Annotated in this window: 56 protein-coding genes and 1 riboswitch (1 of these 57 only partly in view); of the genes, 28 read left to right on the top strand and 28 right to left on the bottom strand. The window is 63.4% G+C overall.

Annotated elements, in window-relative coordinates:
* The 7 genes from SJ05684_RS15775 to SJ05684_RS15745 form a co-directional block, all read left to right on the top strand.
* Positions 1 to 381 carry the 3' portion of a beta-ketoacyl-ACP reductase gene (locus SJ05684_RS15775; RefSeq protein ID WP_034852771.1) on the top strand. The gene continues 345 nt to the left of window position 1, outside the view, so the window shows 381 of its 726 coding nt (coding positions 346–726); its start codon lies off the left edge, out of view; it ends in the stop codon at positions 379 to 381.
* Between the two features lie 17 nt (positions 382 to 398).
* Positions 399 to 743 (top strand): YunG family protein, encoded by a 345-nt coding sequence (locus tag SJ05684_RS15770; protein WP_050979936.1) that lies wholly within the window; start codon positions 399 to 401, stop codon positions 741 to 743.
* A 696-nt stretch (positions 744 to 1,439) separates the two neighbouring features.
* Positions 1,440 to 4,394 (top strand): helicase-related protein, encoded by a 2,955-nt coding sequence (locus SJ05684_RS15765; protein ID WP_034852864.1) that lies wholly within the window; start codon positions 1,440 to 1,442, stop codon positions 4,392 to 4,394.
* Positions 4,395 to 4,403: 9 nt separating this feature from the next.
* On the top strand, positions 4,404 to 4,811 hold the full coding sequence (locus SJ05684_RS15760; RefSeq protein ID WP_034852772.1) for an RNA-binding S4 domain-containing protein: 408 nt from the start codon (positions 4,404 to 4,406) through the stop codon (positions 4,809 to 4,811).
* A 299-nt stretch (positions 4,812 to 5,110) separates the two neighbouring features.
* Entirely contained in the window at positions 5,111 to 5,449 is a 339-nt protein-coding gene (gene fdxA / locus SJ05684_RS15755) for a ferredoxin FdxA (protein ID WP_034852774.1), read from the top strand.
* Positions 5,450 to 5,856: 407 nt separating this feature from the next.
* Positions 5,857 to 6,426, top strand: coding sequence for a CarD family transcriptional regulator (locus tag SJ05684_RS15750; RefSeq protein ID WP_034852776.1), 570 nt, complete (start codon positions 5,857 to 5,859; stop codon positions 6,424 to 6,426).
* 629 nt (positions 6,427 to 7,055) lie between these two features.
* A complete protein-coding gene (locus tag SJ05684_RS15745) occupies positions 7,056 to 7,922 on the top strand; it encodes an RNA polymerase factor sigma-32 (RefSeq protein WP_034852778.1) in 867 nt (288 codons plus the stop codon).
* A gap of 235 nt (positions 7,923 to 8,157) precedes the next feature.
* Here SJ05684_RS15745 and SJ05684_RS15740 read toward each other — a convergent pair whose 3' ends face one another.
* The 3 genes from SJ05684_RS15740 to rplS all read right to left on the bottom strand — a co-directional run bounded on the left by SJ05684_RS15740 (position 8,158) and on the right by rplS (position 10,538).
* Positions 8,158 to 8,979 carry an amino acid ABC transporter permease gene (locus tag SJ05684_RS15740; RefSeq protein WP_034852780.1) on the bottom strand — a complete coding sequence of 274 codons (822 nt, stop codon included), beginning with the start codon at positions 8,977 to 8,979 and terminating at the stop codon, positions 8,158 to 8,160.
* A gap of 4 nt (positions 8,980 to 8,983) precedes the next feature.
* Positions 8,984 to 9,793 (bottom strand): basic amino acid ABC transporter substrate-binding protein, encoded by an 810-nt coding sequence (locus SJ05684_RS15735; protein ID WP_034852782.1) that lies wholly within the window; start codon positions 9,791 to 9,793, stop codon positions 8,984 to 8,986.
* Positions 9,794 to 10,007: 214 nt separating this feature from the next.
* Positions 10,008 to 10,538 (bottom strand): 50S ribosomal protein L19, encoded by a 531-nt coding sequence (gene rplS, locus SJ05684_RS15730; RefSeq protein WP_034852783.1) that lies wholly within the window; start codon positions 10,536 to 10,538, stop codon positions 10,008 to 10,010.
* Between the two features lie 308 nt (positions 10,539 to 10,846).
* On the opposite strand from rplS, the gene SJ05684_RS15725 reads away from it, so the two are divergent.
* Positions 10,847 to 11,593, top strand: coding sequence for a sulfite exporter TauE/SafE family protein (locus SJ05684_RS15725; protein WP_034852784.1), 747 nt, complete (start codon positions 10,847 to 10,849; stop codon positions 11,591 to 11,593).
* Here the strand turns inward: SJ05684_RS15725 and trmD are convergent.
* From trmD to SJ05684_RS15690, 7 genes are all read right to left on the bottom strand, one after another.
* Positions 11,575 to 12,279: a tRNA (guanosine(37)-N1)-methyltransferase TrmD gene (gene trmD, locus SJ05684_RS15720; RefSeq protein WP_034852786.1), complete on the bottom strand. Its 705-nt coding sequence runs from the start codon at positions 12,277 to 12,279 to the stop codon at positions 11,575 to 11,577. The genes SJ05684_RS15725 and trmD overlap by 19 nt on opposite strands.
* 7 nt (positions 12,280 to 12,286) lie before the next feature.
* Entirely contained in the window at positions 12,287 to 12,850 is a 564-nt protein-coding gene (rimM, locus tag SJ05684_RS15715) for a ribosome maturation factor RimM (protein WP_034852788.1), read from the bottom strand.
* 94 nt (positions 12,851 to 12,944) lie between these two features.
* Positions 12,945 to 13,319: a 30S ribosomal protein S16 gene (gene rpsP, locus SJ05684_RS15710; protein WP_034852789.1), complete on the bottom strand. Its 375-nt coding sequence runs from the start codon at positions 13,317 to 13,319 to the stop codon at positions 12,945 to 12,947.
* Between the two features lie 38 nt (positions 13,320 to 13,357).
* Positions 13,358 to 13,693: a chorismate mutase gene (locus SJ05684_RS15705; RefSeq protein ID WP_034852797.1), complete on the bottom strand. Its 336-nt coding sequence runs from the start codon at positions 13,691 to 13,693 to the stop codon at positions 13,358 to 13,360.
* Between the two features lie 12 nt (positions 13,694 to 13,705).
* Positions 13,706 to 15,280 (bottom strand): signal recognition particle protein, encoded by a 1,575-nt coding sequence (ffh, locus tag SJ05684_RS15700; RefSeq protein ID WP_034852799.1) that lies wholly within the window; start codon positions 15,278 to 15,280, stop codon positions 13,706 to 13,708.
* A 258-nt stretch (positions 15,281 to 15,538) separates the two neighbouring features.
* Entirely contained in the window at positions 15,539 to 16,189 is a 651-nt protein-coding gene (locus SJ05684_RS15695; protein WP_034852801.1) for a cysteine hydrolase family protein, read from the bottom strand.
* Positions 16,186 to 16,626, bottom strand: a complete 441-nt coding sequence (locus SJ05684_RS15690; protein WP_244426599.1) for a MarR family winged helix-turn-helix transcriptional regulator — start codon at positions 16,624 to 16,626, stop codon at positions 16,186 to 16,188. The genes SJ05684_RS15695 and SJ05684_RS15690 overlap by 4 nt, the downstream gene beginning before the upstream one ends.
* 252 nt (positions 16,627 to 16,878) lie before the next feature.
* On the opposite strand from SJ05684_RS15690, the gene SJ05684_RS15685 reads away from it, so the two are divergent.
* From SJ05684_RS15685 to SJ05684_RS15660, 6 genes are all read left to right on the top strand, one after another.
* Entirely contained in the window at positions 16,879 to 17,889 is a 1,011-nt protein-coding gene (locus tag SJ05684_RS15685) for an MBL fold metallo-hydrolase (RefSeq protein ID WP_034852803.1), read from the top strand.
* Between the two features lie 98 nt (positions 17,890 to 17,987).
* Complete coding sequence (gene dapF / locus SJ05684_RS15680; protein ID WP_034852866.1) at positions 17,988 to 18,893, top strand: diaminopimelate epimerase; 906 nt, start codon at positions 17,988 to 17,990, stop codon at positions 18,891 to 18,893.
* The gene (gene mtaB / locus SJ05684_RS15675; RefSeq protein WP_034852806.1) at positions 18,890 to 20,164 is read left to right on the top strand and encodes a tRNA (N(6)-L-threonylcarbamoyladenosine(37)-C(2))-methylthiotransferase MtaB; all 1,275 of its coding nucleotides are present in this window, start codon (positions 18,890 to 18,892) and stop codon (positions 20,162 to 20,164) included. The genes dapF and mtaB overlap by 4 nt, the downstream gene beginning before the upstream one ends.
* Before the next feature lie 15 nt (positions 20,165 to 20,179).
* A complete protein-coding gene (gene ftsY / locus SJ05684_RS15670; RefSeq protein ID WP_034852807.1) occupies positions 20,180 to 21,907 on the top strand; it encodes a signal recognition particle-docking protein FtsY in 1,728 nt (575 codons plus the stop codon).
* 157 nt (positions 21,908 to 22,064) lie between these two features.
* Positions 22,065 to 22,697 carry a septation protein A gene (locus SJ05684_RS15665; protein ID WP_034852808.1) on the top strand — a complete coding sequence of 211 codons (633 nt, stop codon included), beginning with the start codon at positions 22,065 to 22,067 and terminating at the stop codon, positions 22,695 to 22,697.
* Entirely contained in the window at positions 22,694 to 23,284 is a 591-nt protein-coding gene (locus SJ05684_RS15660) for a DUF2585 domain-containing protein (protein ID WP_034852809.1), read from the top strand. The genes SJ05684_RS15665 and SJ05684_RS15660 overlap by 4 nt, the downstream gene beginning before the upstream one ends.
* A gap of 41 nt (positions 23,285 to 23,325) precedes the next feature.
* Here SJ05684_RS15660 and SJ05684_RS15655 read toward each other — a convergent pair whose 3' ends face one another.
* The 5 genes from SJ05684_RS15655 to ccmA all read right to left on the bottom strand — a co-directional run bounded on the left by SJ05684_RS15655 (position 23,326) and on the right by ccmA (position 26,387).
* Positions 23,326 to 23,937 (bottom strand): DsbE family thiol:disulfide interchange protein, encoded by a 612-nt coding sequence (locus SJ05684_RS15655; RefSeq protein WP_034852810.1) that lies wholly within the window; start codon positions 23,935 to 23,937, stop codon positions 23,326 to 23,328.
* On the bottom strand, positions 23,934 to 24,110 hold the full coding sequence (ccmD, locus tag SJ05684_RS15650; protein ID WP_083846077.1) for a heme exporter protein CcmD: 177 nt from the start codon (positions 24,108 to 24,110) through the stop codon (positions 23,934 to 23,936). Before ccmD ends, SJ05684_RS15655 begins: the two co-directional genes overlap by 4 nt.
* On the bottom strand, positions 24,107 to 24,877 hold the full coding sequence (locus SJ05684_RS15645) for a heme ABC transporter permease (RefSeq protein ID WP_034852811.1): 771 nt from the start codon (positions 24,875 to 24,877) through the stop codon (positions 24,107 to 24,109). Before SJ05684_RS15645 ends, ccmD begins: the two co-directional genes overlap by 4 nt.
* Positions 24,878 to 25,107: 230 nt before the next feature.
* Positions 25,108 to 25,767, bottom strand: a complete 660-nt coding sequence (gene ccmB, locus SJ05684_RS15640) for a heme exporter protein CcmB (RefSeq protein ID WP_034852812.1) — start codon at positions 25,765 to 25,767, stop codon at positions 25,108 to 25,110.
* Complete coding sequence (ccmA, locus tag SJ05684_RS15635; RefSeq protein WP_034852814.1) at positions 25,764 to 26,387, bottom strand: heme ABC exporter ATP-binding protein CcmA; 624 nt, start codon at positions 26,385 to 26,387, stop codon at positions 25,764 to 25,766. Before ccmA ends, ccmB begins: the two co-directional genes overlap by 4 nt.
* On the opposite strand from ccmA, the gene SJ05684_RS29695 reads away from it, so the two are divergent.
* The 4 genes from SJ05684_RS29695 to SJ05684_RS15620 all read left to right on the top strand — a co-directional run bounded on the left by SJ05684_RS29695 (position 26,386) and on the right by SJ05684_RS15620 (position 31,186).
* A complete protein-coding gene (locus SJ05684_RS29695; RefSeq protein ID WP_157211951.1) occupies positions 26,386 to 26,541 on the top strand; it encodes a hypothetical protein in 156 nt (51 codons plus the stop codon). The genes ccmA and SJ05684_RS29695 overlap by 2 nt on opposite strands.
* A 114-nt stretch (positions 26,542 to 26,655) precedes the next feature.
* Entirely contained in the window at positions 26,656 to 29,349 is a 2,694-nt protein-coding gene (acnA, locus tag SJ05684_RS15630; RefSeq protein ID WP_034852816.1) for an aconitate hydratase AcnA, read from the top strand.
* Between the two features lie 214 nt (positions 29,350 to 29,563).
* The gene (locus tag SJ05684_RS15625) at positions 29,564 to 30,337 is read left to right on the top strand and encodes a DUF1223 domain-containing protein (RefSeq protein ID WP_034852818.1); all 774 of its coding nucleotides are present in this window, start codon (positions 29,564 to 29,566) and stop codon (positions 30,335 to 30,337) included.
* Between the two features lie 441 nt (positions 30,338 to 30,778).
* Positions 30,779 to 31,186 carry a DUF2794 domain-containing protein gene (locus SJ05684_RS15620; RefSeq protein WP_034852870.1) on the top strand — a complete coding sequence of 136 codons (408 nt, stop codon included), beginning with the start codon at positions 30,779 to 30,781 and terminating at the stop codon, positions 31,184 to 31,186.
* A 104-nt stretch (positions 31,187 to 31,290) separates the two neighbouring features.
* Here the strand turns inward: SJ05684_RS15620 and SJ05684_RS15615 are convergent, their stop codons facing one another.
* The 4 genes from SJ05684_RS15615 to SJ05684_RS15600 all read right to left on the bottom strand — a co-directional run bounded on the left by SJ05684_RS15615 (position 31,291) and on the right by SJ05684_RS15600 (position 36,328).
* Complete coding sequence (locus SJ05684_RS15615) at positions 31,291 to 31,854, bottom strand: GNAT family N-acetyltransferase (RefSeq protein ID WP_034852872.1); 564 nt, start codon at positions 31,852 to 31,854, stop codon at positions 31,291 to 31,293.
* A 173-nt stretch (positions 31,855 to 32,027) separates the two neighbouring features.
* Positions 32,028 to 32,765, bottom strand: a complete 738-nt coding sequence (locus SJ05684_RS15610) for a Bax inhibitor-1/YccA family protein (RefSeq protein WP_034852820.1) — start codon at positions 32,763 to 32,765, stop codon at positions 32,028 to 32,030.
* 285 nt (positions 32,766 to 33,050) lie between these two features.
* Entirely contained in the window at positions 33,051 to 35,606 is a 2,556-nt protein-coding gene (locus SJ05684_RS15605; RefSeq protein ID WP_034852821.1) for an ABC transporter permease, read from the bottom strand.
* On the bottom strand, positions 35,603 to 36,328 hold the full coding sequence (locus tag SJ05684_RS15600; protein WP_034852823.1) for an ABC transporter ATP-binding protein: 726 nt from the start codon (positions 36,326 to 36,328) through the stop codon (positions 35,603 to 35,605). Before SJ05684_RS15600 ends, SJ05684_RS15605 begins: the two co-directional genes overlap by 4 nt.
* 70 nt (positions 36,329 to 36,398) lie before the next feature.
* Between SJ05684_RS15600 and SJ05684_RS15595 the strand changes: the two genes are divergently transcribed.
* Entirely contained in the window at positions 36,399 to 37,040 is a 642-nt protein-coding gene (locus tag SJ05684_RS15595; protein WP_050979938.1) for an arylesterase, read from the top strand.
* A gap of 112 nt (positions 37,041 to 37,152) precedes the next feature.
* Positions 37,153 to 37,740 carry an RNA 2',3'-cyclic phosphodiesterase gene (gene thpR / locus SJ05684_RS15590; protein ID WP_034852825.1) on the top strand — a complete coding sequence of 196 codons (588 nt, stop codon included), beginning with the start codon at positions 37,153 to 37,155 and terminating at the stop codon, positions 37,738 to 37,740.
* Here the strand turns inward: thpR and SJ05684_RS15585 are convergent.
* Entirely contained in the window at positions 37,680 to 38,153 is a 474-nt protein-coding gene (locus SJ05684_RS15585; protein ID WP_083846078.1) for a low molecular weight protein-tyrosine-phosphatase, read from the bottom strand. The genes thpR and SJ05684_RS15585 overlap by 61 nt on opposite strands.
* A 215-nt stretch (positions 38,154 to 38,368) precedes the next feature.
* On the opposite strand from SJ05684_RS15585, the gene SJ05684_RS15580 reads away from it, so the two are divergent.
* The 3 genes from SJ05684_RS15580 (at position 38,369) to SJ05684_RS15570 (ending at position 39,997) form a co-directional block, all read left to right on the top strand.
* Positions 38,369 to 38,686, top strand: a complete 318-nt coding sequence (locus tag SJ05684_RS15580; RefSeq protein WP_034852828.1) for a 4a-hydroxytetrahydrobiopterin dehydratase — start codon at positions 38,369 to 38,371, stop codon at positions 38,684 to 38,686.
* A gap of 66 nt (positions 38,687 to 38,752) precedes the next feature.
* Positions 38,753 to 39,130: a YkvA family protein gene (locus tag SJ05684_RS15575; RefSeq protein ID WP_034852830.1), complete on the top strand. Its 378-nt coding sequence runs from the start codon at positions 38,753 to 38,755 to the stop codon at positions 39,128 to 39,130.
* A 363-nt stretch (positions 39,131 to 39,493) separates the two neighbouring features.
* Positions 39,494 to 39,997: an invasion associated locus B family protein gene (locus tag SJ05684_RS15570; RefSeq protein WP_034852832.1), complete on the top strand. Its 504-nt coding sequence runs from the start codon at positions 39,494 to 39,496 to the stop codon at positions 39,995 to 39,997.
* A 252-nt stretch (positions 39,998 to 40,249) separates the two neighbouring features.
* Here SJ05684_RS15570 and SJ05684_RS15565 read toward each other — a convergent pair whose 3' ends face one another.
* From SJ05684_RS15565 to thiB, 4 genes are all read right to left on the bottom strand, one after another.
* Positions 40,250 to 41,761: a M48 family metalloprotease gene (locus SJ05684_RS15565; RefSeq protein WP_034852834.1), complete on the bottom strand. Its 1,512-nt coding sequence runs from the start codon at positions 41,759 to 41,761 to the stop codon at positions 40,250 to 40,252.
* A gap of 303 nt (positions 41,762 to 42,064) precedes the next feature.
* Positions 42,065 to 42,787, bottom strand: coding sequence for a thiamine ABC transporter ATP-binding protein (gene thiQ, locus SJ05684_RS15560; protein ID WP_034852835.1), 723 nt, complete (start codon positions 42,785 to 42,787; stop codon positions 42,065 to 42,067).
* The gene (gene thiP / locus SJ05684_RS15555) at positions 42,784 to 44,385 is read right to left on the bottom strand and encodes a thiamine/thiamine pyrophosphate ABC transporter permease ThiP (RefSeq protein ID WP_034852837.1); all 1,602 of its coding nucleotides are present in this window, start codon (positions 44,383 to 44,385) and stop codon (positions 42,784 to 42,786) included. The genes thiQ and thiP overlap by 4 nt, the downstream gene beginning before the upstream one ends.
* Positions 44,386 to 44,409: 24 nt before the next feature.
* Entirely contained in the window at positions 44,410 to 45,438 is a 1,029-nt protein-coding gene (thiB, locus tag SJ05684_RS15550) for a thiamine ABC transporter substrate binding subunit (protein WP_034852838.1), read from the bottom strand.
* Positions 45,439 to 45,485: 47 nt separating this feature from the next.
* Positions 45,486 to 45,600: riboswitch (TPP riboswitch) on the bottom strand.
* 464 nt (positions 45,601 to 46,064) lie between these two features.
* Between thiB and SJ05684_RS15540 the strand changes: the two genes are divergently transcribed.
* The 4 genes from SJ05684_RS15540 (at position 46,065) to SJ05684_RS15525 (ending at position 50,387) form a co-directional block, all read left to right on the top strand.
* Positions 46,065 to 46,715 (top strand): thiamine diphosphokinase, encoded by a 651-nt coding sequence (locus tag SJ05684_RS15540; RefSeq protein WP_034852840.1) that lies wholly within the window; start codon positions 46,065 to 46,067, stop codon positions 46,713 to 46,715.
* Positions 46,716 to 46,719: 4 nt separating this feature from the next.
* Entirely contained in the window at positions 46,720 to 48,546 is a 1,827-nt protein-coding gene (locus SJ05684_RS15535; protein WP_034852875.1) for an ABC-F family ATP-binding cassette domain-containing protein, read from the top strand.
* A 126-nt stretch (positions 48,547 to 48,672) separates the two neighbouring features.
* The gene (locus SJ05684_RS15530; protein ID WP_034852842.1) at positions 48,673 to 49,152 is read left to right on the top strand and encodes a MarR family winged helix-turn-helix transcriptional regulator; all 480 of its coding nucleotides are present in this window, start codon (positions 48,673 to 48,675) and stop codon (positions 49,150 to 49,152) included.
* Positions 49,149 to 50,387 (top strand): multidrug effflux MFS transporter, encoded by a 1,239-nt coding sequence (locus SJ05684_RS15525; protein ID WP_034852844.1) that lies wholly within the window; start codon positions 49,149 to 49,151, stop codon positions 50,385 to 50,387. The genes SJ05684_RS15530 and SJ05684_RS15525 overlap by 4 nt, the downstream gene beginning before the upstream one ends.
* Before the next feature lie 64 nt (positions 50,388 to 50,451).
* Here SJ05684_RS15525 and SJ05684_RS15520 read toward each other — a convergent pair whose 3' ends face one another.
* Complete coding sequence (locus SJ05684_RS15520) at positions 50,452 to 51,669, bottom strand: argininosuccinate synthase (RefSeq protein ID WP_034852846.1); 1,218 nt, start codon at positions 51,667 to 51,669, stop codon at positions 50,452 to 50,454.
* Positions 51,670 to 51,840: 171 nt separating this feature from the next.
* Here SJ05684_RS15520 and SJ05684_RS15515 point away from each other — a divergent pair, with 171 nt between their 5' ends.
* Entirely contained in the window at positions 51,841 to 52,482 is a 642-nt protein-coding gene (locus SJ05684_RS15515; protein ID WP_095694286.1) for a LysE family translocator, read from the top strand.
* Between the two features lie 38 nt (positions 52,483 to 52,520).
* Here the strand turns inward: SJ05684_RS15515 and SJ05684_RS15510 are convergent, their stop codons facing one another.
* The 3 genes from SJ05684_RS15510 to SJ05684_RS15500 all read right to left on the bottom strand — a co-directional run bounded on the left by SJ05684_RS15510 (position 52,521) and on the right by SJ05684_RS15500 (position 55,247).
* Positions 52,521 to 53,315 (bottom strand): ABC transporter ATP-binding protein, encoded by a 795-nt coding sequence (locus tag SJ05684_RS15510; RefSeq protein WP_095694285.1) that lies wholly within the window; start codon positions 53,313 to 53,315, stop codon positions 52,521 to 52,523.
* Positions 53,312 to 54,190, bottom strand: a complete 879-nt coding sequence (locus tag SJ05684_RS15505; RefSeq protein ID WP_034852878.1) for an ABC transporter permease — start codon at positions 54,188 to 54,190, stop codon at positions 53,312 to 53,314. Before SJ05684_RS15505 ends, SJ05684_RS15510 begins: the two co-directional genes overlap by 4 nt.
* A 103-nt stretch (positions 54,191 to 54,293) precedes the next feature.
* Positions 54,294 to 55,247 carry an ABC transporter substrate-binding protein gene (locus SJ05684_RS15500; protein ID WP_034852880.1) on the bottom strand — a complete coding sequence of 318 codons (954 nt, stop codon included), beginning with the start codon at positions 55,245 to 55,247 and terminating at the stop codon, positions 54,294 to 54,296.
* Positions 55,248 to 55,361 lie beyond the last annotated feature (114 nt).

Genomic DNA, 55,361 nt, shown 5'->3' with positions numbered 1-55,361 from the left:
CCGATCTGGTCCGGAATGCGCGATCGCGGCTTTGGCCGGATCGTCAACATCTCCTCCATCAACGGCCAGAAGGGACAAATGGGCCAGGCAAACTATTCGGCCGCCAAGGCCGGCGATCTCGGCTTCACCAAAGCGCTGGCCCAGGAAGGCGCGGCGAAAGGCATCACCGTCAATGCGATTTGCCCGGGCTATATCGGCACCGAGATGGTGCGCGCCGTGCCGGAAAAGGTGCTCAACGAAAGGATCATCCCGCAGATCCCCGTCGGTCGCCTGGGCGAGCCCGAGGAAGTGGCGCGCTGCGTCGTGTTCCTCGCTTCCGACGACGCGGGTTTCATCACCGGTTCGACGATCTCGGCCAATGGCGGACAGTACTTCGCCTGATCGAGCGGAGGAGGGCGGTGCGGAGCTATCCTTCGATATCCGCCCTCCGTCAGGCGCTGGAGCACGCCTGGTCGCTGGCGAGTTCCAGCAAATATTCCATTGAGAACCCTGCGCGCGGGCAGTGCGGCGTTACCGCACTGGTCGTGCAGGACATTTTCGGCGGTGAAATTCTGAAGACCCGGACAGACGAGGGTATGCACTTCTACAATCGGATCGCCGGCGAACGGCACGATCTGACGCTCTCGCAGTTTTATGGGCCCATCCCTTTCGACGATATCATATCGTCGCGCGACGGGGCTTTAGCGGATACGTCCGATGCGCAGTATCGCGCGCTGAGGGATCGCCTTGGCCTCGTTGCTTGAGTTTCATGTCCTAACGGTCCGTTGGGTACCCTCGCCTTGGGCGCTGACATGCGAAAGATCATCGCAGTCGCCAATGCACGCCTAGATGCGCACCCCAAGCGCGGCGCGATTTCGGCGTCATCGTGAGTCGAGCGCGGACCCTCCACGGCTGATAGCTGACCATCTATATCTTGTGTCGAACAAATGCGGAAAATCCGGCCGCCTGCGATTCTCCTCCGCGCACCGCAATCGCTTTCACGGCGCGGGGCAACGATTCTCATTCCCCGATCTTTCGAGTCTCGACGCGAGTCGGATGAAAAATTTTCCAGGCATTCCAGACTCTTGGATTCGGAATCCTTGGCGGCGATTGCTGGCGCGCGACGAAGACAATTGCCGTCAACGGCCTATTGTACGCCTATGATCATCGCCGATTCAGCATCTCGTGCGAGTCCATCGAAGACGGTCCATATATAGCCGTGAACATACAGTGAATCGTTGCGAGTCGTCGATTCGTCGCCGATTCGTTCCGCGACTGTTCCAAATGTCGATGTCCAGGCACAGCAGGGTGACGCTAAATATGGCTAGGCAGACTGTCGCATTTAATCGCCCGCGCCCCTTGCGTTTGGCCTTGCGCATGGGCATCTGTTTCCCGCCGGGGCGCGAGGGCGCGCCGGCTCGTTGATACTGCCCGGGATCGATGCCTTGTCCTTTCAATCCATGATCCTGAGCGGCCGCGGCGTGACCGCGGTGCTCGGGCCTACCAATACCGGCAAGACGCACTACGCGATCGAGCGCATGGTGGCGCATGACAGCGGCGTGATCGGGCTGCCGCTGCGTTTGCTTGCGCGCGAGGTCTATACTCGTCTCGTCGAGAAGGTTGGCCATCACAATGTCGCGCTGATCACCGGCGAGGAGAAGATCACGCCGCATCAGGCCCGCTATTCGGTCTGCACGGTGGAGGCCATGCCGCGCGAGACGACGGCGTCCTTCGTCGCGATCGACGAGGTGCAGCTCGCGGGCGACCTGGAGCGGGGCCACATCTTCACCGATCGGCTCCTGCATCTGCGTGGTCGAGGCGAGACGCTTCTCCTCGGTGCCGCGACCATGCGGTCGATCCTGGAGCATCTCCTGCCCGGCATCACAGTCGTCGAGCGGCCGCGCATGTCGCAGCTTCTCTATGCCGGCTCCAAGAAAATCACCCGGCTGCCGAACCGCTCGGCGATCGTCGCCTTTTCGGCCGACGAGGTCTATGCGATCGCCGAACTCATCCGGCGCCAGCGCGGCGGTGCCGCCGTGGTGCTCGGGGCGCTTTCGCCGCGCACCCGCAATGCCCAGGTCGAGCTCTACCAGGAGGGGGACGTCGACTATCTGGTGGCGACGGACGCAATCGGCATGGGGCTCAATCTGGACGTCGATCACGTCGCCTTCGCCCAGGATCGCAAGTTCGACGGTTACCAGTACCGCAACCTCAACCCGGCGGAGTTGGCCCAGGTCGCCGGGCGCGCCGGCCGCCATCTCCGTGACGGATCCTTCGGCGTGACCGGACGCGTCGATCCATTCGAGGACGAACTCGTCCATCGCATCGAATCGCATGAATTCGACCCGGTGCGGGTGCTGCAATGGCGTTCCAAGGCGCTAGACTTCTCCTCGCTTAAGGCGCTGAAGATGAGTCTCGAGGCGGCGCCCGCCGTCTCCGGCCTTGTTCGCGCGCTTCCGGCCGTTGACCAGCAGGCGCTGGAGCATCTGACGCGCTATTCCGAGGTGACGGATGTCGCAACCACGGCGGAGCGGGTCGAGAAGCTGTGGGAAGCCTGCGCACTGCCGGACTATCGTCGCATCACGCCGGCGCAGCATGCCGACCTGATCTCGACGATCTATGCGGACCTTGTCCGCGACGGCCGGGTCAATGAGGACTTCATGGCCGAGCAGGTTCGCCGCGCCGATCACACGGACGGCGAGATTGACACACTTTCGGCGCGAATTGCGCAGATCAGGACGTGGACCTATGTGTCCAACCGGCCCGGGTGGCTTGCCGATCCGACACACTGGCAAGAAAAGACGCGGGAAATCGAAGATCGATTGTCCGACGCGTTACATGAAAGGTTGACGAAACGCTTTGTTGATCGCAGGACATCTGTGCTCATGAAGCGCCTGAGAGAGAATGCGATGCTGGAAGCAGAAATCAGTGTGAATGGGGATGTCTTCGTCGAGGGGCACCATGTGGGTCAGCTAACCGGATTCCGGTTCACCTTGGCCGCCGGCGAAGGGGCGGATGCGAAGGCAGTCCAAGGCGCCGCCCAGAAGGCGCTGGCGCTGGAATACGAGGCGCGCGCCGCCCGTTTGCACGCCGCCGGCAACAGCGACCTTGCGCTGTCCTCGGACGGCCTCGTGCGGTGGCTCGGAGACCCCGTCGCGCGGCTTTCCGCCAGCGACCACGTCATGCGGCCCCGCGTCATCCTGCTCGCCGACGAGCAGCTCCAGGCCCATGCGCGCGAGCATGTGCTGGCCCGGATCGAACGCTTCGTCAACCATCACATCAGCACGGTGCTCAAGCCGCTTGACGATATTTCGCGCGCGGAAGATCTTGAAGGTCTTGCCAAGGGGTTAGCCTTCCAGCTCGTCGAAAATCTCGGCGTGCTCTTCCGTCGCGACGTCGCGGAAGAAGTGAAGTCGCTCGATCAGGAAAGCCGCGCCTCGATCCGCAAATATGGCGTCCGCTTCGGCGCCTATCACATCTTCCTGCCGGCGCTCCTGAAGCCGGCACCGGCGGAGCTGATCACGCTGCTCTGGGCGTTGAAGAACGACGGGCTCGACAAGGCCGGCTATGGCGAATTGATCCCGATGCTCGCCGCCGGCCGCACCTCGGTCGTCGCCGATCCGTCCTTCGAGCGGACATTCTACAAGCTCGCGGGCTTCCGCTATCTCGGCAAGCGCGCGGTCCGGATCGATATATTGGAACGCCTTGCGGACCTCATCCGTCCGCTCCTGCAATGGGCGCCGGGTACGACGCCGCGTCCGGATGGCGCCTATGACGGCCGCCGCTTCATGGCGACGACCTCGATGCTCTCCATCCTGGGGGCAACGCCTGACGACATGGAGGAGATCCTGAAGGGTCTCGGCTATCGGGCCGACGTCGTGACGGCAGAGGAGGCGGCAAGCTTCCTTGCGGTCCAGGACGGTGCGACGGCCGAAGCGGTTCCCGCTGCCGAAACCGCTCCGGAGCAGGGCGAAGCCGACGCCGATGCGGCGACGGCTGCCTCGGAAGAAGCGCCGGCGGATGCTCCTGCCGCGGATGCCGCGGGCGAAGGGGCGGCCGCACCGGCCGAATCGGAAGAGCCGGCGGAGCCGAAGCCGGTGCTCCTCTGGCGTCCCGGTACGCGCCAGGACAACCAGCGCGGGGGCGGCCGCCATCAGGGAGATCAGCGCCGCGGCGGCCAACGCCATGGCGAGCGCCATGGCCAGACGGACGGTCGCGAGGGAGGCCGCAAGGGCGGCGGGCCGGCGCGTGCAAAGGCACAGGACGGCAAGCCGAGCGGCCAGCGCAAGGAGCGTCAAGATCGCCACGATCGCGGCGCCAAGTTCGAGGCGCGCCCGCCGCGCAGGGAAAAACCGCTCGATCCGGATTCGCCTTTCGCGAAACTCGCCGCTCTCAAGGAGCAGCTGAAGAAATAGGCCAATGCCATGGAGAAACAGCCAGCGTCCCCGCCCGCAGCACGCCAGCGGCTCGACAAATGGCTGTTCTTCGCCCGGCTGATCAAGTCACGCTCGCTTGCGCAGAAGGCAATCGAAGCCGGGCATGTGGCGGTGAACGGCACGCGGGCAATGCAATCCTCTGCCCAGGTCAAGGCGGGCGACACGCTCGAGTTGTCTCTCGATCGGCGCGACCTCGTTGTGCGGGTGTTGTTACCGGGGACACGGCGAGGCCCCTATGACGAGGCACGGCTGCTTTACGAGGACCTGACACCGCCGGCCTCGCCGAGACTGACGCCCTTTGAGCAGGCGACGCGCGAGCGCGGCGCCGGGCGGCCGACGAAACGGGAGCGCCGCGAAACGGATCGCCTGATTCCCGGTTTCGACGAGGAGGATTAGCTCCGCCGCGCTCCCCCGCCGGAGACGGCGAATTGGGCCTGCCTGGTCGGCCGGGGTTTTTGGACGCCTCGATCCGAAACCATGGCGACTGCGGAAAACCATGCCCTTTCCGCGTCAAATCGCGCATGGATAATTCTTGCAAAGGACGCCCAAAGCCTTTACGTCACAAGCCACGTTGGGTGGCATTCGGGTCTGCTTCGGCAGCTATGCGCGCCGGACATTTCTAGCATGTGCGGACGACGGGGCATCACCGTCAATTGCCGTCTGCCATCAAATGTGAGCATTGGCTGGAGTACCTCATGACGTATGTCGTGACCGACAATTGCATTCGCTGCAAGTATACGGACTGTGTGGAAGTCTGCCCGGTGGATTGTTTCTACGAAGGCGAGAACTTCCTCGTCATCCACCCCGATGAATGCATCGACTGCGGCGTGTGCGAACCGGAATGTCCCGCTGGCGCGATCAAGCCAGACACCGAGCCGGGCCTGGATACGTGGTTGAAATTGAACGCCGATTTTGCCACGATATGGCCGAACATCACGGTCAAGCGGGATCCGATGCCCGGGGCCAAGGAGATGGACGGCGTCGAAGGGAAATACGAGCAGTATTTCTCCCCCGAGCCGGGACAAGGCGACTGAGACCGGCGGTCGCTTCGTTCGTCGCGGCTGACCAAGGTGCTGAAATATAGGGACCGAAATCTGGGGAAATCCTGACCACCCAGTGGCGGGAGCGAGCGTGGCGGCTTGATCGTTGCTATGCAGCAAATTATTGATTTCGGCAGTTTTTTGTGATAGGTTCCGCACACTGATCCACAGAGGGTGCTTTTGCGCGCCCGAAAACCAGCACGAAAGCAAACGATCTCCATTAACGCGGCACCTTTCAAATACGCAACGTTTCGTTGCTTGTGATTGCGGCGTATGTGGCTGTTTGCGTTCGTCGGACGGACCAGGATGGACCCCACCCGGCGGTATCCCCGTCTATCCGGGCCTCACCGACCCGGCCCGGCCTCTTGAGGCCGGTGCGCAACAGGGAGTGTTTGAAACGAATGACGACCCAGCAGAAGAAATCTTCAACGCGCCAAGGCTTCAAGACCGGTGAATCGATCGTTTATCCGGCCCACGGCGTTGGCCAGATCGTTGCGATTGAGGAGCAGGAAGTTGCGGGCATGAAGCTCGAGCTTTTTGTCATCGACTTCGAGAAGGACAAGATGCGTCTCAAGGTGCCGGTGGCAAAGGCCGTCAGCATCGGGATGCGCAAACTGTCCGAGACCGATTTCGTCGATCGCGCGTTGAAGGTTGTGCAGGGCAAGGCTCGCGTGAAGCGGACCATGTGGTCGCGGCGCGCCCAGGAATACGACGCCAAGATCAACTCCGGCGACCTGATTTCCATCGCGGAAGTCGTGCGCGACCTTTACCGCGCGGAAAACCAGCCGGAACAGTCCTATTCCGAACGCCAGCTCTATGAAGCCGCTCTGGACCGCATGGCACGCGAGATTGCGGCGGTAAACAAGATGTCGGAAACGGAAGCCGTGCGCCTCGTGGAGGCGAACCTTAACAAGGGACCGAAGCGCGGCAAGGCCATCGAAGAGGACGATACCCAGGACGAGGCCGCCTGAACATTGGGATCGGCGACGATCCCTTTGGGAGCCGCCCACCCGTCTTGACGAGAGCGAAACTCCCTGACCCGCACTTGCCAAGATCTAAGTTCCCAAGACTCAGCTTGCCAAGACTTAACCCGAAAGCCCGGCCTAGCGCCGGGCTTTCTTGTTTGGTGCCACAGCGGCTGGCGAACGCAAAGATGCCCCTTACTACTGCATGTCTCCTACGAGCCCGCTCAGCGCATCAAAGGCCAGCGTCCGATATGCGTTCTGAAGGACGCTCGGCGCCGTAAGGACAGAGAGGGGCAGCATTCAGATCACGGGAGCGACCTTTGCGCGCCTGTCAAGACACGTGGCGCTTGTCGGCGCGTCCACGACAAGAACGTCACCGTGCAGTGCATTGCCCGCTGCAATCAAAAATCGTGTGTCCGAGGGAACTTTTCGCCGCCGCGTACGTTTGACGTTTCCGGGACGGTTCTACGCCCGGGCGATCTGGCTCTGTGATTTCTCACCGTTTCAGGTTCGTATTCGATTTAGGGCGCTCCCTTGCTTCGTCAAGTCGTGACCCTTTTCCGTCATCGCCGAACGCTGCAGCCGGCGTTTGGTCCCTGTTCACGGTGGCGTTCGGCGCCAATACGGAGCAATCGATGAAGACTCTTACCGCAGACCGGCGTCTGATCAAGATTGCCATGGATGCCCCCTATCTGGAGCGAGACGAAGAGCATGCGCTGGCGGAGGCCTGGCGATACGACCGCGACCAGGAGGCGCGCAACAAGATCGCCATGTCGCATATGCGTCTCGTGGTTGCAATGGCGGCGAAGTTCCGCAGCTTTGGTCTGCCGATGGGCGACCTGGTCCAGGAGGGGCATATCGGCCTCTTGGAGGCGGCCGCCCGCTTCGAACCGAGTAGGGAAGTGCGCTTTTCCACCTATGCCACCTGGTGGATCCGGGCCTCGATGCAGGATTATGTCCTGCGCAACTGGTCGATCGTCAGAGGTGGCACAAGCTCGGCGCAGAAGGCGCTGTTTTTCAACTTGCGCCGGCTGAGGGCACGTTTGGCCCAGGGAGACCGCCAGCTTACATCGCAGGCGATGCACGAGGAGATCGCCGCCGCCCTCGGCGTCAGCCTTGCCGACGTCCAGACGATGGATGCGCGCCTTTCCGGCAACGACGCGTCGCTGCAGGCACCGGTCGGGCACGGCGACGCGGAAGGCGGCGCGCGGCTCGATTTTCTTGCGAGCGATGCGCCGCTGCCCGACGAGCAGGTCAGTGAGTTGATCGACGGCGAACGCGCGCGCCGCTGGCTGCACAGCGCGCTGGGCCAGCTCAGCGAGCGCGAGATGAAGATCATCCGCGCGCGGCGGCTGTCGGAGGACGGAGCGACACTCGAGGAGCTCGGGGTCGCTCTCGGGATATCGAAGGAGCGCGTGCGCCAGATCGAAACGCGGGCGCTCGAGAAGCTGCGTGCGGCCCTCGCCGCAAAGGCGCCGGCCCTGACCGGGGGCATTCATTGATGCATGAATGCATGTCGCCCAACCGTGCAGCGGTTCTGGGGCAACGACATGCACAAACAGCAGGACGCAAAGCGCATCGTACAAGCACGTTTGATCGCGACGCGCTTGAGCTTAGCGTATCGGCCCGAAATCGGAACCGATTTTCGGAGGCTCGATGCGCAGATGCAAGAGTATCCCCGAACTAGGGTCTTGTGCGCCATAGCGGACGCACAAGACAACACGTTCGAAATCTCCGCTACCGCGCCTCCGCCCGACGCAGCCGTCGCTCGACCGCCCTCAGGGCAAGCGACAGCCCGATCGTCAGGATCAGGTAGACATAGGCGACGATCGAATAGGTCTCGAAAAAGCGGAAGGAGCCGGAGGCGTAGATCTTTCCCATCTGAGTGATGTCGGCGACGCCCAGCACGGAGACGAGCGAGGAATCCTTCACCATCGCCACGAAATCATTGCCGAGCGGTGGCAGGATGACGCGGATCGCCTGCGGAAAGACTACGAGGCGGAAGCGCTGAAAGCGCGAGAGCCCGAGCGCCATCGCGGCCTCGACCTGCCCCTTGTCGACCGATTGAATGCCGGCGCGAAAGACCTCTGCGATAAAGGCGGAATAGCCGATCATCAGCGCGATGATCGCCCGCCACATCAGCGATATGTCGCGTACGACGAGCGGCTCCATCCACCCCGCCGAAATGATCGGCGCCGCAAGGAAATTGGCGGCGACCACGAGCGCCGGCGCCCCGACGAAGGCGATATAGAAGAGCAGGACGAGGATCGGCACGCCACGGACGACCTCCGTATAGAAGCGCGCGACCTGCCGGAGCGCCACGTGCTCGGAAAGGGCCATCAGGGCGATGCCAAGGCCCAGCACGGTCGCCAGCGCAAATCCCGTAAGCGTGACGAAGATGGTCACGCCTATGCCCTTGAGGACGACGGTGAAAACCTGGGTGAATATGTCGTTGGTGATGATCGCCGCAGCAAGAAGGGCGGCGATCACGAGAAGGGCGACCAACCACCACGGATAATCGCCCTTCTCGGATGTGCCGGATGATTTGACCGGAGCCAAGCGATCAGCCGCCCATCTTGTAGTCGAGAAACCACTTCTTGTTCAGCGCGTCGAAGGTGCCGTCCTCCTTGAGCGCCTTGATGGCGGCATTGACCGGGGCGACGAGATCGGAGCCCTTCGGGAAGATGAAGCCGAAATCCTCGGTCCCAAGCGGCTCTCCGACCACCTTCAGCTTGCCTTCCGACGCGTCGACATAGCCCTTGGCGGCTACGCTGTCAGTGAGCACGAGGTCGACATCGCCGGCCCTGAGCGCCTGGACGGTGGCTCCGAATGTCTCGAACAGTTTGATGCGCGGGTTCTGCTCGTTGCCGTCGAGAATCTCATAGACGGCCGTATAGAAGGGCGAGGTGCCCGGCTGGGCGCCGATCAGTGCATTCTCGACTGCGGCGAAGTTCTTGGCGTCGTTAAAGCGCGTCTCGTCGCTGCGCACCAGCATAAATTGCTGGGAGCGCATATAGGGATCGGAGAAATCCACCTTCTCCTTGCGGTCGTCCTTGATGGTGATGCCGGTCATGCCGATCTGGTATTGGCCGTCGGAAACCGCCTGGATCATCGCGTCCCAGCTGACGTTCTGATACTCGACCTTGAAGTTCAGCCGCTTGGCGATCTCGTTCATGGCGTCATATTCCCAGCCGACGGCCTCGCCGCTCTGGGGGTCGACGAATTGCAGCGGCGGATAGGCGTTCTCGGTGACGACGACGACCGTTTTACCGCCGAGATCCGGCAGGTCGGTTGCGAGAGCGGGCGCGCAGAAGGCGAAGGGAACGGCGAAGGCGGCGGCGATGCCCGCAAGCACGTGGCGGCGGATTGTCATGGAAGGAACTCCTGGAAATTTGTGGCGACAAAAGATGTCACGAAATTTCAGGGGAATACAAGCCAGTAGGTCATAGGTTTCGAGGCGGACCGAGATCGGCGTGCGCTGTCCTTTCAAGTGGAGCGGGGATGCCGGCGGGACCGTCTGCACATGAATCCCCCAAAAAGAAAGGCGGCCCGAGGCCGCCTTTCTGCCAATTCCAGGAAGGCAATTCTTATTCCGCAGCGTTTTCCGCTGCATTTGCCTCGGCAGCTGCCTTCTCGGCGGCTTCGGCGGCGGCCTTCTCGGCGGCGAGCGCCTGGGCGGCTGCGACCTTTTCAGCCTCGATGCGTGCCTTTTCCTCGGCAACGGCCTGACGCTCGGCCTCGTTCAGCTTGCGGGCGCGCGTGCCGGTATTCTCGACGATACGAGCCGACTTGCCGCGACGGTCGCGCAGGTAGTAGAGCTTGGCGCGACGCACCTTACCGCGGCGAACGACTTCGACGCTCTCGACGAGCGGGGAGTAAACCGGGAAGACGCGCTCCACGCCTTCGCCATAGGAAATCTTGCGAACGGTGAAGCTCTCGTTGATGCCGCCGCCGGAGCGGGCGATGCAGACACCTTCATAGGCCTGAACGCGGGTACGGTTGCCTTCGACGACGCGGACGTTGACGCGGACGGTGTCGCCGGCGGAGAATTCCGGAAGGGTGCGCTTGGCGGCGATCTTGGCGGCCTGTTCGGCTTCCAGCTGCTGGATGATGTTCATCGGTCTAACCTTTGCTTTTCTGAAACAGCCAGAGCGCTCTCGACCGGCCCATCGGATTTCCTTCAGGCCTTGCCCAATCGGGCAGGAGCGGTTTCGCCATTCTTTGTTTACGGTCGACGGGCAAGAACCCGAACCGGGCCGGCACATACACCAAACGGGCCCGCTTGTCATCCCCAAAAGCGGATTTCTCGGCCTCTTCCTGAAGACCTTTCCACCTGTGGGACGGGGACGGGGCTTGATCCAGCAGCGTACTTGCAGCCGAGATCGCAAGCGGCTATCCCGATGTCCAGGCCGGTTCGAGGGAGACTATGACGCTATTCCACGTGCTACTGCTGTTCGTTGCCGGATTTCTGTCCGGGGTCGTCAACGCCATCGCTGGCGGCGGCACGTTTCTCACCTTCGGTGCCATGACGCTGGGCGGCCTGCCGCCGATCGTCGCCAATGCCACCTCCTCGATCATCCAGCTGCCCGGCTATATCACCTCGGCGCTCGCCTATGCCAAGGAGATCCGCGCCGACGGGCGCAATGCGGTCGTCCTCGGGCTCATTTCGGCCGTCGGCGGGCTTGCGGGGGCACTGATCCTCCTCTCGCTCTCCAATCCGTCCTTCCGCGCCATGGTGCCCTGGCTCCTGATCGCCGCCACCGCAGTCTTCGCCGCCGGGCCCCTGTTGAAGCCGAAGGCGCGCAGCGACGAGCACAGGATCGGCCTCCTGGGAGTGGCAAGCCAGATGGTAACCTCCGTCTATGGCGGCTTCTTCGGCGCCGGCATGGGCATCATGATGCTCGCGGTTCTCGGCCTTGCGACCGGCGGCGGCTATCACCGGCTGAACGCGCTCAAAAACTTCATCTCCATCGTGATTGCCACGATCGCGATTTTCGTATTCGCGGCGGGCGGTGTCGTTTCCTGGCTGCACGCGGCGATCATGGTGCCAGGCGCGGCACTCGGTGGTTATTCGGGCGTCTGGGCGGCGAGACGGGTTCCCCAATCGGTTATCCGCGCGCTTGTCGTGGCCGTCGGCATGCTGCTGGCCGCTTATTATTTCTTCACCGGCTGAGTCGATGCCTGCTTCAGCAGATCGGGCCGGCGTTCCTCCGTCAGCCGTCGTGCTTCGGCCTCGCGCCACCTGGCGACGGCGCCGTGGTTTCCGGAGGTCAGCACCGCCGGAATCTCCTGACCTTCGAAGACCTGCGGCCGCGTGTAGTGCGGGTGCTCCAGCAGTCCGCCCTCGAAGCTCTCATGTACGCCGGAGAGGTCGTTGCCCATCACCCCCGGCAGGATGCGCACGACCGCATCGAGCAGCACCAGCGCCGCCGGCTCGCCTCCGGACAGGATATAGTCGCCGATCGAGATCTCTTCGAGCCGGCGCGCATCGATGACGCGCTGGTCGACGCCTTCGAAGCGGCCGCAGACGATGACCGCGCCGGGGCCGCTTGCAAGCTCGCGCACCCGCGCCTGCGTCAGCGGCCGCCCGCGCGGGGTCATCAACAGGCGCGGCCGGTCGTCATCCGTCGAGACATGATCGATGGCGCGGGCAAGCACATCCGGCTTCAACACCATGCCGGCGCCGCCGCCGGCCGGCGTGTCGTCCACGGTGCGGTGCTTGTCCTCCGCATAATCGCGGATCTGTACGGCCTCCATAGACCATTGCCCGCGTTCCAGCGCCTTGCCCGCAAGGGACAGGCCGAGATGCCCCGGGAACATCTCCGGATAAAGCGTCAGCACCGTTGCGCGGAAAGGCATCGCCGCCTCACTTACGCTTGGTGGGGAAGGATTTGCCGATGCCCTCGTCCTTGTCGTCGACAAGGCCCGCGGCTACCGGGTCGACCAGCAGCTTGCCCGCCTCGAGGTCGATTTCCAGGACCGACCATTCGGTGAAGGGAATGAGCACCGGTCTTCTGCCCGGACCTTTCAGTTCCAGAAGATCGCCGGCGCCAAAATCGAAAACGCCGGTCACCGAGCCGTAGCTCTTGCCGGCGCCGTCGACGGCTTCCAGCCCTTCAAGGTCCGCATAGAAGAACTCGTCCTCTTCGAGGTCGTCGTCGGGGAGATTGTCGCGCTCGATGAAAAGCTCAAGGCCGTTCAGCGCCTCGGCCGCAGTCCGGTCGTTGATGCCGCGGAAGCGCACGATGACGACGTTTTTCGCTTCGCGAACTTCCAGGATCTCGAAGACGCGGCCGTCTTCGCTGTGCAAATTGCCGTAATCGCCGAGCGCAGCCGGTTCGTCCGTAAAGGATCTGACCCTGACTTCGCCGCGCAGGCCTTGCGCCGCACCGATCGTTGCCATCAGAACAGGGTTCTTGAGTGTCGTCATCGCCGGAATCCATGCGCTGGTCGTGAGGGCTGCACATAAAGCAAAACGGGCGGCATGGAAATGCCGCCCGTCCGCCACATCGTGTAGATGCAGATTATTCCGCGGCAGATTCCGCTGCGGCAGCGGCTGCTTCTTCGGCGCGCTGCTTGGCTTCGGCGGCGCGCTCCTGAGCCTTCTTGCCCGGCTGTGCCTTTGTGGGGTTGTTGCGGGCCGGGCGCTTGGCGAGGCCGGCCTGGTCGAGGAAGCGGAGCACGCGGTCGGTCGGCTGCGCGCCCTGGGCGATCCAGTGGCTCACGCGTTCGGCATTCAGCTCGATGCGCTTTTCGTCATCCTTGGCGAGCATCGGGTTCCAGGAGCCGAGCTTCTCGAGGAAACGGCCGTCACGCGGTGAGCGCGCGTCGGCGACGACGATCTGGTAATAGGGGCGCTTCTTGGAACCGCCACGGGCGAGACGAATTTTCAGTGCCATTTCAAACTACTCCTTGCAAGCTTTCTTGACCGCTTCGTTCAAGCGGAACGGGTGGTACCGGCGCTGCCCGCGGGCTGCGAGCGATCGGCGGCGATGGCTTCATGATGCCGGATGACTTCCTTGATGATGAAGTTCAGGAACTTCTCGGCGAAATCCGGATCCAGATTGGCGTCCTTGGCAAGGCGCCGAAGGCGTTCGATCTGGTATTCTTCGCGCGCCGGATCGGCCGGCGGCAAGCTGTGCTTGGCCTTCAGAACGCCAACCGCCTTGGTGCAGCGGAAGCGTTCGGCCAGCATATGGACGAGAGCGGCATCGATATTGTCGATCGACTGCCGATAGCTCGCCAATTCTTCTTTGATCTCGGGATCAAGCATCCGTCGCGATCCTCACTTCTTCTTCGGCAGGCCGGGAAGGCCCGGGAAACCGCCGAGACCCGGCAGCTTGGTGCCGCCCAAACCTGGCAATCCTTGGCCCGGCAAGCCGCCGCCAAGCCCGGGCACACTGCCCGGCTTGCCGAGGCCGGCGGCTTCCGCCTGCTTCTGCAGCGCTTCGAGCTGTTTCGGGTCGAGCTTTGAGAGATCGGGCATGCCGCCGCTCAAACCCCCAAGACCCATCTTGTTGGCAAGGCCGCCCATCATCTGCTTCATCATGCCGCCTTTGCCCTTGCCGCCCATCATCTTCATCATGTCCGCCATCTGGCGGTGCATTTTCAGAAGCTTGTTGATGTCGGAGGCATCGGTGCCGGAGCCGCTGGCGATGCGCTTTTTGCGCGAATGCTTGAGGATGTCCGGATTGGCTCGCTCGGCCTTCGTCATCGAGGAGATGATGGCGAGCTGGCGCTTGAACAGGGAATCATCGAGGCCGGCGGCGGCCATCTTGTCCTTCATGCCGGCCATGCCCGGCATCAGGCCCATGATGCCGCCCATGCCGCCCATCTTCTGCATCTGGCGCAACTGATCGGCGAGGTCGTTGAGATCGAACTTGCCCTTGGCCATCTTGGCGGCCATGGCGGCCGCCTTCTCCGTGTCGATGTTCTCCGCGGCCCTCTCGACCAGCGAGACGATGTCGCCCATGCCGAGGATGCGGTCGGCGACGCGGCGGGGATGGAACTCCTCGAGTTCATCCATCTTCTCGCCGACGCCGATGAGCTTGATCGGCTTTCCGGTGACGGCGCGCATCGACAAAGCCGCGCCGCCGCGGCCGTCGCCGTCCATGCGGGTCAAGACCAGGCCTGTGATGCCGACGCGTTCGTCGAAGTTTCGGGCGAGATTGACGGCGTCCTGGCCGGTGAGCGCGTCGGCGACGAGCAAGATCTCGTGGGGATTGGACTTCCGCTTGATCTCCGCCATCTCGATCATCAGCGGCTCGTCGATGTGGGTGCGGCCGGCGGTGTCGAGGATGACGAGGTCATGGCCGCCGAGCTTCGCCGCCTGCACGGCCCGGGCGGCGATATCGGTCGGCGACTGGCCGGCGATGATCGGCAGCGTGTCGATTCCGGTCTGGACGCCGAGCTGGCGCAATTGTTCCTGGGCGGCCGGGCGACGGGTGTCGAGCGAGGCCATCAGGACCTTCTTCTTCTCGCGCGCCGTCAGCCGCTTGGCGATCTTGCCGGTCGTCGTCGTCTTGCCCGAGCCCTGCAGGCCGACCATCATGATGACAACGGGGGCGGGTGCGTTGAGGTCGATCGTCACTCCTTCCGAGCCGAGCATGGCGACAAGCTCGTCATGGACGATCTTGACGACCATCTGGCCGGGCTTGATCGACTTCAGGATTTCCGCGCCGACCGCCTTCTCGCGCACCTTTTCGGTGAAGGAGCGCACGACGTCGAGGGCGACGTCAGCTTCGAGCAGCGCACGGCGAACCTCCCGTAGCGCCGCGGAAACGTCAGCTTCCGACAGGGCGCCGCGGCCGGTCAGTCCATTCAATATGGAACCAAGGCGGTCCTGCAGGCTCTCGAACATATTCTCTTCCTTCTGGCTTCCAGTTGACCTTCAAGGCTCGCCGGAAACGTGGGGTCCCTCGCGCGGAAAACAAGGCGCAAAGCCAAAAACCACCCGAGGGCGCGACGCGCTGTCGGATGTTGACCTCCGGGCTCTCTTTATACCTTTGCGGGGCCCGGTCGGCGGCTTCGAAGTCATCACTTGCGAAGGATTTCGCCGGGATAAACAGGAAAGCGGGCGAAAAGTCAAGGAGCGGAGGCAGAACCGGAGTGCCAGGCTTCAAATCAGGACGGCGCCGCGGCCTTTGAGCGCCGCGACATGCTTGCCCCAATCAGCCTGATCCCGGCTCAGCACCGCGTCCTCGACGATTTCCACCCGATAGCCGCGATTGAGCGCGCCGTTGGCGGTGGCCTGTACGCAATAGGAGCCGTCGAGTCCGGTGAGGAGGAGAGTTCCGATTTGCTTCTCCGCCAGATAGCCTTCCAGCTCCGGCGACGAAAAGCTGTCGCTGCGCGTCTTCAGCACGTCGAAATCCGGCTCGACCGGCAGTGTCATGAGACCGAGGCCGCTGGAGCCGGGAATGCCGCGCCCCTCACCGAAAAGGCGGATCATCAGCCGGATGAGTGGCGCGCGATAGACATGGCGAATGGCGATCACGGGGATTTCCGCCTTCTTCGCCTTGATAGCCATGATGTCGATCGCCTCGATACGGGCCTTCAAGTAGGCCTCGTCCCAGCCGTATCGCCCGCCGACCGACGTAAAATCCTCCTGCATGTCGATGATGATGAGCGCCAGATTTGGCCGCTGGGAGAAATCGATGCGCTCGCCGGCGGTCGGCATGTAGGCCAGCTTGAGTTCGCGTCTCAATTCGAGGACCAAAAGCACCGCGAGGACGGCGATCGCCGCGAGCGCCCAGAGAAGCGGCGTCACAATTTCTCCTCCCTCCCATCATTGGCCTCCACGAGCGACTCGAAGGCGGAGTCGACTCGCATCATAACCCGGAGCGCCACGACCACGTCGGTCTCGTTGATGTCGCCCAGCATCGCATGCAGCATCTCGAGCTCGCGGCGATGAATGGCCCCGAACAGATCCCGGCCGGCGGCAGCCGGCGCGCAGAAATGGGCCCTGCGGTGCTCGGGATTGGGTGTCTTTTCGACCAGGCCTTTCGACACGAGCCCTGTGGCGATGCGCTGGACGAACTGCCGCTTCATTGAGAGTTGCCTTGCCGCTTCCGGAACCGTCAGCGGCTTTTCACAGAGGAGCTCCAGGACGGGGCGCTCGGCGACGCTTATTCCCGGCCCCTGCAGCAGTTTCTCCATGGTCCGGCTGACATTGAGATGGACTGGGCGGATGAGCCTGATCGCCATGTTCCTGTCTGTCGAGTCGGACCAGCATCGGCGTATGGTAGCAATCGAGTTGACATCTTCAAGAATTTCTTTACGCCCGTTCAGCACCCCGACATCATGGATGTTTTAGATCGAATCGACCTAAGAACATCGGGACCGTTTCTAAGAAGTTTGCCTAGGATACGGGCGGAAAACCGCACATACTCTCTTCATCCAGCGCTGGGATGGGCGAGGGTCGTTTCCTATCTTTCCCATCATGCAGTCGAGGCAGCGATGAGGAAGAACGTCAATCCCTATTACAGCGGCCCCGTATCGGACCATTTCGACGGCGTTCGCTTTTTCAATCCCGACGGCTTCCCGCCGCGCGGTCTGGCGGACCTGTTTCGCTGGCAGCTCGGCGGCAGGCGCGTGCAATGGCCGGGGCGTTACGACAGTCCCTTCCGCCCGGCGAAGCCGGATACTGCCGTTGATGGCGACCGTCTGCGCGTGACCATGGTCGGTCACGCGACGCTCCTGATCCAGGTGGCGAGCCTCAATATCCTGACCGATCCGGTCTGGTCGCGCCGCGCCAGCCCCTTCGCCTTTGCCGGTCCCCAACGCCGCAATGCGCCAGGTATTCTGATGAACGACCTGCCGCCGATCGACATCGTACTCGTCACCCACAATCACTACGACCATCTCGACCTTGAGACGTTGAGCGCGCTCCACGAAGAGCATGAACCGCATATCGTCACACCGCTCGGCAACGACACGATCATCCGCCGTGGCGTGCCGAATGCGCGGATATCCGTCCTCGATTGGGGCGATCGGCTCGACCTCGACGACGACATCGTCATTCATGCGGAACCCTGCCACCATTGGTCCGCACGCCGCACGAGCGACCGGCGCATGGCGCTCTGGGCCGCCTTCGTCGTCGAGACTCCGGCCGGCAAGATCTATCACATCGGCGATACCGGCTTTCACGGCGGGACCAATTACCGGGCGGCGCGGGAGAAGCACGGAGCTTTCCGCCTCGCCAACCTGCCTTTCGGCTGCTACGAACCGCGCTGGTTCATGGAAGGCCAGCACCAGAATCCGGAAGAGGCGGTAATGGGTATGCTCGCCTGCGGCGCCGGGCACGTGGCCGGACACCATTGGGGCACCTTCCGGCTGACCAATGAAGGGATCGAGGATCCGCTGAGAGCCCTCGAGGCTGCACTCGACAAGGCCGGCATCGAAGGGGCCCGGTTCAGGGCGTTGCGCCCGGGCGAGGTCTTCGACGTGCCTCATGCGCCGGCCGCATGAGAACGACGCCGGCACTGGTAATTTCCGGGCTTTTCCGCCATATACAGCGCAAATGAAGGGCGCCTCCCGGTCGGAGGCTAGGTTTGGACAATCGCGACATGGCCGATCAGGTGCAATTTGCCAGGATGAACGGACTTGGAAACAAGATCCTGGTGGTCGACATGCGTGGCCGAAAGGATCGCGTCGCGCCGAGGGCCGCAATCGCGCTCAATGCCGATCCGGCGACCCAGTTCGACCAGATCATGGCGATCCACGATCCGAAGGCGGCCGGTACCGATGCCTGGATCGACATCATCAATTCCGACGGCTCGATGGCGCAGGCCTGCGGCAACGGCACGCGCTGCGTCGTGCAGGCGCTCGCCACCGAGACCGGCAAGAAGGCCTTCCTCTTCCACACCGTCGCCGGCCTCCTCGAAGCCGAGGAGCACGAGGACGGCACGATTTCGGTGGACATGGGAAGCCCCCGCTTCGGCTGGAGGGACATCCCACTTGCCGAGGAATTCCACGATACGAGCCGGATCGAGCTGCAGATCGGGCCGATCGACGATCCGGTGCTGCATTCGCCATCGGTCGCCTCGATGGGCAATCCGCATGCGATCTTCTGGGTCGAGGACGACGTATGGAGCTATGACCTCGGTCGTTTCGGTCCGCTCCTCGAAAACCATCCGATCTTCCCCGAACGCGCCAATATCTCGATCGCCCATGTCCGCTCTCGCAACGAGATGGACCTGAGGACTTGGGAGCGCGGCACTGGTCTTACGCTCGCCTGCGGCTCGGCCGCCTGCGCCGCCACGGTCAGTGGCGCGAGAACCGGCCGTGCCGATCGGACGGTGACCGTAAACGTCCCCGGAGGACCGCTTCTGATCGAATGGCGGGAAAGCGACGATCACGTGATCATGACCGGGCCGGCCGAATGGGAATGGTCGGGCACACTCGATCCTGCGACCGGCGCCTTTCAGCGCGACGATGCGGCCAACGGCGAAAGCGGAGCCCGAGCGCTTTGAGCGGCGTCGAGGTCATAACCTTCGGTTGCCGGCTGAACACCTATGAATCGGAAGTGATGCGGGCGGAGGCCGAGAAGGCGGGGCTGAATAACGCCATCCTCGTCAACACCTGCGCCGTCACCGGCGAGGCGGTACGCCAGGCGCGCCAGGCGATCCGTCGCGCGCGCCGCCAAAATCCGCATGCCCGCATCATCGTCACCGGCTGTGCCGCCCAGACCGAGAAGGAAACCTTCGCCGAAATGCTGGAGGTCGATGCGGTGCTCGGCAACGAGGAGAAACTCAAGAGCGCCTCCTATCGCTCGCTGCCCGATTTCGGCGTCTCGGCCGAGGAGAAGCTGCGCGTCAACGACATCATGAGCGTACGCGCCACCGCGCCACAGATGGTGAAGCATATAGACGGCCATGTGCGCGCCTTCATCCAGGTGCAGAACGGCTGCGACCATCGCTGTACCTTCTGCATCATTCCCTATGGCCGCGGCAATTCCCGCTCGGTGCCGATGGGTGCGGTCGTCGAACAGGCGCGTCGGCTGGTCGACGGCGGCTATCGGGAAATCGTGCTGACGGGCGTCGACGCCACGAGCTACGGCGCGGACCTGCCCGGGACGCCGACGCTCGGGCTTCTTGCCAAGACCCTGCTGAAGCACGTGCCGGAGATCCTACGCCTCAGGCTTTCCTCCATAGACAGCATCGAGGCGGATCGTCACCTCCTCGACCTGATCGCCGAGGAGCCGCGCTTCATGCCGCACCTGCATCTGTCACTGCAGCATGGCGACGACCTGATCCTGAAGCGGATGAAGCGGCGGCACTCGGGCGCCGATGCACGCGCCTTCTGCGATGAGGTTCGCCGGTTGCGGCCCGAGATCAGCTTCGGCGCGGACATGATCGCCGGCTTTCCGACGGAAACCGAGGAAATGTTCGCCAATGCGGCGCGGCTCACGGAAGAGTGCCGCATCGCGCATTTGCATGTCTTTCCCTATAGCCCGCGCCCCGGTACACCGGCCGCACGCATGCCGCAGCTGGACCGCGCGCTCGTCAAGGAGCGTGCCGCAAGGCTGCGCACGAAGGGGGCCGAGCTTTATACTGCTCATCTCGAACGCATGATCGGCAGCGAGCAGACGATCCTCGTCGAGATGAACGGTCTTGCGCATACGGAGAACTTCACGCTCGTCGACGCTGCCGGGCTCGAGCCGCGATCTCTGACGACGGTCGCGATCACCGGCCATAACGGCAAGCATCTGACGATGCGGCCCAAACAGATGGCTGCGGCCTGATATCTGGATAGTCACATGGCGATTGGTTTCATCAAGAAGATATTCTCCTTCGGCAAGGACGCCGTCGAGGAGACACCTGTGCCGCCGCAGGAGGCTTCGGAAACGGCAGCGGGTGCGGAGAGGGTAGCCCCCCCCGGCCCTTCGGGCCATCTCTCCCACACGGGGGGAGAGGGGGCGGTCGAGGCGGCCACGGAGGGTGATCGAACTGCGGCCGAAGAGGAGATGACTGGCCTAGGCAGTTTCACTGCTCCGCCGGAACCAACCGCATCAGAGGCCGACACGATAAGCGACGATCCAGGGGACGGCGCGGAAACTGCTGCTGCCGATGAAAGTGTCACGGCGAAGGAAGAGGGTGTCCCGCGCGCAATCTCCCCCCTTGTGGGGGAGATGCCCGGCAGGGCAGAGGGGGGTGAACCCCCTTTAGGTCCCGCTGCCCCTCGTGATGAAGACGCCGCCACACCTCCCTCTGTCCCTCCGGGACATCTTCCCCGGGAGGAGGGAGAGCAGCGGGAGATTGTGGCGAGCACCGCGGACGACCGGACCGGCACAAAGGAAGCAGAGGCCGTTCCGGACGTTCTCGCCACCTCGCCCGACACAACCGAAGGCGCCGGTAGGAATGGCGAGGCGAGCGAGAACATCGGTGCGGACGAAATCCCTGGGGTGGAGCAGGAAGGCGCCCCAGCTCTCTCCACCCTTGGGGCAGAGATGCCCGGCCCGGCAGAGGCGGTTGGCGCATCGGCTGAACTCGCCCCAATTCTGCCCAAGGGCTTCGCTAGCGCCGATGAACGCCCGAGGGAAGATGCGGCCGCACCGCAGCCGCAGCTTTCCTGGTACCAACGGCTGCGCCGTGGCCTGGCCCGTACCTCCTCGCAGCTCACGGGACAGATCGCCAGCCTTTTCACCAAGCGCAAGCTCGACGAGGCGACGCTGCAGGATCTCGAAGATCTTTTGATTCAGGCCGATCTCGGCGTCGAGACGGCGATGCGCATCACCGACACGCTCTCCTCGGAGCGCTACGGCAAGGATGTGACCGGCGAGGACGTCTCCCGCATCATGGCGGGCGAGATCACCAAGGTGCTGGGGCCGGTCGCCAAGCCGCTGGAACTCGATCTCAGCCATAAGCCGCATGTGATCCTCGTCGTCGGCGTCAACGGCACCGGCAAGACGACGACCATCGGCAAGCTCGCCGCGAAGCTCTCGGGCGCCGGCCTCAAGGTGATGCTCGCGGCCGGCGACACGTTCCGCGCGGCGGCGATCGAGCAGTTGAAGATCTGGGCGGAACGGACGAAATCCGACATCGTTTCCTCCAAGCTCGGCGCCGATGCGGCGGGCCTCGCCTATGAGGCCTATGAGCGGGCCCGCGAGAAGAAGTCGGATGTGCTGATCATCGACACCGCCGGCCGGCTGCAGAACAAGGCCGAACTGATGGCGGAGCTCGAAAAGATCGTGCGCGTTCTCGGCAAGCTCGATCCAGACGCGCCGCACACGGTGCTGCAGACGCTCGACGCGACGACCGGGCAGAACGCGCTGCAGCAGGTGGAGATCTTCCGAAATGTCGCAGGCGTCAGCGGGCTGATCATGACCAAGCTCGACGGCACGGCGCGTGGCGGCATCCTGGTGGCGATCTCGGCTAAGCACAAGCTGCCGGTCTATTTCATCGGGGTGGGCGAGGGCATCGACGACCTCGAGCCCTTCGAGGCCAAGGACTTCGCCGAGGCGATCGCGGGCCTTGGCGGCGCATAACGGGACGCGAAGCCTTGCAGCGAGAGCATCGGTTGATATGGTTTTGCCGCAATGCTGGTGTTATGAGCTGCCCAAGCGGGGCGCGAAAACGTGTGAAGCGGGTTTCCGCCTACGTCCCGCTCAAACCAGGCGAGAGATGAGAGAACAGGATCCGCACATGTCGACAATCGAGGCCACAAAGCCGCGGACGGAGGTCGGCCCGCTTTTGAAGCTCGTGCTGGAGCTCGGGCCGCTGATGGTCTTCTTCTTCGCCAATTCGCGCGGGGAATGGCTGGCGAGCCGCTTTCCGGTGCTCGGCGAGCTCGGCGGCCCGATCTTCATCGCGACCGGCCTCTTCATGGCGGCGACAGCGGCGGCGCTCATCGCTTCCTGGATCATGACCCGCACGCTGCCGATGATGCCGCTTATCTCCGGGATCGTCGTCTTCGTCTTCGGCGCGCTGACGCTGTGGCTGCAGAATGACACCTTCATCAAGATGAAGCCGACAATCGTCAACACGCTCTTCGGCGCGATCCTGCTCGGCGGGCTTCTCTTCGGCAAGTCACTGCTCGGCTACGTCTTTCATGCCGCCTTCAAGCTTGACGACGACGGCTGGCGCAAGCTGACGATCCGCTGGGGCCTGTTCTTCCTGTTCCTTGCGGTGCTGAACGAGGTCGTCTGGCGCTCCTTCTCGACCGACTTCTGGGTAGCCTTCAAGGTGTGGGGCACGATGCCGATCACCATCCTCTTCACCTTCGCCCAGATGCCGCTGATCATGCGGCATTCGCTGGAACGGGAAAGCGCCGAATGACGCTCGCCGCCGGTACCGGCGACAGAGGCCAGCGCCTATGGATTTGGCTGGCAGCCTGCCTCGGCGTCATTGCCGTACAGATGCTGGTGCAGCACCTGATGGGGCGGCTCTGGATCTGCGAATGCGGCTATGTGAAGCTCTGGGAGGGCGTCGTCAATTCCAGCGGCAATTCCCAGCACGTTTCCGACTGGTACACGCCGTCGCACATCATCCATGGCTTTCTCTTCTACGGCCTCGGTCATCTTCTTCTGCGCGGCAAGCCTATGAGCGCGCGGCTGCTGCTTGCGACAGTGATCGAATCCGCCTGGGAGATCGCCGAGAACACCCCGATGGTGATCAACCGCTATCGCTCGGCGACGATCTCGCTCGACTATTTCGGCGACAGCGTCCTCAATTCGACCATGGACACGCTTGCCATGGCAATGGGCTTCGTCCTCGCCGCGCGGCTGCCGGTGGCGGTGACAATCGCGATTGCAGTCGTGTTCGAACTTTTCACCGGCTGGGTGATCCGCGACAACCTGACGCTCAACGTGCTGATGCTCGTCTGGCCGCTCGATGCGGTGAAGGGGTGGCAGGCGGGGTTTTAACGGCTCCATCGCCGGCCAAGTGCGGCAAACAGCAGCCCGGCTCACGAACCGGCCAATGCCTTCTCGATTGCCGGCAGCAGCCCCTCCCTCAAGGTCCGTTCATCGAAAGGGCCGGCCCGTTTGTAGAGGATCGTGCCGTCTGGGCCGACGAGGAAGGATTCCGGAATGCCATAGACGCCCCAGTCGATCGCTGCCTTGCCGTTCGGATCGGTGCCGATCGCCGAGAAGGGGTTGCCGAGTTCGCCGAGGAATCTCCGCGCATTCTCGTTCCGGTCCTTGTAGTTGATGCCGACCACCGTCAAGCGCGGGTCCTTCGACAATTCGAGGATGATCGGATGTTCCTGGCGGCAGGGTACGCACCAGGAGGCCCAGACATTGACGAGCGTCAGCTTGCCCTCGACCGCGGCATCGGTCAGCGCCGGCATCGGTTCGCCCGACGGCGTCACGGCACCCTCGAGGGGCGGCATGTCGAGCGTCGGCGCCTTGGTGCCGATGAGGGCGGAGGGGATTTCGCTGATGTCCCTGCTGGAATTCAACTGGCTCCAGAAGATCGCAGCAAGGCCCGCAAAGATCAGAAGCGGCAGGGCGGCGAGCAAATAGCGCAGAATGCCCGGCTTGCGCTCGTCCGGCTGCGGTGCAGGCGTGCTCGTCATTTGCTCACTCCACCGGGCGCCTCGGCCGAACGGCGGCGGATGCCGGCGGCCTCGAGTGCCTGCAGCTCGCGCCGGCGGGCGCGGCCGTCGCCGATCACCCAGAGCACCAGCCCGGCAACGGTCGCGGCGGCGACCGCATAGCAGGAAAGGACATAGGCAGCGTGGCTCATCATGGCGCAAGCGTCTCCCGGCCGGCATTACGCGCCGCCTGGCGCCTCAGCGAGGTCACCCGTCGGCGCCAGATCTCGTTGCGCATGGCTGCGATATGCAGCGAGAAGAACAAAAGCGTAAAGGCAATCGCCATCACCATCAGCGGCCACAGGAATTCCGGATCGATGGTCGGCCCGTCAAGGCGCATGACGCTGGCCGGCTGGTGCAGCGTATTCCACCATTCGACCGAGAATTTGATGATCGGTATATTGACGAAGCCGACCAGCACCAGCACGGCCGAGACGCGCGCCGAGCGGGCCGGATCCTCCATGGCCCGGTTGAGCGCGATCAGCCCGAGATACATGAGGAAGAGCACGAAGACGGAGGTGAGCCGCGCGTCCCACACCCACCAGGTGCCCCACATGGGCTTGCCCCAGAGCGAGCCGGTGACGAGCGCCAGGAAGGTGAAGGAGGCGCCGATCGGAGCCGCCGCCTTGGCCGAGACATCGGCAAGCGGATGGCGCCAGACGAGGGTGCCGAGGGCCGAGATCGCCATCACCGTATAGCACATCATCGACAGCCAGGCGGAGGGAACGTGCACATACATGATGCGCACCGTTTCGCCCTGCTGGTAATCCCCCTCGGTCGTGAAGGAGAGCCACAGGCCCGCGGCAAAGGCCAGCACCGTGAGCACGGCAAGCCACGGCAGCACGCGAGCGGCGAGCGCCAGGAACCGGGTCGGATTGGCGAGGTCGCTGAATTTGCGGATGGCCAGGCTGTTTTCGCTCATCACGGCTATTTAACGCGGAAGCATGTCTTCCGCAATTGACCTGCAGCGCCGCGTGTCCTTTAGACGCGCAAAGGTCGCTGCAGCACTTTCAACCGCTGCAAATCTTATACTGGGATCGAAGTCAATCTAAGGAATTATGCAGTCGTCAATCACAACTGCATTAGTCGCGGCCATGGTCGTTCGGTTACACTTCTATAGCAAGGCCGTGGCTCGCTTTCAGGCGAAGAATCTCAATCGGCCGAATGCCGAAGCGCCGCGGCGGCGGCGACCGGCCCGATCACCGCAAAGAAGAGGGTGATCGCCATCAAGATCAGGAAAGGCGGCAGGAAGGGGGCGGGATCCTCGATCGCCGCGTAAACCGCGCTGACGCCGAAGATCAGCACGGGCACCGCGAGCGGCAGCACGAGGATCGAGACGAGCAGGCCGCCGCGCGGCAGCGCCACGGCAACTGCGGCGCCGACCGCGCCAATGAAGGTAATCGCCGGCGTGCCCGCTAAGAGCGTGACCATGGTGGCGCCGATCGCGAGTTCGTTCATGTTCATGAACAGGCCGAGAAAGGGAGAGGCAACCACCAGCGGCAGGCCGGTTGCCGCCCAATGGGCGGCGCATTTCACGAAGACGGTCAGGAGGAGCGGCGTCTCCTGCATCAAAAGAAGGTCGAGCGAGCCGTCCTCGCGCTCCGCCTGAAAAAGCCGGTCGAGGCCGAGCAGCGAGGCAAGCAGCGCGCCGATCCAGAGAATGGCCGGGCCGATGCGCGCGAGCAGATTGAGATCGGGTCCGACGCCGAAGGGAATGACGGAAACGACCGTCATGAAGAAGAGCACGCCAATCATCGCGCCGCCGCCGGCGCGCACCGAAAGTTTCAGGTCGCGGAAGAAAAGTGCGATCAATGGACGAACCCCGTCATCCGCAGGGCCTGCGTGCGGCCGATGCCGAGCGGCTGGTGGGTTGCGGCAATCACGATGCCGCCGCGCTCGAGGTGGGCGGCGACCAGACCGGAAAAGAGCCTGTCGGCCCCGACATCAAGTGCCGCGGTCGGTTCATCGAGGATCCAGATCGGTCGGTAGGCGACGAGGAGCTTCGCCATCGCCATGCGCCGTTGCTGGCCGGCCGAGAGATAGCCGAATGGCAGATGCGTGATGCCGGCAAGGCCGACGGCTTCGGCCGCCGCGGCAAGCTCGATTCCGGAGCCGCCGGGAGAATCACCCAGAAACCGCCGCCAAAAGGAAAGATTTTCCTCGACAGTCAGCTCCCGCTTCATCGCATTGCGATGGCCGAGATAATGGCTGACCTCGCGCGGATGCTCGAAACCGGCAGGCGCGTCCTCAAGAAGAAGGCTGCCCGATTCGGCCGCCAGCAGGCCCGCCAGAACGCGCAGCAAAGTCGATTTTCCGGAGCCGTTCGGACCCGTCACGATGAGCGCCTCACCGGCTGCGAGCGCAAAGGAAATATCGTTAAAAATCAGTTCCTCGCCACGCCTTGCACTCAAGCATTCCACCAGCAGGCGCATGAATTCCCAGCTTTCCTCGACGCTCTTGCCGCAGGGCAAAAAAAGTTTCGTTTGGACCTTGGTTGGTCTGGCACGATTTGGAGAAATTATCTATAAGGCGGCCAACACGCCAGCGGTCGGCGTGAATTTCATCCAAGCGCCGAACATGGAATGACATTCCACGTACGGACAGCGGAAATGGCCGCACCCGCATCCCATTTCGCGCTTCACAGGCGCTCGGGCGTTCGTACGTCAGCTTTTGGCGATCAGACGGAACGGGGTATTTCCAGTGTCCAAATCCCTAGACAGTTTCAATTGTCGCTCCACGCTCGCGGTCAATGGCGTGGATTATGTCTATTACAGCCTTCCGAAGGCGGAGGCGAACGGCCTTGTCGGCGTTTCGAAGCTTCCCTATTCGATGAAAGTGCTGCTGGAAAACCTGCTGCGCAATGAGGATGGCCGTTCCGTCACCAAGCAGGACATCGAAAACGTCGCCGCCTGGCTCAGCGATAAGGGCACGGCCGAAAACGAGATCGCCTACCGGCCGGCGCGCGTGCTGATGCAGGATTTCACCGGGGTCCCCGCGGTCGTCGACCTCGCGGCCATGCGCGACGCCATGGTTTCGCTCGGCGGCGATCCGGAAAAGATCAACCCGCTCGTTCCCGTCGACCTCGTCATCGACCACTCGGTCATCGTCGACGAATTCGGTACGCCCACGGCCTTTGCCCGCAACGTCGAACTCGAATATCAGCGAAACGGCGAGCGGTACCGCTTCCTCAAATGGGGCCAACAGGCGTTCAAGAACTTCCGCGTCGTGCCGCCCGGCACCGGCATCTGTCATCAGGTGAACCTCGAATATCTGGGCCAGACCGTCTGGATCAAGGAAGAGGACGGCGCGACGATCGCCTATCCGGACACCTGCGTCGGCACCGACAGCCACACGACCATGATCAACGGCCTCGGCGTGCTTGGCTGGGGCGTCGGCGGCATCGAAGCGGAAGCGGCGATGCTCGGCCAGCCGGTGTCGATGCTGCTGCCGGAAGTCATCGGCTTCAAGCTCACCGGCAAGCTCAAGGAAGGCGTGACGGCGACCGACCTCGTGCTCACCGTCGTGCAGATGCTGCGCAAGAAGGGCGTGGTCTCGAAATTCGTAGAATTCTTCGGCCCGGGCCTCGACAACATGACGCTCGCCGACCGCGCGACGATCGGCAACATGGGCCCGGAATACGGCGCCACCTGCGGCTTCTTCCCGGTCGATGCCGAGACGATCAATTATCTCACCATGTCCGGCCGTGAAGAAAGCCGCATCGCACTCGTCGAAGCCTATTCCAAGGCGCAGGGCATGTGGCGCGAGGGTGACGGCTCCGACCTCGTCTTCACCGACACGCTCGAGCTCGACCTTGGCGACGTCGTGCCGTCCATGGCCGGTCCGAAGCGCCCTGAAGGCCGCATCGCGCTCGAGAACATCGCCTCCGGTTTCGCGACTGCGCTCGAAAACGACTACAAGAAGCCCGCCCAGCTTTCGAACCGCTATACCGTCGAAGGCACGGATTTCGACCTTGGTCATGGGGACGTCGCGATCGCAGCGATCACCTCCTGCACCAACACCTCGAACCCGTCCGTGCTGATCGCCGCCGGCCTGCTTGCCCGCAATGCCGTCGCCAAAGGCCTGAAGACCAAGCCCTGGGTCAAGACCTCGCTCGCGCCCGGATCGCAGGTCGTCGGCGAATATCTCGAAAAATCGGGCCTGCAGAAGGACCTCGACGCGCTGGGCTTCAACCTCGTCGGCTTCGGCTGCACCACCTGTATCGGCAATTCCGGCCCGCTGCCGACGGAGATCTCCAAGACGATCAACGACAAGGGCCTGATCGCCGCCGGCGTTCTCTCCGGCAACCGCAACTTCGAGGGCCGCATCTCGCCGGACGTCCAGGCGAACTACCTCGCCTCGCCGCCGCTCGTGGTCGCCTATGCGCTCGCCGGCTCCGTGCAGAAGGATCTGACCAAGGATCCGGTCGGCGAAGACAAGGACGGCAAACCGGTCTACCTCAAGGACATCTGGCCGACCTCGCAGGAGATCCAGGAGTTCATCTTGAAGTATGTGACGCGCGAGCTCTACGCGACCAAATACGCCGACGTCTTCAAGGGCGACGAGAACTGGCAGTCCGTGCAGGTTCCGGCCGGGCAGACCTATGCCTGGGACGAGGCCTCGACCTATGTCCAGAACCCGCCCTACTTCGTCGGCATGGGCAAGTCGGGCGCCGGCATTTCCGACATCAAGGGGGCACGCGTTCTCGGCCTCTTCGGCGACAAGATCACCACCGACCACATTTCACCGGCCGGTTCGATCAAGGCCGCCTCGCCGGCGGGTGCCTATCTGCTCGGACACGGCGTCACCGTCGCCGACTTCAACCAGTACGGCACGCGCCGCGGCAATCATGAGGTGATGATGCGCGGCACCTTCGCCAATATCCGCATCCGCAACCACATGCTTGGCCCGAACGGCAAGGAAGGCGGCTATACGATCCACTATCCCTCCAAGGAGGAGATGTCGATCTATGACGCGGCGATGAAGTACAAGGAAGAGGGCGTTCCGCTCGTCATCTTCGCCGGTGTCGAATACGGCAACGGTTCCTCGCGCGACTGGGCGGCCAAGGGCACCAACCTGCTCGGCGTCAAGGCCGTGATCGCGCAGTCCTTCGAGCGTATCCATCGCTCCAACCTCGTCGGCATGGGCGTCGTCCCTTTCGTCTTCGAGGAGGGCATGACCTGGGAGTCGCTAGCCCTGAAGGGCGACGAGGTGGTGACGATCGACAACCTCACCAACGTGCAGCCGCGCGAGAAGCGCATCGCCAAGATCACCTATGGCGACGGCTCGGTGAAGGAAGTTCCGCTCATCTGCCGTATCGATACGCTGGACGAGGTCACTTACGTCAACAATGGCGGCATCCTGCAGACGGTTCTGCGCGATCTGGCTGCTGCATAGGGAGAAACGTCGACCAAAGCCGGGGCGTCAGCCGACGTCCCGGCTTTTTCCTGCGCCGGGGATGGAGAAAAGGCAGGCGATCCCGCAAATTTCCGGCGCTGGTTCCCGAACTTTGCGGATGGTCACTCCAACGTGACTTTCTGTTGACGGCGGGCCGTCGTATGTAAGGTCAGGCCTTTAAAGGGAACATGAGCGCCGATCGCAAAGTGAAGCAATGACATTCGCCTTTAGACCAATGATCCGCCATCTCGTCCTGACGTTAGGATTTTTCGGCGCCTTGAGCGGCGCGGCTGCGGCGGACGACGGCAAGGCGATCAAGGGCGTCGTCGAGCTTTTCACCAGTCAGGGCTGCTCATCCTGTCCGCCGGCGGACGCGGCGTTGAAGACGCTGATCGACGAGGGCGAGGTCGTGGCGCTCGCCTATCACGTCGATTACTGGAACTATCTCGGCTGGGCGGACACGCTCGCCTCCAAGGAAAACACCGATCGCCAATATGCCTATGCCCGGATGCTCGGCCGTAACGGCGTCTATACGCCCCAGGCAGTCCTGAACGGCCGAGACCATATGAACGGCTCCGACCTGCAGGCGATCAGGAGCAGGCTTGAGACGATGCGCGCCGCTGGCAAAGGGCTTGCGGTGCCGGTAGAGGCGGCGATGGCCGGCGACGGCATCTCGATCCGGATCGGTGCCGGCGACGGCAAGGCGAATGTCCTCGTGGTCTATTTCGATCGGGCCCGGGTGGTCAATGTCGAACGGGGCGAGAACAAGGGCAAACGCATCGCCTATTGGCATGCGGTGCGGGACGTCCAGACGATCGGCCTATGGGACGGCAAGCCGACCCAGTTTACCCTGCCGGCCTCGGTCTTGCTCGAAGGGCGCGGCAATAGCGGCTGCGCTATCCTGCTGCAATCGATGAAGGACAAGGAGACGCCCGGCCCGATCATTGGCGCGGCGACCGTTCTCGCCGGACCGCAGGGCAAGCTTTAGCGCATCGGTCCGAAAGCACGATGCAATTGAAAGCCTACAGCGACCTCTTTGCGTCCTGAAGCACGTGCGGCGCTGTGGGCGGCGCATCTTCGCAGCAGCCGCTTGATGAGTGGTAAGATGCGAAGGGAGGCGCTCGTAAATCGAGACGTAGGGGGTGGTTCGGCCCGGCAGCATCGAGGGGCTGGGGCTGAGGGTTCGAAGTTACCGGACCGAACCGGCCATGCCTGCGTTCGGGAACCTCCCGCAGCATGACAACCTGTCCGGACAAACGGTGGCAACGACTCTGTCCGGCAGCGAACGGAGTTTTGCGGTGAATTGGGGCGGCGATTTGACTGAATTGCGGCAAGGGTAAGAATTGCCGGCATTAATCAACAGCATCCCGCTTGCTTTTCGGCTCGTGTCAGGCACACTGTCATGGTCCTGTCACATCAGAAGGCCGAAATGCCGATGAGCGATCAACCGGATTTGGCGCGAGGCGAACCGCGTCACCAGGGCCAGACCACGGATGTGGTCGTTGATCTTCACGAATACAAGAAAGCCAAAAACCCGCCTCCCGTCACGTTTCACCGCCGCGAGCTGGACCAGATACTCAAGGTCTATGGTCGCATGGTGGGCGAGGGCGAATGGCGCGACTACGCGATCGACCATACGAAGGACTGCGCCGTCTTCGCAGTGTTCAAGCGCACCGGAGAGGTGCCGCTCTACCGGATCGAAAAGAACCCGAAACTCGCCGCCAAACAGGGAGCCTACAGCGTCGCAAGCGCCAACGGCATGGTCTTGAAGCGCGGCCACGATCTCGCCCAGGTGCTCAAGGTCTTCGACAAAGTATTGAAGCTCGTCGAGACCTGAACGCTGTCGGTACAGGCGGTCCTCCGCCTTCGATGTCCGTCATCCGCCGGCCCCCCTCTCCCCAAGTAAAGAGAAGCTCAAGGGGAGGGGCAACCTCAGCGCATTTATGGCGCGTTGCGATAGAGCGTGTCCGGATAGACGCCCTCCGTCGGCGGTGTATCCATCCCCTCGCCGAGCGGTCTTTGCATGATGGCCGTATCCAGCCAGCGGCCGTGCTTGAAGCCGGTCGCCTTCATCAGCCCCTGATGCTCGAAGCCAACGGCCCTGTGGAGTGCGATCGACGAAGGATGCGCGCCGCCGATCACGGCCACCATCTGGCGGAAGCCGAGGGCGGTACACCGGCTCACCAGTTCCTCGAGCAGAGCCCTGCCGATGCCTTTTCCCCGGGCCACGGGCGCGAGGTATACGGAATCCTCCACCAGGAACCGATAGGCGGTGCGGGTTCGGAAGGCGGAGGCATAGGCATAGCCGAGGACCACACCGCGTTCGTCGAGGGCGGCGAGGTAAGGATAGCCGCTGCCGGTGATGGTCGTGAGGCGAAGCATCATTTCGGCCTCGGTCGGCGGCGTCACCTCATAGGTCGCGACACCGTTGAGGACGGACTCGCGATAGATCTCGGTGATTGCTGGAAGGTCGGCGGCGGCAGCATCGCGGAGGGTGAACATCATGGCAGTTTTTGTCGTTTGATCGCCCACAGCGCCGTCATCCATTTGGAGACGCACAACGGCAGCTGCAGCAAGTTGATTTCTGCTGCATCGCACGGAATGCCCGAGCCGATCAAGGCAGATCGGCTCAACAAAAAAGGCGGCCGGAGCCGCCTTTTCGTCATATGTGTCGCTGGCTACTCGTTCCTGTTGCCAAGGAACTGCAGCAGGAACATGAACAGGTTGATGAAGTCGAGATAGAGCGTCAGAGCGCCCATGATCGCCTTGCGACCGGCAACCGCGACGTCGTCGGCTTCAAAGTACATTTCCTTGATCTTCTGCGTGTCGTAGGCAGTCAGGCCGGCGAAGACCAGGACGCCGATCACCGAGATGGCGAAGCCAAGCGCCGAAGAGGCGAGGAAGATGTTGACGATCGACGCGATGATCAGGCCGAAAAGACCCATGATCAGGAACGTGCCGAAGCCCGACAGATCCTTCTTCGTCGTATAGCCGTAGAGCGAGAGGGCGCCAAACGAGGCAGCCGTCACGAAGAACGTCTGCACGATGCTCTGACCGGTGAAGACCAGGAAGATCGAGGACAACGAAAGGCCCATCAGCGCCGCATAGACCCAAAAGGTCGTCTGGGCGGCCGAAACGCTCATCTTATGGATGCGGAAGCTCATAAAGAAGACCAGCGCCAGCGGTGCCAGCATTACGACCCACCGGAGCGGCGAAGCGTAGATAAGCTGGGCGAAAGCCGGATTGGAGGCGGCAAGCGCATAGGTTCCGTAAGCTGCCACGCCAGTGATGGCCAGGCCAAGCGCCATCAGATTGTAGACCTTCAGCATGTAAGCGCGAAGGCCCTCATCGATCACGGCACCCGCCTGAGCGCCAGCGGGCGACATCCGGGTTTGGTAGTTTCTCAGATCAGCCATTGTTTCCTCATTTAAGCCCCGGTTGAAGTGACGGTGTCGGGCGTCGGTCCATTGACGCGCCCAGGCGCCGCTGCGGGGCTCCAGCATGCCTGCCGAGAAATATGATGTTGAAACGTGTCACGCACAAGGGCGGAACGTCCGGAATCGCGCAAAAGCGGGGCCTGGGCCATCAAACAAGGGTGATTTACGGTTAATTCAAGCAGCGCAGCGGATTGCGGGATTGGACGCCTCGCCGTCCCCGCTCGCCAAGAGACCTGAGCAGGGCCGGCCTGCTCGTCCGACGCTTCAGAGTTCGCGCAGTACCGGCGCAGCTTTCTGCCCGAGAACGCGCCAGGTGCCGGCAAGTCCAATGCCGACGGTCACGACGAGCGCGACCGCGACCGTGGCGACGGCAACATCGGGCAGAAAGCTCGACGGCAGGGTCATGATGCGGCTGACGATGAACCAGGCCGAGACGCTGCCGGCAAGCAATGCGAAGAGGGCGGTGGCCAGGCCGAGGATCACATATTCGTAGCTGAAGGCCCGGATCAGCGTGCCCCGGGTGGCGCCAAGCGTCTTCAGGACCACCGCATCATGAACGCGTGCCCGGTTGCCGGCGGCGAGCGCCCCCGCCAGCACCAGGACGGATGCGATCAGCGCGACGGCGGCGGCCGCCCGGATGGCGGTCGCCAATTGACCCAGCAATGCGTTGACGATGTCGAGCGCGTCCTTGACGCGGACGCTGGTGATCGTCGGATAGGCACTGGTGACGGCCCGAAGCGCGGCCGCCTCCTCCGCTGCTGTGGCCTCCGGATCGATGATCGTCGCGAGCCACGCGTGCGGCGCCCCTGCGAAGGTGTTGGGCGAGAAGACCATGACGAAATTGATCGACAGTGATTCCCAGTGAACCTCGCGGAAATTGGCGATGCGGGCGGTGACGTTGCGGCCGAGCACGTTCACCGTGACGGTGTCGCCGAGCTTGAGACCGAGCTCGCCGGCCTCCTCCGCCGAGAAGGAGACGAGCGGTTCGCCGCTGTAATCCGCGGGCCACCAGGCGCCCTCCGCCAGGGTCGAATTCTCCGGTGTGTTCTTCGCATAGGTAATGCCGCGGTCGCCGCGCAGTACCCATTGCCCGCCGGGCGGTACCGAGCGCCTGTTCACGTCCTCACCGTTTAGCGCGACGATGCGCCCGCGCAGCATCGGCACCTCGATGATCTTGCCTTTCGGCATGGCCTCGCCGAGAACGGAGCGGAAGCCATCGATCTCGCTGCCCTGGATATCGACGAAGAAGAAGTTGGGCGCTCTCTCCGCCATGTTGCCGGTGAGCTCGCGCCGGAGATTGCCGTCGATCAGCGCCAACGTCACCAAGAGTGCCAGGCCAAGACCGAGCGACAGTACGACCGACGGCGTCAGGGCGCCGGGGCGGTGGATATTGCCGATCGCCAGCCTCAAGGCCGGCGAGTGAACGCGCGGGCTGCGCCGTGCGAGCCATGTGATCAGTAGCGCAACTGCCCTGAGGACGACGAAGGCGAAGGCGACCGCGCCGAGGAAGATCAGCGAGATGTAGCGGTCATAGGCCGTCCAGACGGCGAGCCCGGCAAGCGCCGAGAGGCAGACGAGCGCGCCCGCGAGATAGGGCCAGGCGGGAATGCCGGTCGGCTCGAAGCCCTGCTGGCGGAAAAGTGCTGTTGCGGGAACCCGGCGTGCCCGTCCGAGTGGCAGGACCGCGAAGGCAAGCGCCGTCAAAAGCCCGAACAGCGCCGCAAGGCCGAGCGCCGAAGGAAAGAGCTCGAAGTCGGTGGAGACCGGCAGCATGTCGGCGAGGAACTGGGCGGCGACGAAGGGGATCAGGGCGCCGAGCACGAGACCGACGGCAATTCCGATCAGTGCGATCATCACGATCTGCGCCAGGTACACCGTTGCCACCAGCGACGCCGGTGCCCCCAGGCACTTGAAGGTGGCGATCACGCTGCGCTTACCGTCGAGATAGGACCGCACCGCATTTCCGACACCGACGCCGCCGACGATCAGCGCCGTGAGTCCGACCAGCGTCAGGAATTGCGAGAAGCGGGTAACGTTGGCGGTCAGCGATGGTGCGGCGTTTCCGCTCGTGCGGATCGACCAGCCGGCGGACGGAAAGCGGCGCTGCGCTTCCGCACGGACGGCGACGACTTGCGAAGGGTCCTGAAGCCTTATCTTGTAGGTGTGCTCGACGAGGCTGCCCGTCTGCACAAGGCCCGACGCGGCCAGCGCATCGGCGGATATCATCAGCCGCGGTGCAAAGCCAAACCCGTCGGAAACGGCGTCTGGTTCGCGAAGAATGGTGGCATTGACGCGGATGCGCGCATTGCCGATCAGCAGCTCCGCGCCCGGGCCGACACCGAGCCGCTCGAGAAGCAGCGGTGCGGCGACGGCGCCGTAGACATCACCCTCCTTCGCCAACATGTCGGAAATCGATCCCGCGGGCTCGCTTTTCAGGGTGCCGTAGAGCGGATAGGCGCCGTCAACGGCCTTCAGTTCGACTAGCGCCTGATTCGATCCGTCGGGAAGCCGCGTCATCGAGCGCAGGCCCGCCGACACGGAAATCCGCCCGAGGCCATCGAGATAGGCGCGCTCCTCGGAGGTGGCGACGCGGTTGTCGAGTTCGAAGCGGATATCGGCGGCAAGCAGTTCCTGACCTTGCGAATCGATCGTCGCGCTGATCGAATGCGAGAGGGAATTGACGCCCGCAATGGCGGCCGTCCCAAGCGCGATGCAGGCGAGAAAAATATAGAAGCCCCGGAGCCCGCCGCGCATCTCTCGCAGTGCCAGCCGAAAGGCCAGGACCGGACGAGCTCGGTGGAGGGCCGCTGCCGCATTCATGCGGAAGCCGCTCCCTGGCGGACCGAGGCGGAGAGCGGTTGGGTTTCAGCGTCTGAGACGATTTCGCCGGAACGGACCCTTACCTGCCGGCCGCAACGCGCAGCCAGCGCCGCATCATGGGTGACGAGGACCAGCGTCATGCCGCGCTCGCGCTGCTCGGAGAAAAGCAGGTCGGCGATCTGCCGGCCGGTCTCGGCATCGAGATTGCCCGTCGGTTCGTCGGCGATCAGGAGTTTCGGCGAGGGCGCCAGCGCCCGGGCAATCGCCACGCGCTGCTGCTCGCCGCCGGAAAGCTGGCCGGGATAATGCGTCAGCCGCTCTCCGAGCCCGACCGCAACCAGTTCCTGGCGCGCAATCTCGAAGGCATTGCGGACATTGGCGAGTTCCAGCGGCACCGCGACGTTTTCAAGCGCGGTCATATTGGGGATCAGGTGGAAGGACTGGAAGACGATGCCGATATTGCGGCCGCGGAAGTCGGCCACCCTGTCCTCGTTCAGGCGATGCAGAGGCGTGCCGTCGATATGGATCTCGCCGCCGTCGAGCCGTTCCAGGCCGGCGAGCACCATCAGCAGGGTGGATTTTCCCGAGCCCGACGGACCGACGATGCCGATCGATTCGCCCGCCTCGACGGTGAGGCTCACGCCCTTCAGCACATGCACGGAGGCCGCCGCCTCGCCGAGGGTCAAATCCGCATTTTTCACCTCGATGATGTTTTTTGCCACGCGAAACGGCCCTATATGAATGGAAGATTGAATAACGAAATGGTAGCTGCCGGCATTTAGGAATGCACCTATGGCTTTAAAAGATTTGTTGTCTTTTTTCTTCGGCCTCGCAATGACAATTGCGTTATCGGCCGCTGCGCGTGCCGAGACGATCAGCCTCGTCGGCTTTGGCGACAGCCTGATGGCGGGTTATCAGCTCGCCCCGGAGGATGCATTTCCGGCGCGGCTGGAAAAGGCGCTGAAGGATAAGGGATACGACGTCGCAATCAGCAATGCGGGGGTATCGGGCGATACGACCGCCGGCGGCCTTGCCCGCATCGACTGGTCGGTGCCGGACGGGACGAAGGGCGTCATCCTCGAACTCGGCGCCAATGACGCGCTGAGGGGAGTCCCGCCGGAAGAGACGCGAGGAAACCTCGAGGCTATGGTTAAGCGGCTGAAGGAACGCGGCATCGCCGTGCTGCTCGCCGGCATGCTGGCGCCGCCGAACATGGGCGGCGATTATGCGGCGCGTTTCAACGCGATCTATCCGGAACTCGCGAAAAAATACGATCTCCCCTTCTATCCGTTCTTCCTCGATGGGGTCGTGACCGAGGCTGGCCTCAAGCTCGAGGACGGTATGCATCCGAATGGCGACGGCATCGGCGTCATGGTGGAACGCTTCCTGCCGATGGCCGAGCAGTTCATCACCGCAGTCCAGGAAGGAGAGTGATCGCGATCCACAGGTAAGGAAACGTTAACGCCTTCGCCCGTTAAATAATGGTTGCGTGTATGTCTGATGCGTGATTCGCTGAGACATCTGCAAGAGATTCGGGGAGCTCGCCATGCCGAGACTGTTCACCGCCCTCGAAATTCCGCGCAATGCAGCATTGAGCCTTTCCCTGCTGCGCGGAGGCCTTCCCGGAGCTCGTTGGATCGATGTGGAGAATTACCACATCACCCTACGCTTCATCGGCGACGTCGATTGGCGGACTGCCAACGAGGTTGTCGACAGCCTCGATCGGATCGAACGGCCGGAATTCCAGCTGCAACTGACCGGCACCGGCGCCTTCGGCTCGAAGAAGCCGCATTCGGTCTGGGCCGGCGTCAGCAACACTCCCGAAATGTTCGCGCTGCAGGCGGAAATCGAACGCATCTGCCAGCGGCTGAGCCTTGCTCCGGACCCGCGCAAGTTCACCCCGCATGTCTCGCTCGCGCGCTTGCGATCCTCACGCGTCGAGGACGTCGTCGAATACCTCTCGGGGCGCGGCAATTTCGTCACCGCGCCCTTCCCCGTTCCGCGCTTCGTTCTCATGTCCTCGCGGGATTCCGTCGGCGGCGGGCCTTACGTGACGGAAGAGGTGTTTCCGCTTCAGGAGGCGCGCTCCAGCTTCGCTAGCAGCGAAGAGCACCCGGCCTCCAGCATCTGGTAAAGCGCCTCGAAGGCGTCGTCGGCTCCATAATAAGGGTCCGGCACGTCGGCGTGCCGGCCGAGCGCGTAGTGCATGAAAAGATGCACTTTGTGCGCCGCCGCTATCGGCGCGAGCCCGCCGACAGCGCGAGCGTTGTGTCCATCCATGCCGAGGATCAGGTCGAAGCTGTCGAAATCGGCGACGCTCAACTGGCGTCCGCGCAGGCCCCGGATGTCGACGCCATGGGCGCTGGCGACTGCAATGGAGCGCCTGTCGGGTGGGGCGCCCACGTGCCAGGCACCGGTTCCGGCGGAATCGACTGAGATTGCCGCATCAAGACCTGCCCGTCTCGCGAGGTGGCGCATGATCCCTTCCGCCAAAGGCGAACGGCAGATATTGCCGAGACAAACGAAGAGGATTCTCGTGTCTTTCATGGTATCCACTGGTCATAATGCATGTCGCCGCGGCTGAAATGCAAAGGGATAGGCGAACATTCCCGGTCGCGACGTCGTTGTTAGCGCATCGGTCCGAATATCGGAACCGATTTGCGGAAAGCTCGTTGCGCGGTCTCAAAGAGTTGCAGCGACCTTTGCGCGTCTGAAAAGAACCGCGGCGCTGTAGAGCATAGGACGGTTCAAGGAGGAACAGGATGCGGCCGGAAAAACTCGATGCGGCGGCCATCGCCGAACACCTGCACAAGATGGAGGGCTGGGTTCTTGCCGAGGACGGCGCCTCGATCTGGAAGGCGTTCCGCTTCAAGACCTTTGCCGAGGCCTTCAGCTTCATGACGCAATGTGCGCTCGTGGCGGAAAAGCTCGACCATCACCCCGAGTGGTTCAACGTCTACAACAAAGTCGATGTCACGCTGTCGACGCATGACGTGGGCGGGCTGACGGAGCTTGATTTCAAACTGGCGGCGAGAATGGACAAGGCCGCCGAGGGGCGGATGCCCGATCATTTGAAATAGCGCCGGCCCTTCCCATATGATTGCGGTGCGAGCGCGACGGCTCCTGATCGAAGCGGAACGAATGCGATGGACGATATCAAGATCGGAGAAATTCTCCTGCCAGGCGAGGAATCCGAACAGGAGCGCCGGGAACGACGGGTGCGCAGCGGCTTCTGGCCGACCTTTCGCCGGGCCGTCCGCCAAATTCCGTTCAGCCGCGATGTCGTCGCCGCCTATTTCTGTGCGGTGGATCCTGAGACGCCGACGCGGACAAGGGGCATATTGCTCGCGGCCCTTGCCTATTTCGTCTTGCCGCTCGATTTCGTGCCCGACATGTTGGCCGCCGTCGGATTCTCCGACGATATCGCCGTGCTGACCGCCGCCTTCGCGGCCATCAGCGGCCAGATCAAGGAACGGCACTATCGGAAGGCCGACGAGTCCATGCGCGACCGGCCGAACGGGTGATCGTCGCTTCCGTCGGCCATTGCCGCATTTCCGCCAGCAAAGACAAACTCTTGCCCGATTCTTTGTGACATAGAGTTCCGGAACGCGGCGGCCGCGACGAGGCGGCTGACGGCGGGTGAGATTTGATACAGGGTGCCGGTCGGCCAGGCCACGTGGCAAAGCCTGCGACGGTGGTTCCCGAGGATGGGGTTGGGTCCGAGAGGGCTGTCTCCGGTCCGTTCGGGAGGGGCGAGATGCAGCGATATCGACGATCGTTGACGGTTTGGTAACCTGAATTAAGTCAAAATAAATTCAAATCGTGACTGAGCGTGGCCCGTTTAAGCCTGTTGCGGGTAGCGCGACCAAGAGAATCGGCAGGAACTCATGTTTGTAAGAAAGATCGCAACTGCAATCGCATTGGTCATGGCTGCAGCCGGCGTGGCTTCTGCGCAATCGCCGACGCGAATCCAGCAATTCAATGCCTGGGGCGCTTATTCCTACCAGTCGGGCAACGGCAAAGTTTGCTACGTTCTCTCCGTTCCGAAGGAGAAGAGCCCGACCGGCGTCGATCATGGCGACATCTTCTTCCTCGTCTCGCAGCGCCCCGGCCAGAACATCAGCTACGAGCCGCAGGCGATGATGGGGTACCCGCTGCAGGACAATTCGAAGGTCAACGTCGTCATCGACGGGCGGACTTTCGTCATGTTCACCAAGGGCAACTCCGCCTGGGTGGAAAACGCCGCCGAGGAGCCGGCACTGGTCGCCGCCATGAAATCCGGCAAGGACATGGCCGTGAGCGCCAAGTCGCGCCGCGGCACCGAAACCTCCTACTCGTACTCGCTCTCCGGCATCTCGGCTGCCTTGAAGCAGATCGAGGCGTGCAAGTAAGCGGCAAGTAAACTTTCTCATCGACGAAGGCCCGGTGGATCGCCGGGCTTTTTTGCATGGCGGCGCCGTGCCGGACTTCGCTGGCTCGCACTGGGTGAGGGACAAGCCTCCGACGCACTGCATGTCTCCTTAGATTAGCCTCGATTTGAGAGAGATGCAGTGGTTCAAAGATTTACAGCGCCCTTTTTGCACGTCGCAAAAAGACGCGCGGCGCTGTAGGGGACTACCGTCCCAGAGACGGGAGCCTCTGTTTCACTCGGAGATGATTTTCACCTTGTCGCCCGGCTTCACGGTGGAGGTGACCTGCATCGCATTGATCAGCCGGAAAAGGTCGAGCTTACGGTCCGTGCCCATCATGCGCGAGGCCAATGTGGCGATCGTATCGCTCGGCTTTACGGTCACCACACGGACACGCAGCGGCTTCAGCGACCTGATCTCGTTCTGCGCCATCCGGCGGAAGGAGTTGCGCAGCTGGTTCGCGGTGGTTTCGAGTGCGGCCGAGCCCTTCGGAACAGCCGTCAGAAAACGGTATATACGGTCTTCCATCCGGATTACCGTTACGTCGAATTCCCAGCGGTCGGCGGAGGCGTAAGCGGTCGCCGCCTCGAGGCCATTGATCGTCACCGATTTGATCGTATCGGGTTGCAAACCGGTGACCCAGCCGCTGGCGATGTAATCCGTCAGGCTGCGTCGGGCCGTATCGGCGATGCCGTCGAAGCGGACTGCGACGTCACCCGGCCCCGTTGCGAGCACGGCCTCGGCCTTGTTGTCGATCTGGAAGCCTGCCGGTACGTCGAAACGGATGCCGAGTTGCCCGTGCAGGAAGGTCTGGCCGCGCACATAGCCCTCTTGCGGGCTGTCGCCATAGAGCAGCCCGTCGATGCCGGCGAGATAGTAGTCGCGTCCCCGATCGCCGCTCGTCCCTTCCCGGCCGAAGGCGCGCGCGTGGCGGCGTGCGAGCTCGACGCGTTGCGGTGCATTGGGGTGGCTCGAGAGAAAGTCGAGGCTCTGATCGGATTCGGGGTCGACGGCGGTAAAACGGGCATAGGCGGCCATCGAGTCGAGGAAGCGGGCTGCCGCATAAGGGTCATAGCCGGCTTCGCCCAGCATGCGCACGCCGATCACGTCTGCCTGCAGTTCCTGGTTGCGCGAGAAGGCGGCAAGCCTGAGCTTGCCGCGGGCCAACGCCTGCTTGCCGGCGAGATTGGAGGAGAGCACTTCGGCGACCACGCGGCTGGCGATCACCTCGGCCTCTTCGCGCTGCTGGCGCTGGATGCCGTGATTGGCCGTGACATGTGCCATCTCGTGCGACAGCACGGCCGCCACTTCCGAGGCATCATTGGCAAGCGCCAGCAGACCGCGCGTCACGTAGAGGTAACCGCCGGGAAGCGCAAAGGCGTTGATTGCCGGGGAATTGAGGATGGTGATGCGGTAGGACTGTTGCGGGTTTTCCGAGACCGCCGTCAGTGCGCCGGTAATGCGGGCGACCAGCCGCTCCGTCTTGGGATCGCGATATTCGCCGCCGTAGCTTGCGACAATGCGCGGATGTTCGCGTGCGCCGAGCCGGGCACGCGGATCATTCTTCTGCACCTCCTCGACGATCTGCGGATTGGAGGAGGGCGCGACGGTCGGCTGGTAGGTCTGCTCGATCAGCGACTGGCAGGCGGAAAGCAGCACGGCACTGGATAATGCAACCAGAGATCGCGTCCTCTTGCCTCCGCGCCACGACGGAAACCAGTCGTTTGTGACTGTCTGACTTGCCATGCCTCAGCCCACTCTCATCCGCCAAAGTCGTCCGGGCTTTCGCCCCGACCACGGTCAGCGATGAAAAATCCCACTTTTTCAGCCGGATAGTGGTTCCCGGCATAGGGTTTCTTCAGGTTCGATCCATGCTGTATCGATTAAAGCGCCGCCTGCCTAGCCGATCCCAATAGAAATAGTTGCCCCGTGGTATCGCAGCAACGGATGCGCGAGTAACGCTTACACCCGGCCGGGTGTTCCGCGCGTCGCACAGCCCGGCGGTCAAATTGTGGCGAAGGGTGAATTAAATTCCGCCGTGTTAATTTTTCATCGTTCTGTTCCGTGGCCGAGGAACCGGTTGATCGCCGTGATGTCCCGCCGCTCCAGAAAGCGGTCGATCGGATCGTGGGCGGCAATTCGTCCCTTGTCGAGGAAAAGCACGCTGTCGGAGAAGAGCCTCACGTCATCGGGATGATGGGTGACCATCAGGATGGTGTTGCTTTCCTCGCGATGGAGATCGGCAAGCAGGTCGCGCATCTCAGCGCGCATGCCGGGATCGAGCGCAGCGAAAGGCTCGTCGAGAAGTAGAAGCGGCCGGTGCCGTACCAGGGCGCGGGCAAGCGCCACCCTCTGGCGTTCGCCGCCGGAAAGCGTCGGCGGCAATCTCTTGCCGAAGCCGGCAAGGCCGACCCGGGCGAGGGCCTCCTCGATCCTCTTGCGATCGGCAGCGCGCAGTCGGAGCGACGGGCTTATGCCGAAGCCGACATTGGTGGCGACATCGAGATGGGCGAAGAGGTTGTTTTCCTGAAAGATGACCGATACGGGTCGGGCGGCCGGCAGGTGCCCGGCCATGTCGTCGCCGAAGATGCGGACCTCGCCTTCATCCGGTTCCTCGAAGCCGGCGACGACGTTGAGGAGCGTCGACTTTCCTGAACCGGAGGCACCCGCGACGGCGACGATCTCTCCGGCCGGAACGGTGCAGCTGAACGTGAGCACCGTTGTTTCGAAACGCACTTTCACGTCCTTGAGGATAACGGCTGCGGCATTCATGTCCGCGGACCTCGCGTTCCGTCTTCTCCCGCCGTGCCGAGCACGGTGAAGATCAGGCACAGGATTCCAAGCATAAGGGCGAGCCCCGCCGCGTCGGCGGTGCGGTAGCTGCCCATGCGGCTATAGAGCAGCCAGGGCAGGGTGGCGAGATCCTGCGAGCCGAACAGCGCGATCGCACCGAGATCGCCGAGCGACAGGGCGAGCGCAAACGAAAGGGCCGTGAGGAAGGCCTTGCGCAGTGGTGGCCAATCGATCCATAGCAGGCGATGGAAGCCGCCTATGCCGAGGCTTGCGGTAAGCCGCTCGGTTCGCACCGCATGGGTGGCCATGGCCGGGGCGAGCACCCGATGCACGAAGGGCAGCGCCATCAGCGCATTGATGGCGACGACCACCAGGGGAGCGAAGCGGGCGACGTCACCGAAGGGGCGCAGCAGCAGGAACCATCCGGCGCCGAGCACGATCGGCGGAACGAGCAGAATGAACGACATGCTTGCGCCGATCGTGCCGGCAAAGAACCGCGCCGGCACGCCGTGGCGCCGCCGCGAAACGACCAGGCGCTGGGCGCGGATCATCAGGGCAACGATTGCGACGGAGATCGTGGCCGAAGGCAGGGCGATCGCCGCGCTCGTCAGCAGTGCCTGGTGGAAGGCCGGTTCGGAAAGCAGGCGGCGTAGATCCGCCTGCATGCCGGAGATCGCGATGGCGGCGAAGGGCAGGCCGACGAACATCAGCGCAAGGGCCAGCCAGATCCGATCGACAAGGCGCGCAATTCCAGCGCGGCCATCGAAGCGGCGGATCGCCTTGCCGCTGGTTTCGCCCTCCTCTGGCGGCGGCGCCACGAATTTGAGAAGGAGAAGCAGGAGGCCGGTCAGCATGACCTGGAGGCTGGAAAGCGCGATCGCGCGGGGCGGATCGAAATCGAAGCGCAGCGCCTGGTAGATCGCCACTTCGATGGTGGTTGCGGCGGGGCCGCCGCCAAGCGTCAGCACGAGCGTGAAGCTGGTGGCGCAGAGCATAAATATAAGGCCGGCAATGCCCGGCAGCAGTCCGCGGATCGCCGGCCACTCAATGAAGCGGAAGATCGCGAGCGAACCCATGCCGAGATTGGCGGACGTGCGCCAGTATTCGCCCGGTATGCGCTCGAGGCCGGCGAGCATCAGCCGCACGGCCAGCGGCATGTTGAAGAAGACATGCGCCAGCAGGATGCCAAAAAGGCCGTAGATGCTGATCGGTTCGACGATGCCGGTGGTCGTCAGGGCCCTGTTGAGAAGACCTTGACGGCCCCAGACCTCGATCAGGCCGAGCGCGGCGACGAGGGCGGGCAGCCCGAGCGGCAGCGCCATCAGACGCAGCAGCCAGATGCGGCCGGGAAAGGTGGCCTGGCGGGCAAGCGCGCGGGCAACGGGTATGGCAAAAAGGATCGACAGTCCGGTCGAGAGGCTTGCCTGCAGCAATGTGAACCGGGTGACGCGCCAGACATAGGCGTCGAAAAGGTCGCCGCCGCCACCGGCGTCGCCTCGTGCGAGCAGAGCCGCCGCGGCAAGGCCGACGAAAAGCAGAATGCCGCCGAGGCTCAAGCCTCCGGCGGCAATCGTCATCCGGTTCTCGCTGGCAAACAAGCCTCAGTTCTCGCTCATCGCCGCCAGCCACTCGTCGATCCAGGCCTTGCGGTTGTCGGCGACTTCCTGCGGCGACATCAGAAAGGTCTTTTCCGGCTGGACGAGCCTGCCGAAGGCGTCGGGCAGGGGCTCCTTGGTTTCGCCGACCGGCATCATCCAGTTGGTCGTCGGGATGATCGACTGGAATTCAGGCCCGGTCATGAAGTCGAGAAACTGCCGGGCAAGTTCCGGATCCTCCGCATTCGTCGTCATGCCGGCCACTTCGATCTGGATGTAATGGCCCTCGGCGAACGGTGCCGCCTGATAGCGTTCGGTGTCTTCGGCGACCATGTGATAGGCGGGCGAGGTGGTATAGGAAAGCACCATCGGCGCCTCGCCCTTGGTGAAGAGCCCGTAGGCTTCCGACCAGCCGGGGGTGACCGTCAGCACCCGATCCTTGAGCTTCGCCCAGGCTTCGCCCGCCTCGTCGCCATAGACCGACTTGATCCAGAGCAGCAGGCCGAGGCCGGGCGTCGAGGTGCGCGGATCCTCGATGACGATTTTCTGAGACGGATCGCCTTCGACCAGTTCCTTCAGGCTCTTCGGCGGCTCCTTCAGCACTTCCGTGTCATAGACCACGGCGAAGTGGCCGTAGTCATAGGGAATGAATACGTCGTCGGTAAAGCCGCCGGGCACCTGGAGCCCCTTGGTTTCGAGGCCGTGCGGCACGAAGAAGCCGGTGGCCTTGGCCTCCGCGATGAGGTTGGTGTCGAGGCCGAGGACGATGTCGGCCTTCGTGGCTTCGCCTTCGAGCTTCAGCCGCGTCAGCAATTCGACGCCATCGGCGACGCCCACATAGTCGACCTTGCAGCCGCAGGTCTTCTCGAAAGCCTCGGCGACCTTGGCGCCCGGACCCCATTCGCTGACGAAGCTCTCATAGGTGTAGATCGTCAGCGTCTTTTCCGCCGCAAGGGTGTTCGCGGAAGAGGCGGCGAGGACAAAGGCGGCGATCGCAAGCCGGTTGAATATCTTGCTATGGAATGAACTGGGCATGTGGGCACCTCTTCCCTGTTGTTCTTGCTGCACGGGAAAAGGGCGTCGGTCCGATCGCTTCTAATCCCTCCGCCGGTATGATCCGGATCAGGTTCCGCGGGTTGGCGCGACGCCTCTCAGCCATCGTCCGAAAGCCGGCGGATGGCACCCCGTTAGAGCAGTCCAGATTTAGCTTCCGGCGGCAGCCAAGGCAAGCGGAGTTTTGGGGGGATTTGCCGCGCAAGCCGTCTGCGCCACGAAGGATGCCGGAAGCCTCACAAGCTCAACACGTCTCGGGGAACTTTGTTCAACACGGCCGGTCACAAGGTGCGGGGTACAGGTTGATACCAGACATGCTCGTCCGTCTCGCGGCCGGGGCATAGGCCAGGCGCTGCTTCTTGAAAGCCTGACGGCGATGCGCGCGGCTATGCCTACGCGATGATCGACGGGTCCGGTCCGACCGAATTCTACGCGTGCGCCGTCGGTGCGGTGGAAATAGCCGGACACCCGGGATCCATGCGGACCTGCTTGGGCCAGACAATGGCCCGGAACCCGAGCCGCGCGAGTGACGTTGGCGAAGCAAATGGACGCAAACGGCGGTGCCGGGCCTTTCCCTTCAGAGCCGCTTTGCGCTATGGGCTTCTGCCATGAGCCAATCACCCTTCACCATTCTTCTCGGCGGCCCGCTTACGTTGACGAAGCGGCTGGCGGCGCAACTGGCGGGCAGCCGGTTTATCGCCGCCGACGGCGGCATGCGCCATGCGAGAACGCTTGGCGTCGTGCCGGATCTCTGGGTGGGCGACTTCGATTCGACGGACGAGTCGCTCTTCCTGGAATTCGCCGAGGTGCAGCGCGAAAAATACCCGGCGGAGAAGAACGCCACCGATGGCGAAATCGCCGTCGAGGCGGCGCTTTCGCGCGGCGCGACATCGCTGATCTTTGCCGGTGCGCTCGGCGGCACCCGCAGCGACCATGCCTTCCTGCATCTGTTGCGGCTTGCCGCGCTCGCGGAACAGGGGCTGGCGGTCTTCATGACCTCCGGCGAGGAAGAGGCCTATCCGCTGAGGCCGGGCTCGCGCGAGATCGATCTGCCCAAGGGCAGCCTGTTCTCGATCCTCGGCTTCACCGAGCTGTCCGGCCTCACCATCGAGAACGCGCGTTATCCCCTCGACGGTTTCCATCTTCCCTTCGGATCGTCTCGGACGATTTCCAATGTGGCGGAAGGCCCCGTTCGCTTTTCCCTGAAATCCGGCCGGGCGGTCGTACTTGCCCGGCCTTATGACCTTTCCGGAGCCTGACGCCTTGGCGCCCCCAATCCTGAAACTCGACGATATCTTCCTCACTTTCGGCGGTACGCCGCTTCTCGCCGGCGCCGGTCTGCAGGTGGAGCCCGGCGACCGCATCTGCCTCGTCGGCCGCAATGGTTCCGGCAAGTCGACGCTGATGAAGATCGCGGCCGGTCTCGCCGAGCCGCAATCCGGCGAGGTCTTCCGCCATCCCTCGGCGACGGTCCGTTACCTGCACCAGGCACCGGACTTCGAGGGCTTCGATAGCGTGCAGGCCTATGCTGAGGCCGGGCTTGGCCCGGGCGACGATCCCTATCGCGTCAGCTATCTGTTGCAGCATCTTGGATTGACGGGGGAGGAAGATCCAAGACGGCTTTCCGGCGGTGAGGCGCGCCGCGCCGCGCTGGCGCGCGTCATGGCGCCGGAACCGGACATTCTGCTTCTTGACGAGCCGACTAACCATCTCGACCTGCCGACGATCGAATGGCTGGAAGACGAGCTCGTGCGCAGCCGTTCGGCGCTGGTGCTGATTTCCCACGACCGGCGTTTCCTCGAAAAGGTCTCGACGGCGACCGTCTGGCTCGACCGCGGCCAGTCGCGCCGGCTCGATCGCGGCTTTGCCCATTTCGAAGGCTGGCGCGACGAGGTGCTGGAGGCGGAGGAACTGGAGCAGCACAAGCTCGGCAAGGCGATCGAACGGGAAGAGCACTGGCTGCGCTATGGCGTCACCGCTCGGCGCAAACGCAATATGCGCCGGCTCGGAGAGCTACAGGACATGCGCGCCCGCTATCGCGGCCATAAGGGGCCGCAGGGCACGATCCAGGCGAGCGTTGCCGATGCCAGGGAGTCGGGCAAACTCGTCATCGAGGCGGAGAAGATCACCAAGGCCTATGGCGATCGCACCATCGTCGCGCCCTTCTCGATCCGCGTCCACCGCGGCGACCGGATCGGCCTCGTCGGACCGAACGGCGCCGGCAAGACGACGCTGCTCAAGCTTTTGACAGGCCAGCTCGAACCGGATTCGGGAAGCGTCAGGCTCGGCACCAATCTCGAGATCGCCACGCTCGACCAGAAACGCGAGGAACTGAAGCTCGACGATACGCTGGCGCATTACTTGACCGACGGACGCGGCGAGACGATGCTGGTCAATGGCGAGCAACGCCACGTCACCGGCTATATGAAGGAGTTCCTGTTCCAGCCGGAGCAGGCGCGCACACCGATCCGCGAACTTTCCGGGGGCGAGCGGGCGCGGCTGATGCTCGCCCGGATGCTGGCGCGCTCCATAAACCTGCTGATCCTCGACGAGCCGACGAACGACCTCGACATCGAGACGCTCGACCTGTTGCAGGAGATCGTCGCCGGCTTTGCCGGCACGGTGATCCTCGTCAGCCACGATCGCGACTTCCTCGACCGGACGGTGACCTCCACCATCGCGCCGGCCAATCCGGAGGCGCCCGACGGCCGGTGGATCGAATATGCCGGCGGCTATACCGACATGATGGCGCAGCGACGGGGCGCCATCGATGAGAGGCGCCGGGCCGAGAAGGCCGAGAAGGCGAAGGCGGGCGACGCGCCTGCCGAAACCGCTGAGCCACAGAAGGCGAAGGGCAAGCTTTCCTACAAGCAGAAATTTGCGCTTGAGAATCTGCCGAAGGAGATCGCCAAGGCCGAAGCGGAGATCGCTAAGCGGGAAGAGAAGATGCAGGATCCCAACCTCTTCTCCCGCGATCCAGACGGTTTTGCCAGGCTCGCCGCCGAGCTCGAGAAACTGAAAGCGGGGCTCACGCGCATGGAAGAAGAGTGGCTCGAGCTCGAGATGTTGCGCGAGGAACTCGGGGGCTGAGGTCAAGCCCCTTCCTCTTGTGGGCAGGGATTGGGGAGGGGTTTACCCGGCGTATTTCCATCCTGCATTGAGCGCCTTCAATGGATATGATAAGCAAACCTTATTAAATTCATTGAGAGCGATCTTATGCCGACAAAATTCGATTCCGACGCGATCGGGATGCTGCTCACCGATGTCTCCCGGCTATTGCGCGGCGCCTTCGACCGCAAGGTCAATGCGATGGAGCTCGGCATCACGCCGGGCGAGGCGCGGGCCTTGATCCAGGTCGCGGCGACCGAGGGCATCAAGCAAGCGGAAATCGCCACCCGCATGGGAATCGAGCCGATGACGCTCTCGGCCTATCTCGATCGCCTCGAAGCGATGGGGTTCGTCGCGCGCGTGCCGGACCCGGCGGACCGGCGCGCCAAGAATGTCGTCGTTACCGACAGCGCCGATCCGCTGCTTTCCGAATTGACCGGAGGCCTGCACGAGATGATGAACGCCTATACGGAGGGCCTCGGCGACGAAGGGCGGGAGCTATTGCGCGCCAATCTGAAGATCCTGCGCGCCAATCTCCGCCGGCTCGATCCCTGCCTTGCCCGCAGGGAGAAGGGGGCGGCCGAATGACGCTCCGGATGAGCGAGCGGCGCACGAGCATCATCGGCGCCTTCCTCGTGGCGCTGGGCCCCGTTTCCATGGCGCTCTACACGCCGGCCATGCCGGAGCTGGTGCGCGCCTTTGCCTCGAGCGAAGCGGCGATCAAGATGACGCTATCGCTTTATTTCGGCGGCTTCGCCTTCGCCCAGCTGGTTTCCGGCACGCTTTCCGACGTCATCGGCCGGCGCCGGGCGACCTTGATCTTCATGGCGATCTATCTCGCCGGCAGCGTGATGGCGGCTTTTGCTCCTTCCGTCGCGGTGCTGCTTGCAGGCCGGCTGGTCCAGGGAATCGGCGCATCGGTCGGCATGACGGTGGCGCGCGCCATCGTTCGCGACCAGTTCACCGGCACGACGGCCGCGCGCATCATGAACATGATCGGCATGATGCTCGCGCTCGGGCCCGCCGTCTCGCCGACGCTCGGCGGCATCGCGCTCGGCCTTTTCGGCTGGCAGTCGATTTTCTTCCTGATGGTTGGTTTCGCGCTGATGGCCTGCTTCACCGTGCAGTTCTTCATGGCCGAGACGGCGACACCGGATCGCAGCAAGGGGCATCTCCGGCCGATTCTCCGGGCCTATGGCGAGCTGTCGAGGGACGACCGCTTCCTGTCCTCGACGCTGGTGATCGGCGGCGCGGTCGGCGCCCTCTATGCCTGGGCGACGATGCTGCCCTTCGTGCTGATCGGCGAAGTGGGCCTGACGCCGACCGAATTCGGCGTCGGCATGCTGATGCAGTCGGGACTCTTCTTTTCGGGCACCGTCACCGTGCGGCTCCTGATGCGGCGCTTCACGCCGCAGGCGCTGGTGCCGGCGGGGCTCTTCTTCATCGGTGCGGCGAGCCTTGTTCTGGCATTCAGCATGCACGCGCTTAATCCGAGCTTTCTCTCGGTGATGGTGCCGATCGGCTTCTACGCCTTCGGGATCGCCTATGTCATGCCCTATATGATGACGGCGGCGATGGCGCCCTTCCCACATATAGCCGGCACTGCATCGGCGATGATGGGCTTCATCCAGATGGGGGCGGGTCTCGTCGGCGGGGCACTCGCCGCTCTCGTCGACGCGCCGGTGCTGGCGCTCGGAACGATCATTCCGGGCTTCGGGCTGATCTCCATAGCCAGCTATTTCTGGTACCGCAGGAGCGTTCGGCTGAGGCCTCTGGCAACGCCGGCGCATCCCGAAGAGCCTCTGCAGGACGCGGCGGAATAGGTGCCAAATCAAAAAGCCGCGGCGGTCTGCTCCGCCGCGGCTCTCTTCCCAATTCGTGCCGGTCTTAACGGTTGCGTGCGGCGAGCGTGCGCAGACGCAGCGCGTTCAGCTTGATGAAACCGGCGGCGTCCTTCTGGTCGTAGGCGCCCTGGTCGTCCTCGAAGGTGACCAGCTTGTCGGAATAGAGCGACTTGTCGCTCTCGCGGCCGATGACCATGACGTTGCCCTTGTAGAGCTTCAGCGTCACTTCGCCTTCCACATGCTCCTGGCTCCTGTCGATCGCCGCCTGCAGCATCTCGCGCTCCGGCGAGAACCAGAAGCCGTAATAGATGAGTTCCGCATAGCGCGGCATCAGCTCGTCTTTGAGATGCGCGGCGCCGCGGTCGAGCGTGATGCTCTCGATCGCGCGGTGGGCGGCAAGCAGGATCGTGCCGCCGGGCGTCTCGTAAACGCCGCGGGACTTCATGCCGACGAAGCGGTTTTCGACGAGGTCGATACGGCCGATGCCGTTGTCGCGGCCATATTCGTTGAGCTTGGCGAGAAGCGTTGCCGGCGACAGGCGAACGCCGTCGATCGAGACCGCGTCGCCACGCTCGAAGCCGATCTTGATGACTGTCGGCTGATCAGGGGCGGCTTCCGGCGAAATCGTGCGCATATGCACATATTCCGGCGCTTCCTGGGCCGGGTCCTCCAGAACCTTGCCTTCCGAGGAGGAGTGCAGCAGGTTGGCGTCGACGGAGAAGGGGGCTTCGCCTTTCTTGTCTTTGGCGACCGGGATCTGGTGCTTCTCGGCGAATTCCAGCAGGTCCGTGCGGCTCTTGAACGACCAGTCGCGCCAGGGAGCGATGATCTTGATGTCGGGGTTCAGCGCGTAAGCCGAGAGTTCGAAGCGGACCTGGTCGTTGCCCTTGCCGGTGGCGCCATGGGCGATCGCGTCGGCGCCGGTCTTCCTGGCGATGTCGATCAGGTGCTTGGAGATCAGCGGACGGGCGATCGAGGTGCCGAGCAGGTAGACGCCTTCATAGACCGCATTGGCGCGGAACATCGGGAAGACGAAGTCCTTCACGAACTCCTCGCGGACGTCCTCGATATAGATCTCCTTGATGCCGAGCATCTCGGCCTTCTTGCGCGCCGGCTCCAGTTCCTCGCCCTGGCCGAGATCTGCGGTGAAGGTCACCACTTCGGCGCCGAGCTCCGTCTGCAGCCATTTGAGGATGATCGAGGTATCGAGACCGCCGGAATAGGCGAGAACGACCTTTTTCACGTCTTTGTGCGATGTCATGATGTCTGTCCGTCTGCTCTTTGAGGGCGATGCTGCCCAGTGCAAAAAATCTGCGGCACTTTAGCCAGAACTCGATGCGATACAAGCGCAACCAGCGGCATTCGGACGAATCTGCTGGCAAAAGCGCCTCTCCTGCGGTAGCAGAAAAGATCATCCGCCCGAGGACTAGCCATGGATTTCGTGCCCAGCCTGCCGACCCTCATCGCCTTTGCCGCCGCCAGCCTGCTTCTCGCAGCAACCCCGGGGCCCGATATGACGCTCTCGATCAGCCGGGCGCTGGCGCAGGGCAAGAAGGCGGCGCTGTTCGTGGTGGTCGGCACCGGCCTCGGCATCGTCGTTCACACGCTGCTCGTCGCCTTCGGCATCTCGGCGCTGATCACCGCCTCGCCGACGGCGTTCCTGGTCTTGAAGACCGGAGGTGCTGCCTATCTGCTGTGGCTCGCGATCCAGGCGATCCGCTACGGCTCGAGCCTGTCGGTGACGAAGGTCACGGAGGCGAAGGGCTCGGCGCTCTCCAACATCGCGACCGGCTTTTCGGTGAACATCCTCAACCCGAAGGTCGTGATCTTCTTCATGACCTTCCTGCCGCAATTCGTCAGCGCCGGCGATCCGGCGGTGACCGGCAAGCTGCTGTTCCTTGGCTTCTTCTTCATCGTCATCGGCATGCCGGTCAACGCGCTCGTGGTGTTCGCGGCAGACTGGCTCGCCGCGTGGCTGCAGCGCAACCGGCGTGTCATGCGGGCGATGGATTACAGCTTCGCCGGGGTGTTCTCGGCCTTTGCGGTGAAGATTTTTCTGACCCAGGCGCGGTAAGCCACCTCTCGCCGGCCGTTCCTACGAACGCCGATCCTTCAGCCGATCAGCAACGCATCGTCGTCCAGCGTCTGACCGCGGATGCGGCGGAACATGGCGATGAGGTCTTCGACCTGCAGCGTCTTGCGGCTGTCGCCCGCGACGTCGAGGACGATCTCGCCGGCGTGCAGCATGATGGTGCGATGGCCGAAATCGAGCGCCTGGCGCATCGAGTGGGTGACCATCAGCGTCGTCAGCCTGCGCGCCGAGACGAATTTCTGCGTGAGGTTCATGATGAACTCCGCCATGCCCGGGTCGAGCGCGGCGGTGTGTTCGTCGAGCAGCAGCACCTTGGAGCCGGCAAGCGTCGCCATCACCAGCGAGACGGCCTGCCGCTGGCCGCCGGAAAGCAGGTCCATGCGGTCGCCCATGCGGTCCTCGAGACCGAGGCCGAGCTCGGCGATGCGCTCGCGGAAATGCTCGCGGCGCTTGACCCCGAGCGCCGGCGTCAGTCCGCGGCTTTCGCCGCGCCGGGCGGCAAGCGCCAGGTTTTCCTCGATCGACAATGCGCCGCAGCTGCCGGCGAGCGGGTCCTGGAAGACGCGGGCGACGAGGCCGGCTCGCGCCGCCGTTCCCTTGCGGGTCACGTCCGTGTCGCCGATCGTCACCTGTCCGGCGCTCGGTATCACGTCCCCCGCGAGCACGCCGAGCAGGGTGGATTTGCCGGCGCCGTTCGAGCCGATCACGGTGACGAAGGAACCTTCGTCGATCGTCAGGCTGACGTCGTTCAGCGCCTGCTTCTCAAGCGGCGTTCCCTTGCCGAAGACGACCTGGATGTCCTTGACGTTGATCATGCGACACCTCGGCGGCGAAGACGGGGCAGGATGAGAGCCACGGTGACGAGAGCGGCGGTGACGAAATTGAGGTCGGATGCCCTGAGGCCGAGCACATCGCTCGAAAGCGCGAGCTGGATGGCGATGCGATAGAGGATCGAGCCGAGGACGCAGCCGACGAGTGCGATCAGGATGCCGCGGGCGCCGAGCAGCGTCTCGCCGATGATGACGGCCGCGAGCCCGACGACGATGGTGCCGACGCCGGCGGTCACGTCGGCAAAGCCGTTGGTCTGGGCAAAGAGCGCCCCGCCCAGGGCAACGAGCGCGTTGGAAATCGCCATGCCGAGATAGATCTGCCGGCTCGTTTCGACCCCTTGCGCCCGCGCCATGCGGGCATTGGCACCGGTCGCCCGCATCGCCAGGCCCGCATCGCTTTCGAGGAAGCGCCAGACGAGGACGACCGCGACGATGACCAGCATGCCGACGAAGAACGGCCGCACGTAGAAATCCCTCAGGCCCAGTCCATAGAAGGGCGAAAGCATGGTGTCGGCATTGATCAGCGCGACATTGGGCCGGCCCATGATGCGCAGATTGACCGAGAAGAGCCCGATCATGGTCAGGATCGAGGCAAGCAGGTTGAGGATGCGGAAGCGCACATTGAGGAGCGCCGTGACGAGGCCGGCGGCAGCCCCGGCGGCCATGGCGACGGCCGCGGCCAGCCACGGATTGACGCCGGCGATGATCAGCACCGCCGTCACCGCCGCGCCGAGCGGGAACGAGCCGTCGACGGTCAGGTCGGGAAAGTCGAGAACCCGGAAGGCCAGAAAGACGCCGACGGCGATGAAGGCATAGACGAGCCCCAGCTCCACGGCTCCCCAGAAAGCGATTTGACTCAACGCCGGTAGTCCTCTCTCTCGGTTCCGCGAGGCCGCGGAACCCAAATCCGCTTTGATGCACCGACCCGCAGGCGTGGGGCGGCGGCAAATGCTTCCGAAATCGTTACTCGATCACGCGGGTCGCGCGGGAAAGAACGCTTTCCGGCAGGGTGACGCCCATCTTCTCGGCGGCACTCTTGTTGACCACCAGGTCCGTGCCGGCCGCGACTTTAACCGGGATATCGCCCGGCTTTTCACCCTTGAGGATGCGCACGACCACCTCGCCCGTCTGCTTGCCGACATCGTAGTAGTTGAAGCCGAGGGCGGCGATCGCGCCGCGTGAAACGGAATCCGTGTCCGCGGTGAAGAGCGGCAGTTTGCTCTCCTCGGCCACCGCGACGGCGCCCTCGAGGGCGGAGACGATCGTGTTGTCGGTCGGGACGTAGATCAGGTCGGCGCGGCCGACGAGGGCGCGGGCGGCACCCTGGACCTCGGCCGACTTGGTCGCCGCGGATTCGACCACCGTAAGCCCGGCCTTTTCGGCCTCCTCCTTCATGACCTCCAGCAGCGAAACGGAATTCGCCTCACCGGAATTGTAGAGGAAGCCGATCGACTTGGCCTCGGGCAGGATTTCCTTGATCAGAGCCACGTGGTCGGCGATCGGCGACATGTCGGAAAGGCCGGTGACATTGCCGCCGGGCTTGTCCATGTCCTTGACGAGCTGGGCGCCAAGCGGGTCGGTGACGGCCGTGAAGACCACCGGAATGTCGCGGATCGAGGAGACGACCGCCTGGGCCGACGGCGTCGAGATCGGCACGATCACATCCGGCGCATCGCCGGCGAACTGCCGGGCGATCTGCGCGGCGGTCGCGGGATTGCCCTGCGCCGATTCGTAGACGAACTGCAAGTTCTCGCCTTCCTTGTAACCGGCGGCGGCGAGCGCATCCTTGACGCCGTCGCGAGCGGCATCGAGTGCCGGATGCTCGACGATCGCCGTCACGGCGACCGTCACGTCCTCGGCGCGCACCGGAAGCGCAATGGCGACGGTGGCGGCAAGCGCGATGAGAAGTGAACGCATGGGGGTTCCTCCTGTTTTTCGAGCGGCCTGAAGAATGCGTCCCGCTCACATGATTTTGGCCGCTTCTTAGGAGAGCGGGAGGACCGAATCAATCGACAGGGACAGCTGCACCCA

The sequence above is a fragment of the Sinorhizobium sojae CCBAU 05684 genome, from assembly GCF_002288525.1.
GTDB lineage: Bacteria > Pseudomonadota > Alphaproteobacteria > Rhizobiales > Rhizobiaceae > Sinorhizobium > Sinorhizobium sojae.
Note: the sequence above shows the minus strand (reverse complement) of the source record. Positions and strands in the feature narration are given on the sequence as shown.

Bases quoted from the DNA above. Each gene is read 5' to 3' on its own strand.
- fdxA (WP_034852774.1), top strand. From the start codon at position 5,111: ATGACGTATGTCGTGACCGACAATTGCATTCGCTGCAAGTATACGGAC.
- SJ05684_RS15530 (WP_034852842.1), top strand. From the start codon at position 48,673: ATGCCGACAAAATTCGATTCCGACGCGATCGGGATGCTGCTCACCGAT.
- rimM (WP_034852788.1), bottom strand. From the start codon at position 12,850: ATGACGACACTCAAGAACCCTGTTCTGATGGCAACGATCGGTGCGGCG.
- rplS (WP_034852783.1), bottom strand. From the start codon at position 10,538: ATGAACATCATCCAGCAGCTGGAAGCCGAACAGGCCGCCAAGATCGCC.
- SJ05684_RS15580 (WP_034852828.1), top strand. From the start codon at position 38,369: ATGCGGCCGGAAAAACTCGATGCGGCGGCCATCGCCGAACACCTGCAC.
- SJ05684_RS15745 (WP_034852778.1), top strand. From the start codon at position 7,056: ATGAAGACTCTTACCGCAGACCGGCGTCTGATCAAGATTGCCATGGAT.
- thiP (WP_034852837.1), bottom strand. From the start codon at position 44,385: ATGACGATTGCCGCCGGAGGCTTGAGCCTCGGCGGCATTCTGCTTTTC.
- SJ05684_RS29695 (WP_157211951.1), top strand. From the start codon at position 26,386: ATGAATTCCCAGCTTTCCTCGACGCTCTTGCCGCAGGGCAAAAAAAGT.
- SJ05684_RS15615 (WP_034852872.1), bottom strand. From the start codon at position 31,854: ATGATGTTCACCCTCCGCGATGCTGCCGCCGCCGACCTTCCAGCAATC.
- thpR (WP_034852825.1), top strand. From the start codon at position 37,153: ATGCCGAGACTGTTCACCGCCCTCGAAATTCCGCGCAATGCAGCATTG.
- SJ05684_RS15655 (WP_034852810.1), bottom strand. From the start codon at position 23,937: ATGACGAGCACGCCTGCACCGCAGCCGGACGAGCGCAAGCCGGGCATT.
- SJ05684_RS15540 (WP_034852840.1), top strand. From the start codon at position 46,065: ATGAGCCAATCACCCTTCACCATTCTTCTCGGCGGCCCGCTTACGTTG.
- thiQ (WP_034852835.1), bottom strand. From the start codon at position 42,787: ATGAATGCCGCAGCCGTTATCCTCAAGGACGTGAAAGTGCGTTTCGAA.
- SJ05684_RS15610 (WP_034852820.1), bottom strand. From the start codon at position 32,765: ATGGCTGATCTGAGAAACTACCAAACCCGGATGTCGCCCGCTGGCGCT.
- SJ05684_RS15735 (WP_034852782.1), bottom strand. From the start codon at position 9,793: ATGACAATCCGCCGCCACGTGCTTGCGGGCATCGCCGCCGCCTTCGCC.
- SJ05684_RS15585 (WP_083846078.1), bottom strand. From the start codon at position 38,153: ATGAAAGACACGAGAATCCTCTTCGTTTGTCTCGGCAATATCTGCCGT.
- SJ05684_RS15685 (WP_034852803.1), top strand. From the start codon at position 16,879: ATGAGGAAGAACGTCAATCCCTATTACAGCGGCCCCGTATCGGACCAT.
- SJ05684_RS15595 (WP_050979938.1), top strand. From the start codon at position 36,399: ATGGCTTTAAAAGATTTGTTGTCTTTTTTCTTCGGCCTCGCAATGACA.
- SJ05684_RS15725 (WP_034852784.1), top strand. From the start codon at position 10,847: ATGACGCTATTCCACGTGCTACTGCTGTTCGTTGCCGGATTTCTGTCC.
- ccmA (WP_034852814.1), bottom strand. From the start codon at position 26,387: ATGCGCCTGCTGGTGGAATGCTTGAGTGCAAGGCGTGGCGAGGAACTG.
- SJ05684_RS15765 (WP_034852864.1), top strand. From the start codon at position 1,440: ATGATCCTGAGCGGCCGCGGCGTGACCGCGGTGCTCGGGCCTACCAAT.
- SJ05684_RS15520 (WP_034852846.1), bottom strand. From the start codon at position 51,669: ATGACATCGCACAAAGACGTGAAAAAGGTCGTTCTCGCCTATTCCGGC.
- SJ05684_RS15690 (WP_244426599.1), bottom strand. From the start codon at position 16,626: ATGGCGATCAGGCTCATCCGCCCAGTCCATCTCAATGTCAGCCGGACC.
- trmD (WP_034852786.1), bottom strand. From the start codon at position 12,279: ATGCCTTTCCGCGCAACGGTGCTGACGCTTTATCCGGAGATGTTCCCG.
- SJ05684_RS15565 (WP_034852834.1), bottom strand. From the start codon at position 41,761: ATGGCAAGTCAGACAGTCACAAACGACTGGTTTCCGTCGTGGCGCGGA.
- thiB (WP_034852838.1), bottom strand. From the start codon at position 45,438: ATGCCCAGTTCATTCCATAGCAAGATATTCAACCGGCTTGCGATCGCC.
- SJ05684_RS15500 (WP_034852880.1), bottom strand. From the start codon at position 55,247: ATGCGTTCACTTCTCATCGCGCTTGCCGCCACCGTCGCCATTGCGCTT.
- ccmD (WP_083846077.1), bottom strand. From the start codon at position 24,110: ATGATGAGCCACGCTGCCTATGTCCTTTCCTGCTATGCGGTCGCCGCC.
- ffh (WP_034852799.1), bottom strand. From the start codon at position 15,280: ATGTTCGAGAGCCTGCAGGACCGCCTTGGTTCCATATTGAATGGACTG.
- SJ05684_RS15510 (WP_095694285.1), bottom strand. From the start codon at position 53,315: ATGATCAACGTCAAGGACATCCAGGTCGTCTTCGGCAAGGGAACGCCG.
- SJ05684_RS15620 (WP_034852870.1), top strand. From the start codon at position 30,779: ATGCCGATGAGCGATCAACCGGATTTGGCGCGAGGCGAACCGCGTCAC.
- SJ05684_RS15525 (WP_034852844.1), top strand. From the start codon at position 49,149: ATGACGCTCCGGATGAGCGAGCGGCGCACGAGCATCATCGGCGCCTTC.
- SJ05684_RS15645 (WP_034852811.1), bottom strand. From the start codon at position 24,877: ATGAGCGAAAACAGCCTGGCCATCCGCAAATTCAGCGACCTCGCCAAT.
- SJ05684_RS15625 (WP_034852818.1), top strand. From the start codon at position 29,564: ATGACATTCGCCTTTAGACCAATGATCCGCCATCTCGTCCTGACGTTA.
- SJ05684_RS15705 (WP_034852797.1), bottom strand. From the start codon at position 13,693: ATGCTTGATCCCGAGATCAAAGAAGAATTGGCGAGCTATCGGCAGTCG.
- ftsY (WP_034852807.1), top strand. From the start codon at position 20,180: ATGGCGATTGGTTTCATCAAGAAGATATTCTCCTTCGGCAAGGACGCC.
- dapF (WP_034852866.1), top strand. From the start codon at position 17,988: ATGGCCGATCAGGTGCAATTTGCCAGGATGAACGGACTTGGAAACAAG.
- rpsP (WP_034852789.1), bottom strand. From the start codon at position 13,319: ATGGCACTGAAAATTCGTCTCGCCCGTGGCGGTTCCAAGAAGCGCCCC.
- SJ05684_RS15750 (WP_034852776.1), top strand. From the start codon at position 5,857: ATGACGACCCAGCAGAAGAAATCTTCAACGCGCCAAGGCTTCAAGACC.
- SJ05684_RS15570 (WP_034852832.1), top strand. From the start codon at position 39,494: ATGTTTGTAAGAAAGATCGCAACTGCAATCGCATTGGTCATGGCTGCA.
- SJ05684_RS15660 (WP_034852809.1), top strand. From the start codon at position 22,694: ATGACGCTCGCCGCCGGTACCGGCGACAGAGGCCAGCGCCTATGGATT.
- SJ05684_RS15665 (WP_034852808.1), top strand. From the start codon at position 22,065: ATGTCGACAATCGAGGCCACAAAGCCGCGGACGGAGGTCGGCCCGCTT.
- SJ05684_RS15575 (WP_034852830.1), top strand. From the start codon at position 38,753: ATGGACGATATCAAGATCGGAGAAATTCTCCTGCCAGGCGAGGAATCC.
- SJ05684_RS15605 (WP_034852821.1), bottom strand. From the start codon at position 35,606: ATGAATGCGGCAGCGGCCCTCCACCGAGCTCGTCCGGTCCTGGCCTTT.
- SJ05684_RS15760 (WP_034852772.1), top strand. From the start codon at position 4,404: ATGGAGAAACAGCCAGCGTCCCCGCCCGCAGCACGCCAGCGGCTCGAC.
- SJ05684_RS15515 (WP_095694286.1), top strand. From the start codon at position 51,841: ATGGATTTCGTGCCCAGCCTGCCGACCCTCATCGCCTTTGCCGCCGCC.